Source organism: Ligilactobacillus agilis DSM 20509 (genome assembly GCF_001436215.1).
Classification (GTDB): domain Bacteria; phylum Bacillota; class Bacilli; order Lactobacillales; family Lactobacillaceae; genus Ligilactobacillus; species Ligilactobacillus agilis.
Genome location: NZ_AYYP01000022.1, coordinates 17,382 through 75,052, shown reverse-complemented (window position 1 = coordinate 75,052; position 57,671 = coordinate 17,382). Strand labels below are relative to the sequence as shown.

Genomic DNA, 57,671 nt, shown 5'->3' with positions numbered 1-57,671 from the left:
GCGCAACTTCCTTCAAAGCAGGAGCTTCAAATTTAAGTTTCACACCGTCAAGCTCTACTAGCTTAGTGTATTGCTTAACTAATGCATTCTTTGGTTCAGTCAAGATTCGCACTAAATCATCTTCGGTCAATTTTTCTAAGGCGGTTAAGATTGGCAACCGGCCAATAAATTCAGGAATCAACCCAAATTTTAATAAGTCTTCGGGGATAATTTGTTGCATTACACTCTTTGATTCATCGAATTGTTGCTTAGAATCTGTGCCAAACCCAATGGTCTTTTCACCCAAACGATTCTTCACCATCGTTTCGATGCCATCAAACGCTCCCCCAACAATAAAGAGGATATTGGTCGTATCAATCTGAATGAATTCTTGTTGTGGATGCTTTCTGCCACCTTGTGGTGGTACGTTAGCGATTGTTCCTTCAAGAATCTTAAGCAAGGCCTGTTGAACTCCTTCACCCGAAACATCCCGCGTAATCGAGACATTTTCGCTCTTCTTGGCAATCTTATCGATTTCATCGATATAGATAATTCCGCGTTCTGCACGTTCAACATCATAATCCGCATTTTGCAATAACTTCAAGAGAATATTTTCAACGTCTTCCCCTACGTAACCTGCTTCGGTCAAGGTAGTTGCATCAGCAATGGCAAAGGGAACGTTTAAAATCTTAGCTAGACTTTGGGCAAGGAATGTTTTCCCTGAACCAGTCGGACCAACCAAACAGATATTAGACTTCTGTAGTTCAGTTTCGTCGGCTTCGATATTAGAGTTAATCCGCTTGTAATGATTATATACTGCCACAGCTAAGGTCCGCTTAGCTTCTTCTTGCCCAATCACATACTGATTCAAAATATCAACAATTTCCTTAGGAGTTGGTACTTCCGTTAACTCTTCTTGAACTTGAGCCTTTGATTCACTTTCAATGATTGATTGTGCAAGTTCAACACACTCATTACAAATATAAACCCCTGGTCCTGAAATCATGCTGTTTACTTGTGTTTCTGATTTACCACAAAAAGAACAAGTTACGGGGCCATTATTATCTGTATTTTCGTACATTTCTTTACCACCCTATATTTCTTTCAAATACTAATTAAATCCATTCTAACAGACATTTTCAAGAAAGGCTAATGCTTAGCTTATTTTCACTAAAAAACGCCCAGGTATAATGGAATTTCACCACACCCAGGCGTTTATTATACTAACCTTTACTAATAAATGCTACTAATTAGTCGTTAGCTTCTTCTTTTGGTTCAAGAGTTTGCTTAGCAGAATCAGCAATCAATTCTACTGCTTTACGAACAGAAATGTCGTGGTCAAGCATGTCGTCTGATAAAGCAGAGCGAACTGCCTTTTCATCCATATTGTATTGCGCTGCTAAATTCTTAATTTCGTTGTTGATTTCTTCTTCAGAAGCCTTCAAACCTTCTGCAGCAACAACTGCTTCTAAAACAAGGTTAGTCTTAACGCGTTCTTCAGCACCATCTTCAAATTGCTTGCGTAAGTCTTCTTCCTTAGTCCCAGTTAATTGGTAGTACATTTCTGGGCTAATACCTTGTTGTTGCATCCCACTTAAGTATTGATCTAATTGACGTTGAACATCGTCTTCAATCATAGCAGCAGGAATTTCACCGATAGTTGCATTCTTAACTGCAGCAGCAATTGCTTCTTCTTGAACTTGGTTCTTAGCAAATTCTGCCTTGTTCTTAGCTAATTCTTCCTTAATCTTAGCCTTCAATTCAACTAAAGTTTCAACTTCTTCATCAACGTCCTTAGCAAATTCATCATCTAAGGCTGGTAATTCCTTAGTCTTAACTTCGTGAATTGTAGTAGTGAAGACAGCATCCTTACCTTGTAAGTCTTCTGCTTGGTAGTCTTCTGGGAAAGTAACTTTAACTTCCACAGTTTCACCAGCTTTGTGACCAACTAATTGATCTTCAAAGCCTGGGATAAATGTGTTTGAACCTAATTCTAATGAATGGTTTTGTGCTGAACCACCATCGAAGGCTTCACCATCAACTTTACCTTCAAAGTCGATAACCACTGTATCACCATTTTCAGCTGGTGCATCTTCCTTCAAAACTAATTCAGCTTGTTGTTGTTGACGACGCTTTAATTCTGCGTCTACATCTTCATCAGTAACTTCAGTGTTTTGCTTAGTTACTTCAAGATCCTTGTATTGGCCTAATTCAACTTCTGGTTGAACAGTAACCTTAGCTGTTAAGACCCAAGCTGATTCCTTTTCCATTGATTCAACATCAATTTCAGGTTGAGCAACTGGCTTGATGTCAGTTTCCTTGATAGCAGCTTCATAAGCGGCTGGTAAAACAGCGTTTAAAGCATCTTGGTATAAAGCTTCTTCACCATACATCTTGTTAAAGATTTGACGAGGAACCTTTCCCTTCCGGAAACCAGGTACGTTTAATGATTTCTTGACACGGTTAAAAGCGATGTCTAAACCTTCTTTAACTTGTTCAGGCGCAATTTCAAAAGTAAGTTTACCTTCGTTAGTGCCTTCTTGTTTTTCCCATTTTGCAGACATTATTTTCCCTCCGAGCAAATATTTTCTACAATTATTAATTGCATACTAATTAAGTTTACCCTAGAAAACCTTATTTGTAAATGTTTTGCACCCATTTTAAGCAAATAAAAAACTCGGAACATAAATTCCGAGTTTCTTATAAAACATTACGTTAGTATTAGTCGTCGATTTCTGAAACGACACCGGCACCAACAGTACGGCCACCTTCACGAACAGTGAACTTAAGACCTTTTTCGATGGCAACTGGAGCGATCAATTCAACAGTAAATGTAACGTTGTCCCCAGGCATAACCATTTCCACACCTTCAGGTAATTCGATAACACCTGTAACGTCAGTTGTGTGGAAGTAGAATTGTGGACGGTAGTTTGAGAAGAATGGAGTGTGACGTCCACCTTCTTCTTTAGTTAAGACATAAACTTCACCCTTGAACTTCTTGTGAGTTTGGATTGAGCCTGGCTTAGCTAAAACTTGACCACGTTCAACTTGTGTACGGTCAACACCACGAAGTAAAGCACCGATGTTATCGCCGGCTTCACCTTCGTCAAGTGTCTTACGGAACATTTCAACACCAGTAACAGTTGTCTTAACAACATCGTCTTTCAAACCAACGATTTCAACTTCGTCACCAACTTTAACTGTACCACGGTCGATACGACCAGAAGCAACAGTACCACGACCTGTGATAGTGAAGACATCTTCAACAGGCATCAAGAATGGCTTGTCAGTTGGACGTTCTGGAGTTGGGATGTATTCGTCAACAACGTTCATTAATTCTTCGATTTGCTTTTCAGCTTCTGCATCGCCTTCAAGAGCCTTCAATGCAGAACCACGGACAACAGGAATGTCATCACCAGGGAAGTCGTATTCTGATAATAAGTCACGAACTTCCATTTCAACTAAGTCTAACAATTCTTCATCGTCAACTAAGTCGCACTTGTTCAAGAATACAACGATGTATTCAACACCAACTTGGCGAGCTAACAAGATGTGTTCACGAGTTTGTGGCATAGGACCATCAGTAGCAGCAACAACTAAGATAGCACCATCCATTTGAGCAGCACCAGTGATCATGTTCTTAACGTAGTCAGCGTGTCCTGGAGCGTCAATGTGAGCGTAGTGACGAGTTTCTGTTTCGTATTCAACGTGGGCAGTGTTGATAGTGATACCACGTTCACGTTCTTCTGGAGCAGCATCGATAGAAGCGTAGTCAGAAGCTTCTGCCAATCCTTTTTCAGCTAAAACCTTTGTGATAGCTGCTGTTAAAGTAGTTTTACCGTGGTCAACGTGGCCGATTGTACCAATGTTAACGTGGGGTTTTGTTCTTTCGTAATGTTCTTTTGCCATTTAAAACGAACCTCCTGATATTTTGCAAGAAATACCCTCAATATCAAAATTGACGATAATCCTTTAATTTTTATTATACTACTTTCCTAAGAGAAAACCAAGCCTTTCTTAGCTAGCTTAGCTCGTTAAGAAAGAATTCCTTGAACTATTATATAGAGGCTAATTAACTTTGTAAATACTTAAATGAAAAATTTGTTGAAAAAAATTACTGCCAGGCTTTTTCCCAAGTGGCTAAACTTTTCTCGACCTTTTTCCTTAGTATCATTACTTGTTTTTCAAGCGTAGCCTTACTATTTTCGTCCACTAACAGATAATACCATTGTTGGTAGTCTCCTAGCAAGTTTTTAGCCTTGGTAAAGTCAGGATATAGCAGCATTAATACTAATTTTAATTCCGCCTGCTGCCAAAGCGCATCTAACTTACCTTCATTGACTTTTTTTGCAAACAACTGCTCTTGTGCTTGAACTGCCGGATCATCTTCAAATGCTACTAACTGGCTTGGAACTAATTCTAGTTCCTCTTCAAAGAAGGTTCTAATTTTAACCGGCTTGGAGTAAGCTAGTTTTTGTAAATCACTCAAGGCCGTATTTCTAATTAGAGGGTGCACATCTTGGTCGACTAAAATCGGAATCACACCTTGTAGCCAGACCTCCTTGGCTAAACTATAGGCATCTTGATATATTCTTCTTTGTTGCTTTAACTCAAAGGCCCCTAGGTGACTAAAACTTTTACTTAACTGAGTATCTTCTCCAGTTTCAAGGAGCGTTTTTACCACTAGCGTTTGTTCAGCCTCATTAAGGTAGGGGCTTATTTGGCTAACTAGCTGCCATAACTTAATATTTTGCCCGCCCTTGACCCCGACTTGGAGGTACTGTTTAAACCACCCATTTCTAGCTAAATAATCGTTTAAATAATCACTTGCTAATTGATAGGCCGCGCTGTAATCGGCGGTAGCCACTAAGGTTTGAAATAACATATAATTGGTCCGCAAGGTTTGCTTTTGCAAATATAGCTTACTCAAAATTTGTTTGGCCTTAAGGTAATCCTTCTTTTCATAACAGGTTTGCGCCTGTTCAAATTCACTAATACTAATCGCACTCACCCCTTTGACAATAAAGCTGCGATAAAAACGAAGGTACCTTACCCGCTTTTACCACAGCTTTGCAGTTAATTAATTCTTATTCTTAGCTTTTTTATGACCGTGATATTGGTTAATTTCCATAATTACCGGCAAAATCACAGGGTGCCGCTTGGTTTGCTCATATAAGAAGTGATTTAATTGTTCCCGCACATCTTGCTTTAAATGACTCCAATCAAACTCCTTATTATCTAAATTACTTTGCACAACCTTGGTCACAATTTCAGCACTTTCTGCCATTAAGTCGCGGCTAGTCTTAACGTAAACAAAGCCGCGTGAGGTAATTTTAGGACTGTCGACAATCTTTTTCTTGCGCCGGTCAATCGTTACTACCGCAATAAAAATACCATCTTCTGATAAAATCTTGCGATCACGTAAGACAATATTACCGATATCCCCTACACCTAAACCATCAATCATGGTATTACCGGCCTCAACAGAGCCAACTACTAGCATCTTGCCATTACTATACTCAGCAACGTCACCCTTAGCTAGGATGAAGATGTTTTCAGCAGCCATCCCCAGTTCTCTTGCCCATTGCGCGTTAGCTGCTAGCAAGCGGTACTCACCTTGGACTGGGATAAGATATTGTGGGTGCAATAAGTTTAACAACAGTTGCAAATCATTTCGGCTTGCGTGACCAGAGGAGTTAAATTCATCAGAAATTGCCTTGACGTCCCCGCCAGCACGGTAAATCATATCCCGGGTCTTAGCCACCATTGTTTCTACTGCGTGAGAAGGAGTAGTGGTGATAAACACCAGGTCGCCTTCATGGATGTTGATATGGCGATGCCGGCCTAAAGCCATTTTTTGCAATGATTTTAACGGCTCACCCGAACGCCCCGTTTCTAAGATAACCACCTGTTCATCAGGTAATTTCTTAATTTCGTCTAGACTAACTAAAATGTCATCGGTCGGTAAGGTTAACTTGCCCCGTTTCATAGCAGTTCTAACCACTTTTTCAACGTCATGTCCTGTTAAAGCGACCTTGCGTTCATTAGCTGCAGCCGCGTCAAAAATTTGTTGCACCCGCAAAATGTTAGATGCTACACAGGCCACAATAATTCTACCCCGCCGGTATTCAAAGGTTTCACTGATGAAATCATAGATTTCGTGTTCATTAACGATTTCCTTAGGATTTTCAGCGTTGGCGGAATCACTTAAGAGGGCCAATACCCCTTCTTGTCCTAGCGAAGCCAGTCGACCTAAATCCGTTTGATAGCCCCGCGTTGCAGTCTGATCAAACTTAAAGTCACCGGTATAAACGATATTTCCCTCAGTCGTTTTGAGGACAATCCCCAATGATTCAGGGATTGAGTGCGTCGTTTTGAAAAAGGATACCGTTGCACTGGTAAAATCAATCTCTGTTTCCGCATTAATAATGTGGAAATCTTTAAACTTACGTGCTTGCTCTTCGTTTTCGCAGGCAATCTTAGCCAATGCGATTGTCAACTCGGAACCAAATACAGGCACATTAAATTCAGACACAAAATATGGTAAAGCACCGATTGCATCAGCGTGTCCGTGGGTTAAAAAGACCCCCACAATCTTATTAGCATTTTCACGCAGATAGGTAAAATCTGGAATCACAATGTCAATCCCTAATAATTCATTTTCGGGATATTTTAACCCGCAATCCAAGATAAAAATACTATCGGCTACCTCGACAGCGTACATGTTTTTAGCATTTTCACGTACCCCGCCTAAAGGGATTATCTTTATATTCGCCATCATAACCCTCCTTTTAGAGTTCTAATTTTGCTAATACTTCTTTTGTTTCAACGTCATTCAAAGCTAGTAATGGTAAGCGTGTCGCTCCCACCTCAATGCCAAGATGATTTAGCGCAGCTTTGACAGGGGTTGGTGATGGATAAGAGAAAAGAGTTTCCATCTTAGGTGTTAAAGCCCTCATCAAACTAGCTGCTTCCGCTAAATTACCCTTAGCTAGAGCTTGATACATTGCTTGCATTTCTAAGCCATAAATGTGGCTCGCCACAGAAATAATTCCCTGAGCCCCTACTGCTTTAGCAGCCAACGCATCAGCATCTTCTCCTGAGTAAACTAAAAAGTCAGCCGGAGTTTGTTCTACTAACTTAGCTAACCCCACATTGCCCGTGCAATCCTTAATTCCAATGATATTAGGATGCTGTGCCAATTTGGCTACGGTAGCAACTTCCATTGTCACTCCAGTCCTGCCAGGAATATTGTAGATAAAAATTGGTAAATCACTCGCGTCAGCCACGGCTTCAAAGTGGGCAATCATCCCCTTTTGGTTGGGCTTATTATAGTAAGGAACTACCACTAAGGCTGCATCTACACCCTCAATAGCAGCTACTTCCTTGGTAAAGGCGATTGTCTGCTTAGTATTATTGGAACCAGTGCCAACCATCAATGGTACCCGGCCAGCAATAATTTTAGCCGCTGCTTTGATTAAGGCTAGCTTTTCATCATGTTCTAGGGTTGGGCCTTCACCCGTCGTCCCATTTACTAATAACCCTTCAGTACCTGTAGCCAATAAATGATTAATTAATTTCTCCAATCTTGTTAAACTAAGTTCACCCTTTTCATCAAAGGGAGTAACCATTGCGGTTAAAATTTCTGTATTGTCAAACTTCATCTCGTTACCTTCCTTAGCTTTACTTGCTATTTTCTCAAATCGTCAGTAATGACGTGCTTGTGAGAAAGTCGCTTATTCGTATATCACTGAAGGTTAATTATACCATATTCTTAACTAATAAGCGATTTTCTCAATTAAAAAGGCAGCAAAGCCATTAGACCCTGCTGCCTTAAAAATTTTATTAACGACGTAAACCTAAGCTCTTGATTAATTCACGGTAACGTTGTACGTCAGTCTTACGTAAGTATGCTAATAAGTTACGACGGTGACCAATCTTCTTCATCAAACCACGTTGTGAAGCGAAGTCCTTCTTGTGTTGACGAATGTGTTCGTTTAACTTGTTGATGTCAGCTGTTAATAAAGCAATTTGTACTTCTGCTGAACCTGTGTCACCTTCGTGACGAGCATACTTTGCCATGATTTCACTTTTTGTCATAATTTTATCCACCTTTCAAAATGTTGCCCCAAACCGAGTAAGTCGTCGGTGTCGTCGCCAAACTAAGTTAGGGGTCTAGTACTTTTTTACCGTACCTAATAATTTTACTAGATTAGTAATTAAATTACAAGCTTTAAATTGACAATCTGATGTCAAGGAAATTTTCTTGACACTTATCGTATTTTTTTATTGCATTGTTTTCATGCCTCTTGTATAATGATTACTGTTGAAAATTTATATGATACCGTTTCGGAATCATTTACCGGAGGTGAAATTGATGCCAATTATTAAATCCGCTATCGAACGTGTAAGAACAAACGAAAAAGCTAACGCAAAAAACTCAGCACAATTAAGTCAAATGCGTACTGCTATCAAGAAATTCGAAAAAGCTAAGACTGCTGGTGCAGAAAACACGGAAGAATTATACCGTGCTGCTGTTTCTGCAGTTGACAAGGCCTTATCAAAGGGTCTTATCAAGGCTAACAAGGCTGCTCGTGACAAGTCACGTATGGCTGCTCGCTTAGCCAAGTAAGAAAGCATAAAAAAGCTAGGAACGAATGTTCCTAGCTTTTTTTATTTTACATATTCCAACATAAACAGTTGAAACAATAGCTCCGCTTCCTGTTGGGTTGATTTAAGCTTCTTTTCCACTGCAACTAACCCTAAATAGGCGCTGGCTAAATCTTTTAGGGCAAACCGATACTGCCTAATGTTTCTTAAGGCAATCTTTACCCGGTATGGGTGCGCCTTTAATACTTGCGCGATGTTTCCTTGTGCGTAACCTTTAGCAGCGAGGACTTGAATTTGGATTAACAACCTAAATTGCCCTAGCAAAATCGCATTTAACTTTAACGGCTCTTCTTTTTGCTCTAGCAAGTCATGGTATAAACCTAAGGCTGCCTGAACTTTTTTAGCTAGCACTAAATCAACTAGTTTAAAAACATTTTGTTCTAGTGACCGAGTTACCATCCGCTCAACTTGAGCTACCGTAATTTCTCTTGTTTCCATTGCTAACAAGGTCAACTTGGGTAATTCAGCCATTATCCGGGTCAAATTAGCATCCGTACGCACAAGCAATTCTTCAAGCGCCTCAGCAGTAATTGTATATCCCTTTGCTTGTAATTCTTCTTTTAACCTTTGACGAATTTCACCCTCACTTGCAGGCGCTGCATCAACTAGTACCGCGGCCTTTTTTAATTTCTTCGTAACCTTTTTACGCTCGTCTAACTTAACATAAGGGGCTAAAAATACTAAGACAGTAGTTGGCTCCGGATTATCTAAATAGTTCATTAGCCCATCTATATCATGCTCTACCTTACTTTTTTTACTCTCAGCCGTCAAAAATAAGGGGCGCTTAACAAAAACCAACCTCTTATCGCCAAAAAATGGAATCTCTAAAGCGTCGTTCAAAGCTTCAACTAAAGGCGTCGTCTCCATGTCGTAGGCCCCCACGTTAAACTCCCGCTCTTCTTTAGGAACTAATTTTAAAAAAGCTTCTTTGGCTTGGTTAATGCTATATTCCTCGGCACCTAAAACTAGGTAAACCGGCGCACACTCACCTTGAGCTAGCTTTTTTTCCAATTCACTTACTTTCATCAAAATATCAACTTTCTTTTAATTTAAAATCTAATCCAAAAAGCTACTAGTACCTGTCTGCTGGGCAAAATCGACTAACTTAGTTCCGAAAAAATCGGTCTCTATCTTTATCATCCCCCGCTGAGCTGTCAAACGATAGGGAATGTTAGCCGCAGCCAAAGTAGCAAGCGTCTCTGGGTGGGGGTGACCATAACGATTGTGTCTGCCCGCAGAAATAATCACTAACTGCGGCTTAATTTTGCCTATGAACCTAGGATCAGATGAAGTTTTGCTACCATGGTGGCCCACCTTCAAGACCGTTGCAGTTAAATTAGGATACTTTGCTAGCAACACTAACTCATTAGCACGATCTAGATCTCCCATAAACAAGTAACTAGTCCGTTTTAAATTGTACCATAAAACCAGCGAACATTCATTGGTTCCCTTTCCTGCCGTAAACGGGTGTAACAGTTTAACTTGCCTTAAGGTGGCGGAATTACCAACCGTTACCGGCCAAATCTTAGTTTGACTTAACCTTGCTTGTCGCACCCGCCCTTGAAACGAAGGTAACTTCTCCATCCCGGCCGGAATAAAAATCTGCTTGATTGTTATTACTTGACTTAGGCTCGGAAAATTACCCACGTGATCACTATCTTGGTGAGTCAAAACCAGCTGATCAATCCGCCCGACCCCTTTACTCAATAAGTAATTAGCAATCACGGTCTGCCCCGCCGTCTTACTTTGCCGGACTTGCCATTTTTCCTTGGTAAATGCCACCTTACCACCTGTATCAATTAACGTCACCGTCCGGTTAAATTTATCTCTAATCAAGGTTGCGTCTCCTTGACCTACATCGAAATAAACCACTTCACTTGTAAGGGGCAAGTGAATCATCATAAAGGTTAACCCATAGGTCAGCAATAAACAGATAACTAACCTTTTCTTTGGTTTAACCAATAGCAATAACGTTAACCCTAGCCAAAAACAAACTATAGTTAACGGCGGTTTTCCAAAAACGACTTCCATTGGCAGCCGTTTTAACAAGGCAAAACCCAGGCTACAAGCAGTTAAAACTTGGTTGCACAGCGGCCTTAACCAATGACACATAGTTCCCAAAACTACGCTTGGTAAAATCAACCATTCAAAAATGGGGATTATTAAAATAGTCAGCGCCATCGTCAGTAAATTCCACTTGTATGTTTGCCATAAGATTAAGGGTAAACTAAGTAGATTTAAATAAACACCTAACTTAATATCACTAAGCTTAGGGGCAATTAAAATCATCAAGGTTAATAAGTAACTTAACTGGGCACCTAAACTAAAGACGACTGCAGGATTAACTAGTAAATTGACGAGCACAACTAGTGACCATGAATTCAACGAATTCCAAGGCCGAACCCCTAACAATTTCATTAAATTGGCTATAAAAACCATCCCACTTGCTCTTAATAGGCTTAACGATGCTCCTCCCAGGAGGGCGTAGATTGGAATGATACATAAAGTCAGTAAATTAGTAGCTTCTTGACTTAGTTTTACTAACCTACAGATTCGCTTAATAACTAACAGCAGGTAAAAAACATGCATGCCCGATAGACAAAATAGGTATAAGAGCCCTAAATTACGAATTTGGTCTAAGGTATCAGCGAAGACTTGGGGTTGATAACCTATCAATAAGACCGCGGCGTAATTTCCCAACGGCTGTGGTAAGCGGGCAAAATAAAGCATCAACCTCCTGCGCACCTCATGAAGTTGCCCCACTAAGCCTGGTTTTTTCTCAGGCTGCGGACTAGCTGCTTGAATATAAATCGAATTGGCAATCTTCTTTGTTTCACAAAAACGACGGTAATCAAATTCGTTTTCGTTCGTAGGAACATTAATTCCGTTAATTTTACCAGTAAAGTCAACTTGCAAGTTTGCCTGATTTTCAAGCCACCATTGCTGCTGGTCTTGATTCTTTAATTGGTAAAAGGCTTGGACCTTTTGTTTTATCTGCGGACAGTAGGCTTCCAACGTCACTAGATTGCCATTGACCTTAGTTTGATCAGCATACACCTGCAGTTGCCCCGTTATGGGTGTCTGCTTTGGATAAATTTTACTTTGAAAACTTCTTTGAAAGTTAATGACACTTAGTGAAAAACACAGCGCAAATACTAGGTTCCCTATTAGAATTCGTGGTTGCTTCAAACAAACCATTCTAACCAGTAGTAATAACCAGATACTAAGACCAAGCCATGTGAAATTAAGCCATAAAAAACTGAGTGAAATCGCACTTAGTGCCGCTAAAAATAAACTAAGTTCTAGCAGAAGAACTCCTAGTCATCTAAGGAAATCTTTAATTGACTAGCGGCGACCATGTGCAAGTATTCCTTATCAATTTTAACTTGAGAAACAGCCACATTTTTTAATTTTAACAACCTAACAGCATAATCATCATTGTGATAATTGCGCAGGTAATATATCTTTTTAATCCCTGCTTGTAATAGCATCTTTGTGCACTGTAAACATGGAAAATCCGTTACGTATACTTCGGCATCAGCGGTCGCTACCCCAAATTTAGCACATTGTAACACGGCGTTCATTTCAGCATGAATCGTCCGCAAACAGTGACCGTCAACGATATAGCAACCTGCATCTAAACAATGATCATCCCCCGAAACAGAGCCATTGTAACCACCGGCTATTATCCGCTTATCCCGTACTAAAATAGCCCCTACGGCCAACCGATTGCAAGTACTCCGTAAGGATAGCAATACTGCTTGCAACATAAAGTATTGGTCCCAAGGGATTCTTTTTTCAGTCATTAGATTCACCTCACTAAATTCTTAATTCATAGTATAACATTCACACCGTTAGTCGACTAGAGATGGAAGCAAAGGTTTTGTCTCCAATCCCCGAAACATTTTTGAGGTCATCAATGCTGTTAAACTTTCCATGCTCTTGTCTGTAAGCAATTATTTGCTCCGCTTTTTTATCACCTATTCCGGTTAATTCCATTAGCTGTTCTTTTGTAGCTGTATTCAAATTAATCTTACTTGCATCAGTTTCTCCTTGGCCTTCAGTTCCAGCAACTTCGCTAGTAGCCTCCGTCTCTGCCGAGGCTGCTTGGTTTTTAATTAAAATTGGACTGTTTATCTCCGGAGTCTCTCCTTGTTGAGGAATGTAGACAATCATCTGATCTACTAGCTGACTCGCCAGGTTCACCTGTTTTAAGTCAGCATCAGCAGTTAACCCCCCCGCTTTGGCTAAGACATAATTAACCCTAACGTTTGCCGGAACCTGGTAAACCCCCGGCTTTTTTACCGCCCCCTTTACATCAACGTATATTCTTGTAGCAGTTTTATTTTGGCTAAATTGACTAACGGTTGCGCTTAGTTGACTACTAACTCCACTTGAACTAGTTACTGCCATCAAACTATCCTCACCTGGCTTAGTAACCCTATTCCAAGCAAAATACCCCCCTCCAAGTAAAAGGACTATTCCTAGCAAACATAGCTTGAACTTATTTTCTTCCCAAAATTCCATTAGCTCCGTTAACATCTTTTTTCCTCCCTTCATATTTAAGATACGCAAAAAAGACGCGATTTGTTTTTTTTAATCAAAAAAAGCTGCAATAAATTTTTTCAAATTTATCACAGCTCGTCAGATTAATTTTCTTCTAAATAAGTTACTGCCTCTGAAAAACTCGCTACCGGCACGATTTTCATTTTAGTTTTAATTTGCTTGGCCGTCTTTTTAGCCAATTGATAGTTACTAATAGCCCCCGGCTCTGATTGAGCAGGCACAAAGAAAATATCAGCCTTAGCCTTGGCGCTAGCAATAACTTTTTTATCAACCCCACCAATGGGACCGACCTTACCATCCGCACTAATCGTTCCCGTGCCCGCAACGTTACGCCCCCTTAGTAGCTGCTTAGAGGTCAACTGATTATAGAGTTCCAGGCTAAACATCAACCCAGCGGATGGTCCGCCAATATCGTCTACATTAGTCTTGAAACTTACTGGCGTTTGAATCCGGCTTTTATCGGCTAAACTGATACCTAAGCCAGTTTTATTACTTCCAGCCAATTTAACAATTCTACCCCAACTTACTTTTGGCGTCTGATTACGTAAATAGGAAACTTGCACCCGGCTGCCGTACTTCAACCTTTGGACCGCCTTTACAAATTCCCCGCTTGACTGGTAAGTCTTACCGTTAATTGCAGTAATCACATCCCCAACTTGTAATTTACCTTTAAAAGTGGAGTTTTTTAGAAGCGACATTACATAAATGCCTTGATACTTACGTTTAACTTGATAGTGGGCTGCTTTTAAGGCCACATACTCTGCTTCGTTAAGCGCATCTTGCATATAGTAGGCTTGAATTTTATTATAGTCACTATTATTATTTTCGCCGGTAATTTCCTTAGTCGGAATTCGGCTAGCAAACCGGTTAGTATAAGACCAAAGGTAAGTAGCTGGACTTGCCCGGTATAAAGAAACATAAACTAGGCGCAATTCACCCGCCTTCTTTTTAGGACTAGGTCTTGTTACCGTAAGGTAGTCGCTAACAGGAACTGCCTTCCCAGGAAGCTCAATGTAATAAGGGAGAGGCAAAAACAATATTAGTAATAACCCCACTAAAAGTAGGATTAGATACCTTACTTTTTTAGTCAAAAGCTTAGTCATCACTTTCCATCTTCTTTTTTAGCGCTAGTCCCACTTCAGCCGGAACAAACTTGGCTAAGTCCCCGTGAAATCTTGCTACTTCCTTAATTAAACTTGAAGACAAGAGGGTGTATTCTGGTCGTGCAAACAACAGGATTGTTTCCAAATCAGGGGCTAACTGTTTGTTCATTGCGGCAATTCCTTGTTCGTATTCAAAATCTTGTACATTCCTAACTCCGCGCACAATCGCCTTGGCCCCTAGTTTACGCGCCACATTAACCGTTAAGTCCGAAGGGATTGCAACCGCCGAAACGTTTGGCAAACCCTTAATGGCGCTATTTACTAAGGTCATTTTTTCTTGGGGACTGAATAAAGGTTGTTTGGCCGTATTCGTCGCAATTGCCACGATTACTTCTTCAAACAAGCCACTAGCACGCTTAATTAAATCAAGGTGGCCATTAGTTAAGGGGTCAAAACTTCCCGGAAAAACTGCTTTCATTAAACTTCCCCCTGATAAACATAAAAAGTTAGCTCCGTAATCCCATAATCGACTTGCTTGTAGCAACTAAATCCCGCTAAACTCATCGGTAAGTTTGCATTTTGGTCGGTTTCACAAACAATTAAAGCATTAGGAGCTAGTAACTCTAATTGAACTAGCTCTGCTATCATCTTTAGAATTTCTTGTTGCTTGTAAGGCGGATCTAAAAAGACGTAATTAAACTGTTCTTTCTTCTGCGCTAATTGGTAAATTACCTTCTTAGCATCCCCTTTAATAACGGTAAATGCGGCTTCATTTTTAGTAACCGCAATATTTTCCTTAATCGTTTTAATCGCCTGGTATTGTCTATCAATTAAAACAGCTTGGTCAACACCGCGAGAAACGGCCTCAATACTTAAGCCACCGCTACCTGCAAAGAGGTCAAGCGCTCTCCCGCCATCAAAGTAAGGACCGATAATATTAAACATTGACTCCTTAATCTTATCCGTTGTTGGTCGGGTTTTCATACCAGGAACAGCTTTCAGACGACGCCCCCCAAATTCACCTGCAATAATTCTCATCTTAATCTCACTCTTTATCTCTAAATTTTTCTTGATCTTCTTCGGTTAATTTAAATTTCCCCAACGAGTTATCAAAATTAGTTGGGAGCTCAGGCCGCTTAGATACTAGCACTTCTTTAACATACCTAAGTTGCTTAAGCTTAGCCACCGTTTCTTCAACTTGACTACGGTCTAAGTAAAGTAAGACGTACTTCATTTTGCGAGAAACGTATTGAATACTACCATACTTTCTTAACTGCTTACTTTGCTTTAAATGATATAAATAAACAAAGACTCCCTGTCGTTTTCTTACCTCAAACGCCACTTTAGCCAGCTACCTTTCTTCCTAAATTATCTTAGTTAACTTTAAGCCAACCATTACCTGCGCAAAGATTGCGCTCGAACTTTCTTGTTAATTATAACAAAAAAAGCATTGAGCTAGCTAGCAAATAACTAGTTCAATACTTTTTAGCCACGGTCATTTTCTATTTTGATTTAACCGGGGTTAGTTCTAGCAATAAGTCTTGGCTTTCTAAGACATCGCCATCCTTGACATAGATATGGGTTACCTTTCCGTCAAACGGCGCCTTAATAGTTGTTTCCATCTTCATTGCTTCGGTAACTACTAATGGCGTGCCCTTCTTAACAACCTGACCTTTTTCAACTAACATTTCCAAAACAGATCCACTTAAAGTTGCCCCAACGTGGTTTGGATTGGTTGGTTCTGCCTTAGGAATACTCTTGACCTTAGCTTCCTTACTCTTATCGTGAATCATGATTTGAATTGTTTGACCATTCAACGAGTAGAAGATACTCCGGTTACCGGCATCATCAGCGGTTGAAATAGAATCAAGTCGAACGATGATGGAACGTCCAGGAGCAAAGTCAATGTGAACCGTTTCTCCAGGACGCATCCCTTGGTAGAAGGTCGTTGTATCTAAGGCGTACATAGAACCAAAGCGTTCAACGTTGGCTTCATACCCCAAGAAGACTTCTGGATATAAAATGTAAGATAAGACTTCTTCTGGCGTAGGGTCATGCTTAATCTTCTCTGCTAATTCACTCTTTACGCGGTCAAAGTCAACTGGGGCTGCTAAGCTCCCTGGACGAACCGTAATTGGTTTGCGGTCTTTAAGCACTAATTTTTGAAGCTTTTCAGGGAAACCACCAACAGGTTGGCCAATGTCACCGGCAAAGAAGTCAACTACAGACTCTGGGAAGTCTAGGGTTTTACCTAGCTTAAAGATATTTTCTGAGTTCAGGTTATTTTGAATCATAAAGATTGCAAAATCACCCACGACTTTAGAACTAGGTGTCACCTTAATAATGTCACCTAAAAGTTCATTAACTTCACGATAAGTTTTCTTGACTAATTCAAAGTCCTCAATGCCCAATGCCTTAGCTTGTTGTTGTAAGTTGGAGTATTGGCCCCCAGGCATTTCTGTTTGATAGATATCCGTTTGTGGGGAAGTCGTTCCATTCATAAAGTCTTGGTAGAATGGCTTAATCCCACCCCAGTAACGGTTTACCTTTTCAACGTTAGTCATATTCATGTCTGGTTGGCGCTTGTTTCCTTCGAGGGCATAGTAGAAACTAGACATACTTGGTTGACTAGTCGTTCCTGACAGCGAACTAGCAGCCACATCGACTACGTCCACTCCTGCACGGGTTGCTTCTACTAAAGTTGCTACCCCGTTACCAGTCGTATCGTGCGTATGCAAATGAATTGGTACATCTAAATCAGCTTTCAAGGCACTTACCAATTCATAAGCGGCTTTTGGCTTCAGCAGCCCAGCCATATCCTTAATACCGATGATTTGTGACCCGGCTCCCACTAAATCATGAGCTAAGGAGCGGTAGTAATCTAAGCTATACTTACGTTCAGCTGGATTTAAAATGTCACCAGTGTAGCACATCGTTCCTTCGGCAATCTTACCAACATCGCGAACAAACTCAATTGGTTTTTCCATTTGCACAACCCAGTTCAAGCTATCGAAGACCCTAAAGACATCTACCCCATTTTGGGCAGAGCGGCTAATAAATTCCTTCAACACATTATCTGGATAATTCTTATAACCAACCGCATTTGAACCACGAAGTAACATCTGCAAGAGCGTATGTGGCATCTGCTTTCTCATAATCTTCAAACGTTCCCATGGATCTTCATTTAAGAAGCGGTAAGCCACATCAAAGGTTGCCCCACCCCAAACTTCAGCGGAGAACACATTTGGAAAGGCCTTTTCGTAGTTTTCAATTACAGGCAACATATCCTTAGTCCGCATCCGGGTAGCAAATAAACTTTGGTGAGCATCACGCATAGTTGTATCCGTAATTAAAACCTTTTCTTGTTGCTTGACCCAATTCATAGCTGCTTCAACCCCGTTACGGTCAAAGACTGACTTGGCATTTTCCTTAGCTGGTGTTTCTTCAAAGTCGGTTTCCAGCTTAATATCAGGAACAAAGACTTTCTTATGGTGAGTTGTCCCTGGGAAACCGTTAACCGTTACATCAGAAATATACTTCAATAAGTGGTTAGTGGTGCTTGGCTTTCTTTCAAAGTGGAACAATTCAGGAGTATGGTCAACAAAAGTGGTGTGGGCTTGTCCCTTTTGGAAGGTTGGGTGGTTTAAGACTTTTTGCATGAACTCAATGTTAGTCTTAACTCCCCGAATTTGAAATTCAGTTAAGACCCGGTCCATCTTAGCAACTGCTTCTGGGAAATTTCGAGCCTGAACACAAGCTTTTACCAACAAGGAGTCAAAGTATGGGGTGATAACCGCCCCTGTGTAGGCATTACCACCATCCAACCGTACCCCAAACCCACCTGGTGACCGATAAGTTTCAATCTTACCAGTATCAGGCATGAAATTATTCTCAGGATCTTCGGTTGTAATCCGACATTGGATTGCGACCCCACGATAAGACATATCCTCTTGTTTTGGTAAATGTAAATCTTTAAACAAGTCCTTGCCATCCGCAATCTGAATTTGCGCTTGGACAATATCAATTTCCGTAATCATTTCGGTGGTTGTGTGTTCAACCTGGATACGGGGGTTAACTTCGATGAAATAAAAATCATCGTCCGTCACTAAGAATTCAACCGTCCCTGCGTTTTGATAGTTAACACTCTTAGCTAGGCGAACCGCTGCTTGGCAAATTTCTTGCCGCCGTTCTTCGGATAAGGAAATACTTGGTGCAAATTCAATCACTTTTTGATTCCGTCTTTGCACTGAGCAATCACGTTCAAATAGGTGCAAAACATTACCATGTTTATCTCCTAAGATTTGAACTTCAATATGCTTAGGATTCAATAGGTACTTCTCGACATACAGTTCATCGTCACCAAATGACTGCATTGCTTCACTTCTAGCACGGTTATATGCTTCTTCTAACTCTTCGTCGTCGCGGACAATCCGCATCCCGCGACCACCACCACCTAGGGCAGCTTTAACCATAATTGGATAACCATACTTGTTAGCAAATTCCCTAACCTCAACAATCGACTTAACCGGCGCATTGCTTCCTGGAATTGTCTTTAAGCCCGCTTTATGAGCCACTTCCTTAGCCTCAATTTTATCCCCAAAAATGGCTAATTGGCGTACTGACGGCCCGATAAATGTTATCCCGGCAGCAGCACATTTTTCTGCAAACTCTTCATTTTCAGACAAGAAACCATAACCCGGATGAATGGCATCTGCGCCCGTCATCTTGGCTACCCTAATAATGTCATCCATATCCAAATATGCTTCAATTGGCTTTTTACCTTGACCAATCAAGTATGCTTCATCAGCCTTAAAGCGATGAATTCCATACTCATCTTCCTTAGCATAAACAGCTACGGTCTTTAAATTCAACTCATGACAAGCCCGGATAATTCTAACAGCAATTTCGCCACGGTTAGCGACTAAGATTTTTTTCATTATTTAACACCACTTTCCGTCAAACCACTTAGCACACAACTACTTTCGTTTACCCCTTCTTGGCTTTAATAAGGGGTCAAACTCCATATTTCTCCTTTGACTAACTGAAATATTCACCACCATTCCTAATGCAACTGACAATACTAGCATTGAAGAACCACCATAAGAAACAAAGGGTAAGGTCACACCCGTAATCGGTAGCAAACCACATACAGCCCCTACATTTAGGGAAGTTTCAACAAACATAAAGGTTCCAATCCCATAACAAAAAAGTGAGTTATAGGTGTTAGTTGAACGAATCCCGACTAAAAATATCCTCAGTGTAAGCCATAATAAGAGGCCCAATACAACCAAGACTCCGATAAAGCCTAACTCTTCAGCAATTATCGATAAAATAAAGTCGGTATACGGTTCAGGGAGGTAACCCCGTTTTTGAATACTATTTCCCAAACCACGTCCAAGCAAGCCCCCATTACTTAAAGCGTAATAAGAATTGACGAGTTGTTTCCCACTGGAAGTCGCTACCTTAAAAGGATCAAAGTAAGCAACAAATCGTTGGTAAACATAGGCTAACCTACTTCCGCTAAATGGATTCCAAAACCTTAAGACATTAATTATTCCATAAAAGAGTACTAAACTCCCCACTAAGGCCATTATCTTTTGGGATGACGACCAATCGTTAGCGGCTAAGATTATCACGAAGATAATCGCACTATTGATTACTAAACTCCCCAAATCAGGGGTTATCAAAATCAATCCGAGTAAGGGGAAAATACCCGCTATTAACCAACCATTCGATTTGATAGGATGGTAATGCATTCCCCTAAGTTTTCCTTGTTCCTGCTTAGCAAAATAGCGGGCTAGCCAAATTGCTAAAAGTAATTTACAAACTTCGGCTGGTTGAATACTAAACAAGCCGAGATTAATCCAACCTTTAGCCCCATTAATAGCCTTATTAAAAAACACAGCCACCACTAGCCCTAAGAACACTATTACATAAAAAGCAGCAATATTAATCTTTCTTACCCATATGCGTTGGTTCATGTGGCTAGCCACAAAGAAGAAAATCAACCCAATAAATAAAAAAATAATTTGTCTGACCAAATAATAATTACTTTTGAGGCCACTGTAGGCCTGGTTGATAGAACTCGCCGAGTAAACCATAATGATTCCAATAATGCTTAAGACTATGTAAGGAATAAATAAATATAAATCAAAGTATTTCAGTTTATTTTTTAAATTATTCATACTAACTATTACTAACCGGCTAATCCAAAAAATTAACCGAATAATTCCTCCCTCCATTAGCAAAATTATACCATAAAGACGAAGAGTACCGTTGTGCTAGTAGAAACTAATTTAAAAATAATTATCCTTATGTTCCTATTATAATTTGCTATGAGAGTAACTTGCAAGCGAATTACTGCGGAAAAAGAAAAAGATATGCCTAGTAGTCAATATAACCATCTAAGCATATCTTTTCTTAATTATTATTTAGTTGCCTTCTTAGCTGCCTTAGCCGCCTTTTCACGGGCATTTGTTTCCAAAATCCGTTTCCGTAAGCGAATTGATTCTGGAGTGATTTCCAACAATTCATCTTCATTCAAGAATTCAAGTGATTCTTCCAAAGTCAAGTGAGTTGGTTTCTTGATAGTTGCAGTTTGGTCCTTGTTAGAAGAACGAACGTTAGTCATGTTCTTACCCTTGGTAATGTTAACGGAGATATCACGTTCACGTGAAGATTGACCAACAATCATCCCTTCATAAACTTCCATCCCTGGGTCAACAAAGATAGTTCCGCGGCCTTCAACCCCCATAATAGCGTAGGTTGTAGCCTTACCTTGGTTAATAGAAACTAACGCACCATTTCTTCTACCTGGTTCCCAGTTTCTGATGACTGGCTTATATTCAGCAAAGGTATGGTTCAAAATCCCATAACCACGGGTCATTGATAAGAATTGTGAATCATAACCGATTAATCCCCGGGTTGGTGTTGAGAAAGTCAAGCGGGTTTGGCCGTTATTACCTGTTTCCATGTTCAACATTTCACCTTTACGTTGAGCCATTGAATCGATTACGGAACCAGAGTATTCATCAGGTGTATCAATAATAACACTTTCAAATGGTTCACATAAGGTTCCATCAATCTCACGGTAGATAACCTTAGGACGTGATACGGCCAATTCAAAGCCTTCACGACGCAATGTTTCAATTAAGATTGACAAGTGTAATTCCCCACGGCCTGAAACAATCCATGCATCCGGAGAATCAGTATCTTCAACCCGTAAAGAAACATCTGTGTGTAATTGCACCTTCAAGCGATCTTCTAACTTCCGCGCAGTAACGTGGTCACCTTCGCGGCCGACAAATGGGGAATCATTAGTCATGAAAGTCATTTGCAAGGTTGGTGCATCAATCCGTAAAACTGGTAAAGCTTCTGGATGATCAACTGGGCAGACCGTTTCACCAACAAAGATGTCGTCCATCCCTGAAACAGCGATTAAGTCCCCAGCCTTAGCTTCTTGAATTTCTAAGCGTTTCAAGCCAAAGAACCCGAACAACTTAGTAACCCGGAAGTTTTGTTGGCTACCGTCCAACTTCATAACCGTAACTTGGTCACCGACTTTAATCTTACCGCGGAAAACACGACCAATCCCAACCCGACCAACGAATTCGTTATAGTCTAACATTGCCACTTGGAATTGAAGTGGTTCGTCTGAGTTGTCTACTGGGGCTGGAATAGTATCTAAAATGGTATTGAAGATTGGGTCCATTGTGTGTTCTTGCTTAGCAGGATCGGAATCAAACGAGGAAGTCCCATTCATAGCTGAAGCATAAACAACAGGGAATTCTAATTGTTCTTCGTCCGCACCTAATTCGATAAATAAGTCTAAGACTTCATCCACAACTTCTTCTGGGCGAGCGCCAGGACGGTCAACCTTGTTGATAATAACGATTGGTGTTAAGTGTTGATCCAAGGCTTTCTTTAACACAAACCGAGTTTGAGGCATTGTCCCTTCAAAGGCATCGACAATCAACAACACCCCGTCAACCATTTTCATGATTCGTTCAACTTCACCACCGAAGTCAGCGTGTCCTGGGGTATCTAAAATGTTAATTTGTTTATCTTTATATCTAACAGCGGTATTCTTAGAAAGAATTGTGATTCCACGTTCCTTTTCAATATCGTTTGAATCTAAGGCACGGTCACCAATTTCAGTATGTTCATCTAATGTATCCGATTGCTTGAGCAATTCGTTGACCAAAGTTGTTTTTCCGTGGTCAACGTGAGCAATAATAGCAACGTTACGAATATCATCACGTGTTTTCAATGTTTTTTCTTCCCTTCAAAATCGATCTGCTACAAACACAGGCACGCACTTTCATTTTTCAAAAGTTATGAAAACCAAAAATTTATTTTCAATAGTTAGGATAAAAATAGCTGGAAATCTAATACTTCCAACTAACCATTACCTACCGATTGACAAGCTCAATTATCTCAGTATGCGCTGACTTTGTAGCTACTAATACAACACTAGATGATACCACATCTACTTTCTCATCGTCAATCGTTTTCACAGATAATCCTAAAGTTTCTCCTAAAATCTTACCGGGCAAAAAATCCCAAGGCCGGAGGTAAGATAGATATGCACAGTGCTTACCTAAGATGAGGTTAATAAACTCGATGCCTGCACTACCCACCATCCGACAACCGGAGCTTGCCTTAATCACTTCCACAACGTTACGGTAATTAGCTAGCACCATGGGACAACTGATAGCTACTAAACCATCTTTTAAGGCGTGTTGTTTAGGTGCCGGTAGCTGCGTTTGATTACAATAGACCGCTCCCAGTGCTGGTCCTCCCCACACCAGTCGATCTTTCATAACGTCGTAAATGTATGCTATATATGGCTTGCCCTGCTTATAAATCGCAATCATGCTGGCAAAATTTTCCTTTTCCTTAACAAAATTCATGGTTCCATCAATTGGATCAATCACCCAAAATAAGCCATCAAAACTTAGCAACCCTTCTTCTTTGCAAGATTCTTCCCCTAAAATCCTAGAGTGCTTAAACTTTTGCTTAATCTGGCTAATATAAAATTGTTCGACTTGCTTATCTAAATTGGTCACCAAGTCATTAGGGCCGGACTTAGTACTTACCTGCAAATCTGAATCCATCTTTGTCAAAATTAATTTGCGTGCCTGCTTGAGCCAACTTTTTACCTCGTTATCAATTGCTTGCCACGACACATAGATTCCTTCTTTCTCAATTAATTTTCACCATTTTCTTTGTACCCTGCTTAGCGGCTTGAATGGTTCGGTAAATACTATAACCACTCGCCGCTTCAAATTGCTTATCGATTTGTTTTTGCACCATCTTGGCTGGCACAATTTTTAAATAATCTTGGTATGTTTTAAGGAGCTTTACTCGGTCAATTCCGACTGTATTTGCCTGTTCAATTTGCAAATAAAACTCACTAACCTTAATAATTTCAGTCGTTGTCCACTCCGCTAATAATGGATACTCAACGTTATTTCTCATTGCTGTCAATCCCCATGCTTAATTTTTACCTAAATTATACCATATCCACTAAAGCGGTGATTATCAAGCTAGATTTAACCTATTCTCGATAAAATATGCTATGATTATCTTGAAACTATTATTGGAGGTTGATTTACTTTGATTACCATGGATGATATTATCCGTGAAGGTAATCCCACTTTACGGGCACGGGCTCAAAAGGTTACCTTCCCTTTAACAGCTGAAATTAAAACTTTGGCTCAGGAAATGATGGAATTCTTGGAAAATAGTCAAAATCCTGAACTGGCGGAAAAATATAAATTACGGGCTGGGGTCGGCTTAGCTGCTCCCCAGGTTGATAAATCCCTGCGGATGACCGCCGTCCTAGTTCCGGGCGAAGAAGGCCAACCGGCTATCTTCAAACACGTGTTAATAAACCCGACCATCCTAAGTGAATCCGTTCAAATGATTGCTTTGAGTGAAGGGGAAGGCTGTCTTTCCGTTGACCGGGAAGTTCCTGGTTACGTTCCAAGACATGACAAGATTAAACTGCGTTGGTATGACTTAGACGGGCAAGAACATATTGAACGTTTGAAGGATTATCCGGCAATTGTCGTTCAACACGAAATTGATCACCTTAACGGAATCTTATTTTATGACCATATTAATAAGGATAATCCGTTTGCAACTACCGACGACATGCTTTTATTAGAGTAACCATATTAAATTAATAGGCTAGTGCTTAGTAATTTGCTTACTACGGCACTAGCCTATTTTATTGCTCTACTTTGTTAATATCATGCACGTATTGAGCGGTAGCCTTGTTTGCAATGTTAGCCACATCGATATGCAAGCTTTGGCGTTCATCTACCCAAAAATCAGTCACCATTAGTGGGGGATAACCGGGCAAGCCTTGGAGTTTTTGCGCAGAACAAACAGTCTGTAAATCTTTTACAAATTGGCGTCTAGTTGCACTTAAATCACCATCATTGGTTTGCACAACCAATTCATAACTAAAGACCAATACTCCCTGCCCCCAGATATCAGAAAGAACGGTTGAACTAACCTCTTGGTCTTCGGTAATAAGTCCTTCCTTTATCAAGACTAACCTAATAATTTTGTCGGTTTGTTCTTGACTTAATGTTTCCACTAACTTAAAAGCGCGCTTCCTTTTCCACAGTTGCCTAACTTTCAAAAAGATAGCTATAACAAGTAAACAAAGTATTACTAGGATTATCTTACCCATCTTCTATCTTTCACGTCCTTTACCTAGTTACTTTTATTATATGCCATTTACTTTGGCTACGAAATAGTTACTTTTAGTAGTTTGTAAAATTAACTCCCTATACTTAAAAGTTAATCTATGCTAAAATGTATGTAATTATTGTGTAAGCAATCTTTGTTCGGAAAATTTATTTTTAATGGGAATTTCCCCCAATCTAATTAGAATTATGAAGGAGAATTAATTAATGATTTTTAAAGTATATTACCAACCATCAAAAAAGGTTAACCCAAGACGAGAAAACACTGAGGTCTTATACCTAGACACTGACAGTGAAGTTAATGCTCGCTTACTCGTTGAATCAAATACAGAATACAACGTTGAATTTATTGAAGGCTTGGACGAAGCAACGTTAGCATACGAAAAAGAAAGTCCTAACTTCAAACTTACGGAGTTTTAGCATGAAAAAGCTAAATGTTAAAAATAACGAAACGGCTGTTTTTGCTATTGGTGGTTTAGGTGAAATCGGTAAAAACACCTATGGTATCCAATTCCAAGATGAAATTATCGTCGTCGATGCCGGAATTAAGTTTCCCGAAGATGACTTGCTTGGGATCGATTACGTCATTCCTGACTACCAGTATTTAGTAGCAAACCAGCAAAAAATTAAAGCGTTAGTGATTACCCACGGGCACGAAGACCATATTGGGGGAATTCCTTATTTATTAAAAAAGGTTAATATTCCTATCTACGCCGGGCCACTAGCTTTAGCTTTAATCAAAAGTAAACTAGAAGAACATGGCTTGCTTAGAACAACTGAGTTACATGAAATTAACGAAGACACTGTCTTAAAGTTTAGGAAAACCAGCATTAGCTTTTTCAGAACGACTCACTCTATCCCTGATACCTTAGGAGTGGCTGTTAAAACTCCTTCTGGTACGATTGTTTGCACCGGGGATTATAAGTTTGACCTAACTCCTGTTACTAATCAGCCACCTAATCTCCAAAAGATGGCTAAATTAGGATCTGAGGGTGTTTTGTGTCTCCTTTCTGATAGTACCAACGCTGAAGTTCCTAACTTCACCAAGTCTGAACGTTGGGTTGGGCGTTCTATTCGCCGTATTTTTGAAAAAGTCGAAGGCCGGATTATATTTGCGACCTTTGCCTCAAATATTTCTAGAATCCAACAGGCAGCCTCTGCAGCGGTTAATAAGGGCCGAAAAATTGTCGTCTTTGGACGTAGTATGGAAGCCGCTATTGTTAATGGCCGTGAACTCGGCTACCTCGACATCCCAGATGATGCCTTAGTCGACGCCCGGGAAATCAATAGCCTTCCAGCTAACAAGGTCATGATTTTATGTACCGGTTCACAAGGGGAACCTATGGCTGCCCTTAGTCGCATCGCTAATGGAACCCATCGCCAAGTGGCCATTCAACCTGGTGATACCGTCGTTTTCTCTAGTTCCCCTATTCCTGGTAACACTTTGAGTGTCAACAAGGTGATTAATGAACTAGAAGAAGCAGGTGCAACCGTTATTCATGGTAAAGTGAACAACATCCATGCTTCCGGTCACGGTGGACAAGAAGAACAGAAATTAATGTTGCGGTTAATGCAACCTAAATTCTTCATGCCTGTCCACGGCGAATACCGGATGCTTAAAATTCATACTGAGCTAGCAGAAAAATGCGGAGTGCCAACCGAAAATTCCTTTATCCTGGAAAATGGTGATGTCCTGGCACTTACTAAAGATTCCGCTCGCATTGCAGGTCACTTTAATGCCGCCGACGTTTACGTTGATGGTTCAGGTGTTGGTGATATCGGAAACGTTGTCTTACGTGATCGGCGCATCCTTTCAGAAGAAGGTTTGGTTGTGGTAGTGGCTACAATCGATATGAAGAAGCGCGAAATCCTTGCAGGACCAGATTTACTCTCCCGTGGTTTCATTTATATGCGGGAATCGGGTGAATTAATCAACCAAGGACGCAGACGCCTATTTAGAACGATTAGACGGACTCTGAAAAATGATAAAGTCACTGAAGCTATGTTGCGCGATGCTATTATCGGCGACTTACAGAACTTCTTATTTGAACAAACGGAAAGACACCCTATGATATTACCTATGTTAGTCACATTGTAATCAAAGTTTTCCCAATAATTGCTAATCATAATAACCAGGGGCAACTGCTAAAAACTAAGTTATTTTAGCAGTTGTCCCTCCTTGGTTAAGATTACTAACATTTTACGGGCAAAACTTACTGTTAGTTAATTTTAGAGACCTACTTAATTTAATTGGAGGCATCCAGGCGTGAAAAACTTTTTCGTTATCGTTAATGAAGATGCAAACGATGGCCAAGGTAAGAAAAACTGGCAACTAGTCAAGCAAAAACTGACTGAGCGGCAAGTTTCCTACACTTACCAACTCACTAACAATAATGCTAAAGACTTAGCTTATTCCTTTGTCAAAAAAACAGCCACTTCAGAACTGACTAAAACTGTAATCTTAGTGGTTGGCGGTGACGGTACCCTAAACGAAACTTTAAACGGGATTAAGGCGGCCAAGTTAGACTACGACGTTCCCTTAGCCTTTATCCCCTCTGGCAATAATAATGGCTTTGCCCAGGGAATTGGCATCAGCTTTGATCCTCTTACCGCACTAGAACAGGTTTTAACCACAGATAAGGCTAGCTATTTTGACATTGGCTTCTTTGAGGAAACAACCCATAATCAGACCGGTTACTTCCTCAATGACTTTGGGATTGGGATTGACGCCTACATTGTCAGTCTTAATGCACACGCTCCACACCATAAGTACCTCCAAAAGTTTCATTTGGGCATTTTCTCTTACATTTGGAATGTTTTTGAGGCTTATGTTAACCAAGAGGCTTTTAATGTCACAGTGCGAATTGGGAGTAAGTATGAATTTTACAAGCATGCTTTTCTTGTCAACGTCGCCAACCACCCTTATTTCAAGAAAAATATCGCCCTTTCACCCGTGGCCAACGCAGGTGACCATAAATTAGATTTGATTATCGCCGATAACATGAATTTCTTTAAGTTCCTGTTGTTAAGCATCTTAATTTATTTCCGCAAGCAACTTAAACTTCCATCGGTACACCACTATAAAGAAAAGGATATTCATTTGATTATTAATTCTTTAGAGTTTGGCCAAATTGATGGTCAAGAGCAAGGAAATAAATACTATGATATTTTCTTTAAAGCTAGCAAGTATCCATTTTGGTTTACCGCGCTAACACCGACTGATTCCCAAGAAAAATCAGCCTAACAAAATCCCCCCTAACGCTAAGTTAAAGGGGGATTTTGTTTAGTTAACCTTTTCCATAAAATCATAAGGGCTTAACCCATCAAGTCCAATCAAAGGTTCAATTTGATTGCCCTCAATTAATGCCATCGTTAAAATTCTTTCTTGAGTAACTTGCCCTTCGGTTGTCTGCTCAGCTGCTACTTGAACTGTATCCGCATCCTCTTTGCGACTTTGGTCAGTTTCAAAAACCTCCGTCAGTCTCTGCTTTAAACTAGTCTGCCGGTTTAAGGAGAGAGTTTCCACGCTAAGTTTAAATGCACTGGGATCTCCAACCATGATTAGCTTTTGTTTAGCCCTAGTTATGGCCGTATACAGTAAATTGCGGGTCAACATTCGTGAAAATTGGCGTACCAACGGTAAAATCACCACAGGAAACTCACTTCCTTGCGACTTATGAATCGATAGGCAGTAAGCTAGCCTTAAATTATTCCAGTTTTTAGTATCGAAGGTAACTTCATTACTATCAAATGCCACAATTAACTGTTGCTCTTTTTTAGAATCCTCAATCCCCACAATCTTGCCAATATCACCGTTAAAGATATTTTCTTCCGGGTTATTGACTAGGTGTAACACCCTATCACCAATGCGAAACTGCTGATTTAAATAGGTGACCTCTTTTTTATTAGCCTTTCTTGGATTAAAAATTCCTTGAATCAACTCATTTAACGCATCTACCCCTGCTATTCCCTTATACATCGGGGCTAGCAGTTGAATTTCGTCTTGCTTGATTCCCTTAGCTAAGGCAATTTTGACGACCTGCTCTATCACTTGTGGAACTTGGTTTGGTTGACAGTTGATAAAAGATCTATCTGCTTGTTTAACTAGCAAATCAGCGGGTAGCTTTCCTTCCTGAACCTTATGAGCTAGCGTCACAATGGTTGAGCCTTCACCTTGACGATAAATTTTACTCAATTCCTTCTTAGGTAAAACGTCGCTATCTAATAAATCGGAGAAAACTTGTCCTGCCCCAACTGAAGGTAACTGATTTCTGTCCCCTACCAAAATAACCTGCATCCCACTCGGAATCGCTTCGAGCAAGGTTTCCATCAAGTGGGTATCTACCATAGAACTTTCATCCACAATTAGTAAATTACCCGTAACCTCCTTAGGTTCAAATTCATCTTCCTCGTTACCGTTTAGACCTAATAACCGGTGGATTGTACTTGCCGTTAAGCCAGTGACTTCACTCATTCTTTTGGCCGCCCGGCCTGTGGGTGCGGCTAACTTAATTGCTTGGGGATTTAAGTCATATAATAGGCAGTAGGCTTCAATAATCCCCTTAATGATAGTGGTTTTACCAGTCCCGGGACCACCTGTCAGTAAAAAGACTGGCGCAACTATAGCCGCCTTGATAGCTTCAAGTTGGTCATGGTCATAGTCAATTCCTAATTTTTTTTCAACAATTCTTAGGGCATGAGCTAATTTTGTTGCCGAAAATTCCGGTTGGTCCTTATCCTTCACCAGGCGGTAACAGTTTTCGGCTATTTTCAATTCGGCGTAGTAATTACGCTTGAGGTAGACTAGCTTTCCTTCGGGAACAATTTTCCTTTGCTCAGCCAACTTAATCATCATATCGGCAATCTCGTTTGGATCAATTTCCTCGTTACGCCCCGCTTCTAAGTAAGCCTGAGCTTCACTTACAACTTGTCTAAGCGTGAGATAAGTATGGCCTTCTTGGTCATTTGCTTCGTATAAAACTTGAAAAATGGCGGCCTCAATTCGGTTAGGGTCATTGCTTGCAAAGCCTAATTCCTCGGCAATTTGATCAGCCCTTGAAAAACTAATCCCGCTAATATCCCGCGCTAAGCGGTAGGGATTTTCATGAATAATATCCAACGCCTGTTCATGATAAGCATTATAGACTTTATTTGCTAAATTTCCCGAAAAGCCAAAACTATTTAAGCCAACGATAATTTGCTCCATCCCATTATTGGCCTGCAAGACCTCAACAATAGTTTGGCGTTGTTTGGCACTTAGGGCTAGATCAGCCAGTACGCTTTGGGAAGCGAGAATTTTGCTAATGGCATCAGTTCCTAACTTAGCTACAATCTTCGCTGCCGTTTTCTTACCAATTCCAGGAAAATTTTCACTAGCAAAGTAGGCAATCAAGCCCTCTGCAGTCGTTGCAACCTCTAATTGATAATTATCAACCCTAAACTGCTCGCCGTAGGTAGGATGAGCCACTAGCCTTCCAAAAAAACGATAGCGGCCTCCCTCCTTAATATCACTAAAGTTTCCCACTACCGTAATCTGACTTTTAGCCCATTCAAAATCATGCTCGAGGGCTTTAACCACTAGTACCTTATAAAAGGTATCTTGAGCTTCGAACAAAATATGTTTTACTACTCCCACTAAGGACTTATTTGTAGCAGTGGAATTTCCAGCAAATAAATTTAGCTCCTCCGTTTTAATCACCTGCTTTATCCTTTGGTTGGGTTTTCTTTATGAAGGCCTCTACCTCTTGGAGACGGGTTTGCATTTTAGCATAATACTTGGCATCGCTTTGTTTTACTTTGGTAAATAAACCTTTGGCATCTTCGCCTAGTACCAGCTTAACTAAACCTAATGAGAACAGGACTTCCACATTAGCTGGACTAAGCTCCAAAAATTTTTGGTAATATTGCTTTGCCTCTGCAAAACTACCCAAGGCCATTAAACTATCAGCTACTAATTTTAGGGCAGTCGTATTAGTAGCATCTTGTTCAAAAACCGTTAAAGCAAAAGCTACACAGGATTGATATTGCTTTTGCGCATAGTTAGTCTGAGCCAACATCAATAACGCCTCGTTAGCCAACTTACTATCCTTAACCGCTTGAAATTCTTTAAGTGCCTCTGGATAAAACTCACTGGCATAAAAGACGTTACCTAAACCATAATGTAACAATGCCTGCTTATCTGCTTGCCCCTCAAACACATTCAAGGCTTTTTTGAAAAGTTCTTCGGCCTGCGGATAACTTTTCATTTCCGTCAAAGCCATCCCTAGTTGGTAATATGCTTCGGGATTATAAGGATCTTGGTCTACTTGAGCGATTAACTGCTTAAGTGCTACTTGAGCCTGCTTTTCTTTTTCTTCACGTTTTGTCATTTCTTCCACCTAAACCATATCTGTTTTATCTAATTTTCTTTTAAGATAATCATGTTTATTCCAGGCTAAGCATTTAAAATGTTCACCATCATTCGTTTGCAAAATAGTAGTGCTAGTATTATTGAGGCCCCCCTTAGCTCGCAATTGCTCTAAAGGTACTCCCAGTAAGTGCCTAATTTCAGCACATAAGGCTGCCCCATGACTAACGATAATTACGTTTTCGTTAGGATAGCGCCGACAAATCTCCTTTACTTTAGGGGTCATCCTAGCGAAAACCTCTTCAAAAGACTCGCCCCCAATTTTGGTTGCATCGTATTTGTCGGGATGGTTTCTAAAAGCATCTACCTCCTCAGGAAAAAGGCGCTCACAGTCTGTAAAATACATTCCTTCCATTTGGCCCAAGTTAAATTCCTTAAAGGCATCATTAATCTCTAGCTTAACATTTTGGTCTAGACTAGCAGCTAATTTTTGAGCCGTAACCCTAGCCCGTTTGATGGGACTAGTATAAATTTTGGCAAACTTAAATTGCTTCAAATAAGTTGCTAACTGCTCGATTTCAGCATACGATTGTCCTAATAGGGGGGAATCCCCCTTAGCCCCTTGGTATCTACCTTCTAAATTCCATTCAGTTTTACCATGTCTAACAAAATATAGTTTAGTCACTTAAAAAACTTCCTTCATCTTATCTAATACCCTTTATTTTACTAGAAATAAGCTTTGGCTTCAAACACCACCCCCTTTTTTGGGGTAAATAAAAAATCTACGTTTAATAACTAAACGTAGATTTAATTAGTCCCGTTAAGACTTACTCTTAAGCCTAGACATATTGCAATAATTTTTCGTCTTGGTAAGCATGATCAATCGTCCCGCTCCCTAAACATTCAGCGCCGTCGTAAAAGACCACTTCTTGTCCAGGGGTAATCGCACGAACTGGCTCATCAAAGATAACGTCAACTTTAGTCTTATCTTCATTAAAACGAACTGTTACCCCGCTATCAGTTTGCCGGTACCTAAATTTAGCAGTACAGTGAAATTCATTGCCCCGTTCTTCGATTGGAGCAACAAAACTCAACTTACTTGCATCTAAACTAGTTGCATAAAGGTGCTCATTATGATAGCCTTGTCCAACTAATAAAGTATTAGTCTTAAGATCCTTTCCGACTACGAACCACGGCTCGTTACTCTTGGAATCACCACCGATTCCGAGCCCCCGCCGTTGACCAATAGTATAGTTCATCAAACCATAGTGTTCACCCTTATATTCACCATCGACCGTCATCATCTTACCTGGTTGCGCGGGTAAAAATTCACTTAGAAACTTACTAAAGTTACGTTCACCGATAAAGCAAATTCCGGTTGAGTCCTTCTTTTCAGCGGTGGCTAAGCCCGCCTTCTTGGCAATTTCACGAACTTCTTGCTTATTCATGCCACCAATTGGAAACATTGCTTTTTGGAGTTGCTCTTGGGAAAGTTGACTAAGGAAGTAAGTTTGATCCTTATTATCGTCTGCCCCCCGCATTAGGTGAACTGTCCCATCTTCGTCGCGCTTAAGCTGCGCATAATGTCCCATGGCAATATAATCTGCATCCAATTCCATTGCGTAATCTAGGAAGGCCTTGAACTTAACTTCCTTATTACATATCACATCAGGATTTGGTGTCCGGCCATTTTTATATTCGTCTAAAAAGTAGGTAAACACTCGGTCCCAATATTCTTTTTCAAAGTTAACTGAATAATAAGGAATGCCAATTTGATTAGCTACTTTCGCAACATCTTGATAATCCTCTGTTACCGTACAAACACCACTATCATTTTGATCATCCCAGTTCTTCATGAAGACCCCGACAACGTCATAGCCTTCTTGCTTCAATAAGTAAGCACACACGGATGAATCAACTCCGCCACTCATGCCGACTACGACACGAATTTGGCTCTTATCTTTCATTTAAGTCACCATCATTTCTTTCAGATTCTGAATCTACGATTTGAAGGTCGCTTATCCAGTAAGAGCTATTATACTAATAAAAGTTCTTTTCTGCAAGCTGTCAGCTTAAAAAGGGCCATTCATCTTCGTAATTTGAAACGAGGATGAATAGCCCTTCGTACTATAGTTTAACTAAAATATTATGCGCTACTAAGTCGGCCAAAATAAAGTTTAATTGTTCAACGTTAACCTCAGCATTTTTACCAGTAAAAACGTTAACTTCCTTCAAGCCGTTAGCAGTAACTGTTGCCAATTTAAACTTCTTTAGGCTAGCATCGACCACTACCTTTAACTTAAAGGCTTGACCAAACGGAGTATTAGGATCCAATGAACGTTCTAGTTGAAACTTGCCTCCCTTTGTTTCAACAAAGCCCACATCCCGCAATGAATATCTTTTAATTTCAGGTGAAAGCCGGTAACTATCCTGTGCTCCTAAAACTTTTGCTACCTCTGTATATGCCATAATATTTCCCTACTTTCTTTTTAAGCGCCCAATTATCTTAGCGAGGGCCGCTACAGTTTGACTAATTTCGTCCTTGGTATTGGTAATTCCAAAACTAAAACGTAACGACTGACTTACCCGCGGACTGTCTTTTCCATACATCGCCGTCAAAACATGGGATGGTTCGAGCGAGCCCGCTGTACATGCTGAACCAGCAGCGGCAGATACCCCAGCTAAATCCAAGTTGGTCAGTAACACATCGGCTGGACAACCCTTAAACCAGATACTTAAAACATGGGGTAATTCATCTTCGTTATGCTTACCGTTAACTTCAAATTCGATTCCTAAAGCCGTAAGTTCGTCAATAAATTGTTGTTTAAAAGCTAAATAATCCTGCCGATGTTTAGCCTTATTTTGGTTAGCCAACTCAACTGCTTTAGCAAAACCAGCAATGGCAGGAATATTTTCAGTGCCGGCACGCCACTTTAATTCTTGGTCTCCCCCTTTTAATAAGGGTTTAAAGTTGAGCCCATCACGCCGGTACAAAAAACCCATGAATTTAGGTCCATTTAGTTTATGAGCTGAAGTAGAAAGTAAATCAATCTTATCTGCCTGAACATCAATCTCAAGCAATCCATAAGTTTGAACACAATCAGTATGGAACCAAGCGTTAGAAGCGGCCACTACTTGACCGATTTCATGAATTGGCATCCTGGCCCCCACCTCATTGTTCCCCATCATAATTGAGACCAAAATGGTATCTGGCCGTAAAGCTTTTTTGAGGTCTGTAATTGAAATCAGCCCATTTTCATCAACTGGTAAGTAAGTAACCTCAAAACCGATTTCTTCTAAATAAGCCATTGGCTTTAAGACCGCCTCGTGTTCAACTACACTGGTAATAATATGCCGCCCTTCACTCTTACGGGCTAAAGCCGTTTGAATAATAGCCGTATTATCACTTTCCGTCCCACCACTAGTAAAAACAATCTCGTTGTCATTTTGGGCATTAATTGATTGTGCGATTAAATGACGGCTGGTATCTAAAACAAAACGCGCCTGGCGACCATAATAATTGACCGCAGAAGCATTACCGAAGGTTGTTTCCATCTTCGTAGTCATTTCCGCAATAACCTCTGGTGCCATGGGGGTGGTTCCAGCATTATCTAAGTATATATAATTCATTTAATATCATCCCTACTAAGCAAGTAAGTTAAGAATCATTTGCGCCGACTTCTTACCTGCATCAATAATAAATTCATCAAAACTTTGACCGGCGTCTTCATCCCCAACGTCCGACATTGCCCGGACAATTAAGAAAGGCTTATCAAATTGGTAGGCCACTTGAGCTACCGCTGCCCCTTCCATCTCACAACATAGTGCTTGTGGATAAATTTCCTTAATTGCCGCAATTTGGGCTTGAGAAGAAACAAACTGATCACCAGTCACGATTAAACCAGGTTTTACCTGTAAACCTGCTTGGCTTGCCGCTTCACTAACGGCTTGCAACAATTCTTGATTAGCTTCAAAAATTTGTGGTTGCTGTGGTAGTTGGCCCGGTTTATAGCCAAAGACAGTCGCCGAAGCATCATGGTAAGCGGCCCCGGTAGAAAGCACTAGGTCTCCTACAGCCAAGCCAGTTCCAATTCCACCAGCTGACCCTGAATTAATCACAGCGTCAACCTTGAAGTTTTCAATTAAAAAGGCTGTCGTTACCCCAGCTTGAACTTTACCAATTCCTGCCCGCACCAATACCACTTCGTGGTCATTAATTTGCCCACTATAAAAAATCATATTGGCAATGTTTTCTTCATTAGCATTCGTTAACTGTGCGCGTAATGCCTTGATTTCTTCTTCCATCGCACAAATAATTCCATATTTCATTAAATCTACCACCTAAAAATTAATAAAACGCATAAACAACAAAATCAAGATTAATACCGTCACTAAAAAGGCAATGACATAGTTAAGGCGCCGTTTTAGTTTGGTTATCTTGGCCTCCTCTAAGAGCTCTTTTTGTTGCTTACGCATCTCTGTCCGACTTAGATTTTCAGCCTTGGTTTCTACTTGTTCTTCTGTCATCTATTGCATCGCCTGCCATATCATAATTGCCATTAGGGTTTTGGCATCACAAATCGTTCCCGCTGCAATCTGAGCTTGAACTTCAGCTAAAGTCAGTTCTTCCAATTGCAAAAACTCATCGTCATCTTGAGCTAGTTTATCAGCTACTGCCTGCAAATTAACGGCATGGTAAAGATACATCTTTTCATCAGCAAAGCCTGGTGAAGTATAAAACTCAGTTAGTAGTTCTAGCTTTTCAGCTTGAAACCTTGTTTCCTCATTTAGTTCCCTAACCGCAGTTTGACTAGGTGTTTCTCCCGGTTCAATTTTCCCTGCCGGTATTTCCAGGGTAACTTGACCTAAAGGTGCACGCCATTGCCGAATTAACACGATTTTATTAGCCGGAGTTATTGCAATTATGCCGACAGCACCTTGATGGCGAACAATTTCTCTCTTGGCTTGACGTCCATCCGGCAGACTGACCGTTTCTAAGTCTAATTTCAAAATGGCACCGTCGTATAAATTTTGGTTAGAGATTACTTTTTCCTCAAAGTCCATCATGACCACCTACTTTTTTAAGTTAGCGACAAATTCTTCATATGCCGCTTGTTCTCCAGTTTCATTCCAAGTTGCCTTAGTAAAGTCACCTTGCATAGCATCAGCTTGTTCAAGTTCAACTTCGGCTACAAAGCTTGCATTCCCAATCAGTGACATCCAGTATGACCCATCTTGACGTTGATGAACCTTAGTCTTTACCATTCCGCCTGGATTTATTACCGTGATTAAGTCTTCCACGGAAGTTTCTGGATAAAGTAGTGAGTAAACTAAGCTAGAAGCAGACATTGCTGTCCCACAAGCGTTGGTATAACCAACCCCTCGTTCGTAAGTTCTAACAAAAATTTTGTTAGTTGCTAACACCTCTACAAAGCTGACGTTAACCCCATCAGGGAAGAGTGGATTTTGACCATCATTCAAGTAGGTAGCAATCCGACCTAGTTCTTCCCCCATTAAAGTTTCATGGTCAACAAAACTAATTAAGTGCGGGTTAGGCACTGCCACGGCAGTGAACTTCAAATTGCTTCCTAACTGGGGAACAGTTTCATTAATTAGTTGTTCCTTATCAATATGCATTAGCAAATCTTTTGCTTTAAAGCTGACTGGTGAAATCTCAACATCAAATGCGGGTACTCCCTTGGCAAATGCAGGAGCTGCTTTTACTTCTAAATCAGCGTGCATGGTCTCCACTTTAAAATCAGTTAACCCGGTTTGCGTACTCAAATAACGCGCTACGGTCCGTAAACCATTCCCACACATACTTGCTTCACTACCATCAGCGTTAATTACCCGCATCTTTCCAGCTACGCTAGCATCATGACCAGGGGTTACATACAAAACCCCGTCGGCCCCACCATGTAATCCACTTTTTCTATCACAAAGCTTTTGGGCTAGTAACTTTAACTCAGCTTCACTCAAAGGCTTCGTTAAATTAGCGGCTGGTAAAATAAAAAAATCATTATTTGAACCATGAACTTTCAACATCTTCATTTTACAATACCTCTTAAGCGAAATTTATTACTTACTCCATCTTAACAAAAAACAATTCCAGTGTGAAGTATTCCAACCTTAGCCCTAATTTGAGCAAAAAACAAACCTCAGCAATTAAAGCCAAGGTTTGTTTTTACTAATCAAATACTATTAATCCTCTAAACCAGCACTTACAGCTTCTGGGTAGTTAGCCCGTACGATTTGAGCACAGTGAGCACACAACCTAGGTAAGTCTTGATCTGCACCGACATCTTCTTTAATCATCCGGCACCGTGGGCAAACTTCGCCGCTGGCATGTTCTACCTTAACAGTAACCGCGTCGAGTTTTAATGCATCCGCTGGTGCTTCTTCAAGTGGTAACACATCCAAAGCAGATACAATTAAGACTTGCCGTAAATTAGTATTGAGGCTATCTAGTTCAGCCTTAACCCCTTCAGAAACATAAAGGTTAACATGGGCTTCAAATGACTTCCCAATTAACTTAGCATTCCGTGCTTCTTCTAAAGCTTTCAAGACATCAGAACGAACCTTCATGAAGCGAGTCCAATTTTCAACCAATTGGTCTTGTCCATCATAGTATTCAACTGCTGGCATCTCTGATAATTGAGCGTATTCTTCTGGTTCTTTTAGATATTCCCAAACTTCTTCAGTAGTGTGTGGCATTACAGGTGTCATTAGCTTAGCTAAGCGAACAGCTACTTCGTAAAGAACTGTTTGCATTGAACGTCTCTTCTGGCTAGCTGCTGCCTCGATATAAACTACATCCTTAGCAATATCTAAGTAGAAAGCTGATAACTCCGTAGTTAAGAAGTTGATTAACTTTTTGTAAATCGTCATGAAGTCATAGTTAGCATAAGCATCTAGAACTTCCTTAGTAAATTTATTAGTTAAAACTAACATATACTTATCTAGGGATTCTAAGTCTTTGTATGCAACCGTGTCCTTCTTAGGATCAAAGTCACTAGTATTTGCTAACAAGAAGCGCATGGTGTTTCTGAATTTCCGGTAGCTTTCAGAAATTTGTTGGAAACTGCCCATTGAAACCCGGACGTCCGCAGAAGAATCAACACTTAGAACCCAAAGTCTGATGATTTCGGCCCCCATCTTGTCAATTACTTCACTTGGAACGATGGTGTTACCCAAGGACTTACTCATCTTGTGGCCCTTACCATCAAGCGTGAACCCTTGTGATAGGACTTGTTTATAAGGAGCTTTACCCGAAACAGCCACACTTGTAATCAAACTTGAGTTAAACCAACCACGATATTGGTCTGAACCTTCAAGGTACATATCTGATGGGTATTTTAGGTAATCACGTAAAGCTAATACCCCTTGGTGGGAACTACCAGAATCGAACCAAACGTCCATGATATCTGTTTCCTTAACAAAGACCCCATTAGGTGAATGTTCGCTTGTGAAGCCTTCAGGTAGTAAGTCTTTAGCTTCACGTTCAAACCAAACATTAGAACCAAATTCTTCCACTAACTTAGCCACGTGTTCGATGGTTTCCTTGGTCATGATTGCTTCACCATCTTCGGCATAAAAGATTGGTAAAGGCACACCCCAAACGCGTTGCCGTGAGATAACCCAATCACCCCGGTCACGAATCATATTGTGAAGTCGTTTTTGACCCCAATCTGGGAAGAACTTAACTTCATCAATCGCAGCTAAAATTTCATCCCTAATCTTATCAACGGATGCAAACCATTGTGGAGTAGCTCTGAAGATAATTGGCTTTTTAGTCCGCCAGTCAAATGGGTAACTATGTTCATAGTCCATAGTCTTTAAAAGTAGCCCAGCTTCTTTTAATTTAGCTAGTGAAATTTCGTTAGCATCTTCATAAAAGACTCCGGCAAAGTCAGGCCCGGCTTCTTCAGTTAGGTAACCTTTGTCATCAACAGGAACAAAGATATCTAAACCGTATTTCATCCCTACGTTAAAGTCGTCTTCCCCAAAACCAGGAGCCGTGTGGACTAACCCGGTCCCAGCATCTAAAGTAACGAAGTCGCCCAACATCGTGACTAACTTCCGGTCAGGGTAAAATGGATGTTGTGCCAATACCTTGTCTAATTCTTTACCTTTAACAACCTTAACTTCTTCATAACTTTCCCAGCCAAAGAGTTCAGCGTTTTGCTTAACTAATTCAGTGGCTAGTAAATATTTCTTGTCGCTGCCTGCTGGTTTAACAACAGAATAATTAAAGTTAGGATCAATCGTAATCCCTTCAGAACCAGGAATAGTCCAAGGGGTAGTAGTCCAAACCACCATGTAGGTATCTGTGTCTAAGACTCCTTTACCATCCACAACTTGTTCACCATAAAAAGCGGATGGAGAAGTTACGTCATGGTACTCAACTTCTGCTTCAGCTAAAGCTGATTCGGATGACCAAGACCAAAAGACTGGTTTTTTACCCTTGTAGATTAAACCTTTTTCGGCCATCTTGCCAAAGACCCGAATTTGAGCTGCTTCAAACTTAGGGTCTAAGGTTACGTAAGGGTTATCCCATTCACCGGCTACCCCTAAGCGTTTAAAGTCAGTCCGTTGCTTATCGACTTGTTCTAGGGCATATTCACGACATTTTTCCCTAAATTCAGCAACACTCATTGCCTTACGGTCAACCCCAGCCTTTTTTAGCTGTTGTTCGATTGGCAAACCGTGTGTATCCCAACCAGGAACATAAGGTGCCCTAAAGCCCATCATTGACTTAGAACGTACAATAATATCCTTAGAAATTTTGTTTAAAGCGTGGCCCATGTGGATGTTACCATTAGCATATGGAGGTCCATCGTGTAAAACAAAACTAGGTTTACCTTCGTTTAATTTTTGTCTTTGTTGGTATACTTTATTTTCTTCCCAAGCCTTTTGCCGTTCTAATTCACGAACTGGTAAGTTACCCCGCATTGGAAATTTAGTCTTACCTAAATTTAATGTGTCTTTAACTCGCATAGACAGCCTTCCTCTCTTTTAATAACTCAGTGGTACAAAAAAAGACCTCATCACAAGGGACGAGATCTTACCGTGGTACCACCCAAATTTAAACTTTAACAAGTTCATCTTAACCATTTGATAACGGTAATGAGCCGACCACGCTTACTATTAGTTCAGCCTAGTATTTATAAAGATGATAAGTGTTTATCCGCCAACTACCAATCTTCCACCAACCATTGGCTCGCTATTGTCTAAGATAAACCCTCGCGTTCTTCTAATTAATTATTAATATAAACATTATCTGCAAATTCATTATCATCAGTGTCATCACTAGCATCTGGGAAAACGACAACCGTTTCATTATCATTTTCAGTGTCAGTTTGTGAGTCTCCATTAGAAAATGAAATATCATCTGCAACTGATTGTACTTCTGAACTGCCGTCTTTGTCAAGACTTTCATCCTTACGAATTGCTTCTTGAATTTCTTCAAAGCTACTTGTGTCGCCTTGCTTCAAGATTTCATCCCATTCGCTACCTTTAACCACTTCAAGTTGAGATTCCATCATTACTTGGAGTTTTTGTCTAAAGATTCTTGCTTGTTTGCGTAAATCATCGGTTTCTACCGCTAACTTCTTAGCCTTCTTAGAAGCTTCATCTAGGATATGACGCGCCTTTTCGTTGGCTTGGTCAATAATATCTTGACCTTGCTTTTGCGCTTCCCGGTTAATAATTTCAGCTTCTCGCTGTGAGTTTGCCTTAACCTTGTCAGCTGCTTCTTGGGCCACAATAATTGATTGGTTAAGGGAGTCCTTCAAATCATTAAAGTACTTAAGCTTTTCTTGATTTTGCTTAAGGCTATCTGTTAAACGTTCATTTTCTTTTAACGCTTGCTCATAATCCTTAATAACTTGATCCAAGAAGTCATTTACTTCATCTTGATCGTAACCACGCAACTTTACATGAAATTCTTTATTATGAATATCTAATGGGGTCAATGCCATCCCCAACACCTCCAAGTATGTAATGACTACATAATTATTTACCTAATATGGATACGCCTAAACGTAATTTACCTTTTTTAGACGTTCCTAACACTTCATCTAAACGAATTCTGCCGTGACCTCTGACAGAAATGATATCGTACGAGTCCAAAGTATAGTCAGCCTTTTCAATTAGCATCCAATTAAGTTGGACCTTACGACTTTTGATTAATTCTTTCGCCCGTTGCCTCGAGATATGATAGCAACTCGCAATTATTGCATCTAGCCTAAGGGAAGTTACCGTTATACTAGCTTGTTGCCATTCATCCAAAGGCTCAATGACTTGCGCTTGATCTAATTCAACTAACTTAACCTTAATCTTGGCAATTCTTTCAATTTGGCTTTGAAAGTAATCCTTCATGTTAGTTTGTGTAAATACTTGCCAACGCTCACCATCTGTAATAATATCTCCAATTACATTTCGATTTAAACCACTATTCACTAAAGTACCTAAAATTTGGCCATGGCTTAGTTCCGCAAACTTTTGCGGATAGCTTATCTCTAGCGGAGTTACTTCAAAGTCACTTGCTTGTGGTTCATAGTAACTTGGAAAAATTAACATTCGCTTTCGCTCGGCCGCTAAATAGCCACCACGAGCCTCAAGTTTTAGCTCGTCACTATTTCCCAGTAACGTTTGGATGATATAACGTTCCCTTGGATTTAGAAAGTGCGTCAAGATTGGACGGTACTCAGTTTGCGCTTGCGCGATTAAAGCCATAAACTCATCGACCAAGGGTCTTTCTTCCACCCGAAAATGTTGATAGATTGTAGGGTTTACCATCGTTTTTACCTCTTACAAAATTAAACTTAAGAAAAATAGCAACCCTTTTTCAACAATTCCTAATGCAAAAAAAGCAACTAGCGGTGAAAAATCAATTCCCCCCAATGGCGGAATGAAGCGAAATATCTCTAAGTATGGCTCACAAATACTAGCCAAAAACCTTCCTAGTCCAGTCTGATATGCACCTGGAAACCAAGACATCAAAACATAGACTACTAGAGCCAATTCGTATAAGCTAAATAAATTTATGATAACGGTAAACAGCAAATTGTCACTCCCTAATTAAAACTATTCTTACTTTGACCAAAGCCCGATAAATCGCCCTCAATCGTGAAACTACTTGAAGTACAAAGAAAAATGGTTTCACCAACCCGCCTAATTTCTCCGTCGACTGCAAAGACTACCCCTGAAAGGAAATCGACTACGCGGTGGGCACTATCATCATCCATTCTTTGAAAATTAACCAAGGTCGCTTCACCGGCTAACAGTCTCCGCGCAATTTGCTTCACATCAGAAAAGACCCGTGGTTCAAAAATCATGATTTTCTTTTCAACTGTTTGGCCTTTATTCTTACCGACCAATGACATCACCTTAGTATCACGGCTAGTATCTGAATTACTAGTAACTGGTGTTTCATCTTCCTCATAGTAATCTTCTTCGTCATAGTCATCACCAAAAAAACGCTTCAACATATTATTCATTTTTCTTAGCACCCCCTATCCATTTTTTAATGACGGTGTCTTAAAAACGGTGGTGTATCTAAATTGTCATCATCACTATCAACTGATTGAGCAGAACCTGAGCCGAAGACATCAAACTGAGTCTTTTCAACATTTTCAAAGCGATTAGTTCTAGTCTTAGGGGTAACTTTAGGACCATTATCAAGTTCACGACTTATATTCCAGTCATTGAATTTGTCCTTGGAACCAGTGTCCCCATCCGTCTCTTGCTTAGACGCACGTGGACGTTCATTTAAAATTTGCTTAGGCTTTTTGCTTTCGTTTTTTTTATCAATCCCAGTTGCAATTACAGTTACAACCACCGAATTTTCTAGTTCTTCGTTAATTGAAGTCCCAAAGATAATGTTGACATCGCTCGAAGCAGCTTGGGTCACAATTTCTGAAGCGGCTTGTGCTTCAAATAGTGATAAATCACTACCACCGGTGATGTTAAGCAAGACATGCTCTGCCCCATCAATTGATACTTCCAGTAATGAAGAAGAAATTGCCCGCTTAGTAGCTTCTTCAATCCGGTTATCGCCTTCGCCAGTTCCGATTCCCATCAAGGCTGCCCCTTGGTTTTCCATCACAGTCTTAACATCGGCAAAGTCCAAGTTAACATAACCTGGAGAAGTGATTAAATCAGAAATCCCTTGCACACCTTGCCGTAAAACATTATCGGCTTCATGGAAGGCTTCTAACATTGGGGTATTCTTATCAACAATTTCTAATAAACGGTCGTTAGAAATAATTACCAAGGTGTCGACGTTTTCCTTTAATTGAGCAACACCTTCAGCGGCGTACTTTGCACGTCTTTGCCCTTCAAAGGTAAATGGGCGGGTAACGACCCCAACAGTAAGTGCCCCTTGTTCTTTGGCAATCTTAGCCACAATCGGTGCAGCTCCTGTCCCTGTACCGCCACCCATTCCGGCGGTAACAAAAATCATGTCGGCACCTTCTAAAGCTTGGGCAATTGCTTCTTCACTTTCTTCCGCTGCCTTTTGGCCCTTATCAGGGTTAGCTCCGGCACCAAGTCCCCGTGTCAATTTAGGTCCTAACTGAATTTTTACCTCAGCGTTAGAATTCTTTAAAGCTTGAACATCGGTATTAGCAACGATGAATTCGACCCCTTGAACGTTATCAGAAATCATGCGGTTAACGGCGTTACCACCAGCGCCCCCTACCCCAATTACCTTAATAACTGCTTGACTTTCTTCTGTATTTGAATCTAATGTTATATCAAAACTCATATTCTACCTCCACCTTAATCCTCGTCAAATAGGCCAGCCATCATATTTTTTATCTTGCTAAAGAAGCCACCCTTCTTTTCTTCGTTAGGATAATCCGCTGCTTCTTCGTAATCATCTAGTTCTTCTGACTGCACTTCTGCTTGCCTATCTTTAACTTGTTCATTTCTATAGGCATTAACGTTGCTAGTTCCCAACTTCTTATCAATGGTATGTTTTACCACCAAAGCTACTTCATTTTGTAAAGCAACGTAAGTAACTAACCCCAATACCTGGGTGTAAGAAGGAATTCTTAGCCCCATTTCATTTGACCTAAAAATGCGTACATTCACTCCAAAAATTTCTTCCGCTAATTCGGCAATGCCCGGCAAGTCGGCCATACCACCAGTTAAAATTATCCCTCCTGGTAAGTCTAAAGCCCCAACCTTACCTAAGGCTTGAGCAATCTTGCCAAAAATTTGCTCTAACCTAGCTTGGATAATCTGAGCCAAAAATTCTTCGGTCACCATCCGGGGCTCTTGCTTGCCGACAACTTGAACTGTAAACGTTTCTTCACTAGAGGCACCGCTAGCTAATGCCAAACCGTAGTTTCGCTTTAGGGACTCTGCATTTTCAACGGAAGTATTTAAAACAACGGAAATATCTCTCGTTACAAAGTCGCCGCCTTCTTGGTCGACGTATGTATATTTTAACTTGTGATCATGAACAACTGCGGCGGTGGTCTGGCCCCCGCCTAAGTCAATCACAATCGCGCCAAAATCCTTTTCGCCTTCGTCTAGCGCCAATTGAGCGGTTGCAATTGGGGCAACCACAATCTCTTGAACCCTCAAGCCGGCTCTTTCCACACACTTTTTAGTGTTATATAAAATTGTTTTAGGGCCAGTATACATGACCCCCTTCATTTCTAGGCGAACTCCCACCATTCCGCGGGGATCCCTAATACCTTCAAAGTCATCCACAACAAACTCATCAGGAGCTATATCGATTACATCACGTTCTGGGGGTAAATTTTGCACAAGGGCTGCTTCCGTAACCCTCTGAACATCTTCGTCGGTAATTTCCTTAGCGCGGTTAGCATCATCACCGATAGAGATCATTCCTTGACATTTTTCAATTTGAAGCATGTTGGCTGGTAACCCAACAATTACGTCAGTAATGTCAACTCCTGCTTTATCTTCAGCTTGCTTTACTGCATCTTTGATTGCATCTACTACTTGATCGATATCAACGATGACCCCTCGATTCAAGCCAGCAGAAAGCGTATTTCCTGATCCAATAATATTAAGCTGCCCTTTCACATACTCAGCAATTATGACTTTAATCGAAGTAGTCCCGATGTCCAATCCTACATATAATCCAGAATTATCCATCAATTAGGCCTCCTACTCGAATAATCTTTTATTTAAGCATATCTTTTTATTGCATTTTATCTTATACAAGTATATTAAATATTCGTATTAATAATTAGATTTTACCACATTTGTTAGGTGTTTTACCATCGTTGTCTGTTTAATTATCTAAAAAAAACTTAAGGTTATTCATTACTATTCTTAGGATATGAATATGCCCCTACTTCTAGGTCAATTATTCCTTGATAGTTCATTTTAGCTACAATGCTTGGATAATAAGCCAACTTCTTAGCAAGCGTTTCGGCATTAGCAATTACCTGGTTGCCATCATTCATATAAAGTAACAATTTGGTAGGGTCGGACTTAGTTGGGGTAAAGTGAATTTCGGAAATAGCTCCTAGTAGCCTATTTGGCAACAAATTTAATTGTTGCGCTAATAAAGTAAGGTTGGCATTAGCTTTATATACAACTACTGGAACATTTCCGGATATATTAGTCGTTTCACTTAGGTTTGTACTGCCATTTTGCCTCAATGAATAATAGTGCTTATCCTTTTCCAAAAAGGCCACCCGCCGAAATTGGTTAACCTTGATGACAATTTGACTTCCAGCCATAGTTACCTTAGCCCTATTTACAAAGGGCACGTTAGTGACAATTGTTTTTTCCGCCTTATTTTTATTCAATAAAACTGATAATAGGGTCTGGCGTTGCTTAATCTTACTGGCTTTAACCACTACTTGTGCATCTTTAGTTGCCAGGTGTTCAACCTTTACTTGGGCTACCCGACTGATAGGCAAAATAAAGTACAAAGAGACTATTGCAATCGTAGCAAAAATAACCAGTAAGCTGCCCCCGGTTTTCTCCACCCGACGTCGTTTTACCTCTGCTAGCAAGGGGAGCTTACGTTTTTGGCGTTTTTTTTGCTTTTGCTTAGCAAATTTTTGGGTTTGTTGCTTTGCCCGTTTTGCCTGGGCCTTTTCCCAAGGGGTTAATTCTACCTCACTAGTAACTGGCTTGTTTACCTTTTTTTTCAAAAAAACCCCCCTAACCTCACTTGATTAGGCTTTCTAAAACAGCTAACAATTTGTCTGCTGCATTAGGCATCCCCATTTGTTTACAGTTAGCCGCCATTTGCATGCGCTCTTTATCATCGGTCATCAATTTATTAATTGCAGCTACCAAGCTAGTTTCATCTAACTCACTTTCTTTAATCATGACCGCTGCCTGTCTAGTTACCAGGCTTTGGGCGTTTTTAGTTTGGTGATCATTAGTTACATAGGGACTTGGTATTAAAATAGCTGGTAAACCCAAGGCCGTAATTTCCGCCAAACTAGTGGCACCAGCGCGTCCCACGATTAAATCGACTTCGGGTAAAATAGCTGGCATATCGGCGATATAAGGGACGATGTGCACATTTTCAGGTAGTTTTTTATCAGCTAGCTTTGCCATAATTTTTTCATAGTGACCTTGACCACTAACAAATAGGACCTGATAGTCTGCTTGTTTCCAGGCAGAAATTGCGGCTGTGCTAGCTTCATTGATTCTGCGTGCTCCCTGGGACCCCCCAAAAATAAGCACCGTCTTCTTATTTTTTTCGAGGCCATATTCACTGTACAACCGCCCAGTCTTTTTCATCAGTGCCACCTGCTGCGCCCGCGGGTTTCCTGTCAAAATAACTTTCTTTTCAGGAAATTGGCTGGCTGCATCCTCAAAACAAATTCCAATTTTATCTACAAAATGGCTCAAGAATTTATTAGTTACCCCGGCAACACTATTTTGTTCGTGAATCATAGTTGGAATTTTTAGCTTGCTAGCTGCGTACACAACCGCACCACAGACATAACCTCCAGTTCCAATAACTACATCCGGCCTAAATTCTTTGATAATTCGCTTAGATTCATGCACGCTCTTTAAAAAGAGGTAAACCGTCTTTAGGTTTTCTAACGACAAGGAGCGCTTAAAGCCTTGAATCTTTAATGTTTTTAAGGGAATCCCAGCAGCCGGCACAATCCGCGTCTCAAGTCCCCGAGTAGTACCAACATATAATACTTCTGCCGTTGGATCTTTTTTCTTTAATGCCTCTATTAAAGCTAAGGCTGGGTAGATATGACCACCGGTCCCACCACCAGATACTAACAACCGCATTACTTTTCCTCCACTTCTTGGGCCAGTTTAGTTACTGCCTCAATAAATTTATCTCCGCGCTCTTCAAACGTCTTCCACTGATCCCAACTAGCACAAGCAGGTGATAATAAGACGATATCTCCTGGTTGGCTTAATTGATAGGCTAACGGAACAGCCGTTACCGCATTTTTGGTCTTAATAATATGCTTAACTCCAGCTGCTTCCCCAGCCTGAGCAATTAATTCCGCGGTTTGTCCAAATACAACTAACCCGCGTAAATCCTTAAAGAATGGGACTAACTTTTCAAACGTAAATCCGCGATCTAAGCCCCCCGCTAGCAAAACGACCGGTTGCTTAAAGCCAGCCAAGGCTTTTTCTGTCGACTCCATGTTGGTAGCCTTAGAGTCATTATAAAATTTACGGTCATTGATAGTCCGGACGTACTGGGTCCTGTGTTTAACCCCTGAAAAAGTCTTCAATACTTCCACAATCGCTGCGGTTGGTACTCCCATCAACTTAGCGACTGCTAAGGCAGCGAGCGCATTTTCAACATTATGTGTCCCTGGTACCTTGATATCTGTAGCTGCCATAATCGCTTTGTCTCTGAAATAAAGGATACCATCTTTTAGGTAGGCTCCCTTTTGACTTAGGTTATTGCGTGAAAAGGGTACGACTTGTGCTTGACTTTGTTTAGAAAGCTCGCGCCACTCTGGGTTGTCCCAGTTAACAACAAAGTAATCAGCTGCCGTCTGATTCATGGTAATTCTCATTTTGGCTTTAACGTAGTTTTCCCTACTGCCATGGTAGTCAGTGTGGGCTTCATAGATATTGGTTAGTACCGCGATATGAGGGTGCAAAGCGCTAATTCCTAATAATTGGAAACTAGACAACTCCGTTACCAAAATATCGTCTTGCCCCAACGTTTGGGCTTGTTTGCTGGCAGAAATCCCGATATTACCAGCCTTATAGGCATGTTGCTTAGCACTTGCTTGGTTTAGCATTAGGGTAATCATTGTCGTTGTGGTTGTTTTCCCATTTGTCCCAGTAATAGCAATCATTTGGCCCTCTAAAATTTCATAGGCCAATTCTGGTTCAGTTATAATTTTTAACCCCCGTTTTTGAGCTTCAGCCACTAAAACATTTGTATATGGAATCCCAGGATTTTTAACCATTAAATCTATATCTGTTAATAAAGCAAGTGGGTGACTGCCTGTAACCACCTTGATATTTTGGGCTTCCAAAGCGGCTACCTGGTTTAAATCACTTGGTTCATTTTTATCATTAACCGTGACCTTAGCACCTAGTTTAGCCAATAACTCGGCCGCATTGATACCGCTCTTACCTAATCCTAACACTAGTACTTTTTTTCCTTGATAAGTAGTAATCTTTTTCATCACACAAGACTTCCCATCTATTTATTAAAGTATAACTATTAAATCAACAATCACTGCCGCAAGTAAGCCAACTCCCCAGAAGGTTAAATCAATCCGCCACTCACTCCAGCCGGATAGCTCAAAATGGTGGTGAATGGGGCTCATTTTAAATAGCCGCTTACCGGTTTTTCTGAAATAGGCAACTTGGAGCATCACACTCGCAGTTTCACAAACAAAAATTATTCCAATTAGGAGAAGAGATAGTTCATGGTGGAGCAAAATAGAAACAGCAGCTAAAGCTCCCCCTAAAGCTAACGATCCCATGTCACCCATGAAAATTTTGGCTGGCTTATGGTTAAAACCTAGGAAAGCCAGTAATGCCCCCATCACTGCTAAACAGAAAGTTAACACCGCATACTGGGCTTGCACATACGCAATGACAGCGTAAGCACCAAAGGCAATTGTTGCTTGACCTGCTACTAAGCCATCAATTCCATCCGTAAGGTTTACTGCGTTAGAAAAACCAACTAACCAAAAAATTACAAATAATACGTAGATAAAACCGATGTTTAGCTCATATCCGCCTAAAGCTAATGACAAGGGCAAGCCTTCGTGTAAGTAAACTCCCATAAAAATTAAGGCCCCTACTATCTGACCCAATAATTTTTGCCAAGGTTTTAGCCCCTCATTTTGCTTCTTCCATAGCTTGATTGAATCATCAAAAAAACCTAAAAAGCCATATAAAAGTAAGATGAAGGCTAAAATAATCACGGCGGAATTGAGGTTATCCTGTAACCATGCCGTCAGTAAGGCCGTAATTACAATGACAAAGTTAAAAACAAAGCCCCCCATCGTTGGTGTTCCCGACTTTTTGGCATGCCAAGTTGGGCCATCTTCTCTAATCATTTGCCCTTGTTTTTTCTTATGCGCGTAATTAATAAACAAAGGGGTAAATAAAGTCGTCAAAATAAAGCTAACTACTAACGGGATTAACATCGCTATAATATCCATTATCTTTCTCCTTATATAACAAAAACTAGGCTTGCTTAAAATAATTAGTTACTTCTTCTACATCATCAAAGTGGTACTTTTGCTTGCCGATAATTTGGTAATCTTCGTGTCCCTTACCGGCAATTAACACCACATCACCGGGTTGTGCTTGTTCTAGGGCCCACCTAATGGCTTGACTACGGTCTACAATAACTTTAGCAGTCCCGGCTTCAACGCCCTTTAACATATCATCAATAATTGCTTGGGGGTCTTCTGTACGTGGATTGTCCGAGGTGAATACAGCTAAATCACTGTTTGCTACTGCAATTTGAGCCATCTTAGGCCGCTTATCGTGATCACGGTCACCGCCACACCCAACTACACAGTACACTTTACCTTTAGCAAAATCATTAATTGTTTCCAAAGCATTTAATAACCCATCGGGGGTGTGAGCATAGTCAACAATTACGCTTACTTGCTTATGACTTAACAGTTGCAGCCGACCTTTTACCCCTGGAAATTTAGTTAGGGCGGAAATAATATCTTCTGTCGCTATTCCTGATACATAGGCGGCACCAAAAGCGGCTAGTAGGTTATAAACGTTAAATAACCCAACCGTCTTAACGTGGAGGTGATACCTTTGTTTGAACACGACTAAATCAAAATCTGTTCCCTGGCTATGGATGTCTATGTTTTCTGCCCTAATCATGGCAGGACTATCAATTCCGTAAGTCAATACTTGAGCTGGGGTGTCTTGCATAAACTTCTTGCTCATTGGGTCATCTAAATTAAAAACAGCCACTTTTTCTTTGCCACCATAGCTATTGCCTAATTGTGCAAATAGCAAGCTCTTGGCATGAGCATAGTTGGCCATAGTCTTATGGTAGTCTAGGTGATCTTGACTAAAATTAGTAAAGACCGCTACATCAAAGTCTACCCCCCAGACCCGACCTTGAATCAAGGCGACTGAAGAGACTTCCATCGCAACTTCGCTGACGTTAACAGTCGCCATCTTAGCTAAAGTTCTTTGCAAAGTAATAATATCTGGCGTCGTATTGTTAGTTTTTAAAACCTCATCACCGATACGCCGGTACATGGTCCCAATTAACCCAGTTTTTTGACCTTGGTCCCTAAAAATAGCATCAATCATGTGGGTTACCGTTGTTTTGCCATTAGTCCCGGTAACTCCAATCACTTGCAATTTTTGGCTAGGATAGTTGTAAAAGGCACTGCTGAGGATAGCCATCGCCTTATAGGTATTTTCAACATACACGACTGGTACGCCAACCTTAATTGGTTTTTGAGCAATGATGAGTTTAGCACCACTTTGTAAAGCCTGGTCCACAAAGGCATGGCCATCCACTGTATGACCTGCTATTGCTATAAAAATACTATCTGCTACAACTTCCCTTGTATCTTGAGTTACCAAAGCAACCTCAAAATCCGTAAAATTCTCAACTTCTTTGAACTTCAGTTTACTAATTAATTCACTTGCTAACATTGTATCCATCCTCTTAACTGAGTTTGACCGTCAATTCCTTGACGCCACTTAAATTACTATTTGCAACCACACTTTGCTCGCTTACGTATCCAGCTCCCACAATTTTTAGTTTTAATCCTAATATGGTAGCTAGTTTAACGACATCACTGCGTGACCAGCCCTTAATATCTGGCATCGTCATTGTGCCACCAGTCTTTAAAATAATCCTACTACCTACAAATAATTCTTGGTTGGCTGGTGTAGACTGGGCTTGTATCTGCTTTTTATTACCTAAGACTGTTACCACCAACCCAGCGGCTTGCAACTTCTCGGCAACCTCTGAACTAGATTGGTTCTTATAGTTAGATATCGTCACCGCCTTTTTACTTGTAGAAGCTGCAGTCTCTTTCATTGACCGTTCCATCAACGGGTTAAAGACCTCGGCTAACATTTCGCCTGAAGTCTTGCCGGCAAAGGTCTTCGGCTGTTTGACGGTAATATATAAAATATACTTAGGGTTATCAATGGGAGCCATCCCTACAACGGAGAAGATATAATTTGTATCTCCAGTTAGGTAACCGCCCCCACTAGGGGAGGCAATTTGGGCTGTCCCCGTTTTGACCCCGACTTCATATTGGTCTGATTTAAAGGCGGTCCCGGTCCCATGTTCATCGGTTACAACCTGCGTCATTAGGTTTCGTACCTGCTTAGCAGTCGTCGCCTTTATAGGCTGCCCAATTACCTTTTTACCTTCTTGCTTCAAAACTTTATTGCCGTCAGCCGAAACAATTTTCTTTATCATGTAAGGTCGCAGTTCTTTGCCGTTATTGGCGATTGCACTAAAACCTTGCATCATTTGAAAGACCGTTACGTCTATCCCTTGACCGTAAGCAGTATTAGCTTGCTCAATGGGATAATTGTAGGAGATACTTCCTTTAGATTCCGGGCCTAAGCCAGCATTAGTTTCCTTTAGGAAGCCAAACTTTTGGATATAATTTAACCAAAGTTTCTTACCCATTTGTTGCTCTAATAAAGCCATCCCTACGTTAGAAGACCGAATAAAGGCTTGATCATAAGTAATACTTCCCCAACCAGCCCGGTTCCAATCGTAAATTTTAGAACCATCAATTGTCAATGCTCCCGAATTGTAGTAAGCATTACCATTATAATGACCGCTATTAATGGCAGCTGCGGTTGTGAAAATCTTCATAGTCGATCCAGGCTCATAGGTTTCCGCCAACAGCTCATTTCTCCAAACTGGAATGTTACTCTTGGTTTGGGCATTAAAAGTTGGGCGCTGGCTAGCAGCTAAAATTGCTCCTGTTTTCGCATTCATTAAGACTGCCGTCATAGATTGCGGCTGGTATTTCTTTTGCGCAGCCGTCAGTAAATTTTCCATATAAACCTGTAATTGGGAATCTAAGGTCGTGTAAACATCAGCCCCATTTTTGGCTTTCTTGTACTTAGATTTCGTTCCCGGAATCTCTGTGCCACTGTTATCCTTCATATAGCTACGGGTACCATTAGTTCCCTTCAAAAAGTCATTATAAACTTTTTCAATCCCCATTGTGCCACTAATCTCGTTGTTCATAGTTGCAGTTAAGCCAATAAAGTAAGAGGCAAAGTTACCGTTAGGGTAAAGTCTAGCTACGGTAGGGGTAAAGTTAATGCCGGTAATATTGGCTGCCTCAATGGCTTTTTTAGTTTCTAAGGATATTCCTTTACCTGCCGTTCCAAGTTCCACCTGATACAAATCTGGGTTATCAGGATTTAAAATTTGGTAAACCTTCTCATAGGAAATGGGCAAATTCTTACTTAAGACCCGGGCAGCCTTTTCCTTATCCTTATCCGCCAAGTAGGCGCGCTTCCCGTAATAAACCGCGCTCTTAGATAAAACTACATAAACCGAGTACGTGGTGGTATCCTCTGCAATTGTATTCCCGTTAGTATCATAGATGCTCCCACGTTTAGCTTTGATTTGCGTTTTGTTAGCATATAACTGCGCTACTTTTTTATTTAGGTCAATTCCTGCAACTTTATGAAAAACGCCTACATAAAAAAAACGCCCTATGAATATCACAAAAATTAGGAATACTGTAAAAAAAAGGCCTATTCCTAGTCGCTTTCTTTTTAACTGCATTTTTTGCTTATTCAATGTTCGTTTATTTTTCATATTCATTTAGTAACATTCCTTGTACTAGATTCATTAAGTTTTAAACCCGCACTAGCTGCAATTTTGCTCAAGCGTGACCGACTAGATAACTCACTAATCTCTTGCTTGGCATTAGTATTTTGAACTTGAAGTTTAGTTTGTTGCTTTCTAATTGTCTGTAACTCATGTTGAGCATTTGTCAGTGCGACTGTTGACTTAACAACGGAAGTCATAACCGCAAAAGCAATGATTACCACTGCAGCTAAATAAATAAAATCTTTACCTACAAGTGTCACCTTTTTAGCTAGCCTTTTTTGCTTATTAATTTTATGTACTGGACTTGGGTTAGTAGTTTCCGTCCATTCTTTTAATGCCGGTTGTGCCAATTAAATCACTCCCCTACCTAATAACTATACTTTCTCAATAACCCGCAACTTAGCGGAATGAGCTCGGTGGTTAGCCTCTAACTCAGCTTGATTAGGGGTTATTGGTTTACGGTTAACTAAACGATACTCTAATTCCAACTCACTTGGAATGACCGGTAAGCCCCTTGGTAATTCCGGCAAACTAGTTTTTTCCTTAAACATCGTCTTAACCAGGCGATCCTCCAAGGATTGGAAGGTGATGACACTTATTCGTCCGTGAGGATTCAATAGTGAGAGGGCTTGACCTAATGAGTCTTCCAAAACTCCTAACTCATTGTTAACCGCAATTCGTAATGCTTGAAAAACCTTTTTAGCAGGGTGGCCACCTTTACGCCGTGCCTTAGCTGGAATTCCCGCCTTAATTAGCTCCACCAATTGACCGGTCGTTTGAATTTCTTCTTCCTGACGCTTTCTTTCAATTTGCCTTGCAATCGACTTAGTAAATTTTTCTTCGCCATATCTAGTGAAAATTCGTACTAATTCACCATAAGACCATTCATTTACAATCTTGCGGGCAGTCAAAGCCTGACTTTGATCCATCCGCATATCCAAAATTGCATCCTGGCGGTATGAGAAACCCCGTTCAGCAACATCAAATTGTGGAGAAGATACTCCTAAATCATATAAGACTCCATCAACATGACTTACCCCATGCTCAGCTAACTTTTGCTTTAACTGTTGGAAGTTACTCTTAATTAAAGTTAACTTTTTAGCCACTAGCCAATCACGTAAATTTTCCTGGTTATAATCCAATGCTGTTTGGTCTTGATCAAAGGCATAGAGGTGACCCTTTGGCCCTAACTGTTCAAGAATCTTTCTACTATGCCCGCCACCACCTAGTGTGCAGTCAACGTAGATGCCGTCAGCTTTTATATTTAAATTATCCACTGCCTCATTTAATAGGACCGTTACATGTTCAAATTCTGTCATCGTCTCACCTTAAAGTTCAAAATCAATCATATTCTCAGCAATCTCATCAAAATCCGTGGCGGTTTGCTCACAAAAATCAAGCCAGTTTTCCTCAGCCCAAATTTCAAACCGATTAGAAACCCCAACAATCACGCACTTTTTCGTCAGTTGTGCATGCTGGCGTAGCATACTAGGGATGTTAATCCTACCTTGCTTATCAAATTCACACTCCGTGGCCGCTGCATAAAAGAAACGTACAAATGCCCGGGCGTCCTTTTTAGTCAAGGGTAAGCTTTGCAACTTAGTGGCTATCTTTTGCCATTCAGACTGTGGGTAGCCAAAAAGGCACCCATCCATTCCGCGCGTCAAGACGAACGTTGGCGTTAACTTTTCTCTAAACTTGACCGGGATAATCAACCGCCCTTTAGTGTCCAAGCTATGCCGGTATTCTCCCATGAACATTCGTCTTCACCAGCCTTTACGATAGTAACCCTAGCTTAAAATAATACTATGATTAAATAGTACCACAATTCCCCACTTTCAACCACATCTTATTTAGAAAAACCCACCTTACCCTAAAAATGAAAACTTACTGTGGCTGCCAATTAAATCGGCCACGACAAAAAAGGTGAATTTTCGTCTTCTCACGAAAATTCACCCTACTAATCTTATTGATTTATTAATCATTCAATAAAAAGGTATCATGTAATGCATTGACTGCCTTTGGTAAGTCCTTGCCATGAACTAACACCCAAATGGTTGTATCACTATCGGTTGTTTGCAAGATTTGAATTTCTTGCTTGGATAAGGCCGCCACCATCTTGGCCGTTACCCCCGGAGTATTTAGCATCCCCGCACCAATTACTGAAACCTTAGCGCAATCTACCACTACTTTAGCCTTAATTTTTTCCTTGGTAAATAAAGCCTGTGCCGCCTCCCCTTGTTCCCGATTCAAATTGAAAACAATTCTATCGGGGCTAATGTTGATGAAATCAACACTTAACTTATTGGCTGCCAGTAAGTTAAACACTTCGTCTGCCGTAACATCACTTGTCGCAATGCTAAATTGAGTTAACCCTACCTGGTGGGCTACCCCTGTTACCGTCCGGTAATGACTGATTGAGAGGTTCCTATTGGAAATCAAGGTCCCTAATTCATTAACCCCATCCCAAGTTGACCTAATTCTTAGTGGTAGGTGGGCTTGTTGGGCTACTTCTACTGCCCGGGGGTGAATAACCTTCGCCCCTTCATGAGCCATATTGGCAACTTCTTCGTAAGAAACTTCTTTTAAGAAGCGGGCCTTTTTGACTAACCGCGGATCGCCTGTCATCATCCCCGAAACGTCGGTGAAGATATCACAGCGCTCTGCCCCTAAGGCTGCACCCAACAGGGCTGCCGATGTATCTGAACCACCCCGACCCAAAGTCGTAACGTGCCCTTCCTTTGATAGGCCCTGGAAACCAGCCACAACTACAATGTCTACTTCTTCAAAGGCCGCCATAATCTTGTCCGTCTGCACGTCAATTACCTTGGCATTTTGGTAGTCATTGTTAGTCCTAAAACCAGCATCCGGACCGGTTAGAGCCGTGGCCTTGTAGCCATTTTGCTTGAGCATTTGGGTAAAGACTGCCGTTGAGATTACTTCTCCCACCGAAACCAGCATATCCAATTCACGTCCGTTTAAAGCTGTCTTTTCACCACCAACTAGATTTAAAAGTGAATCTGTAGCGTAAGGTGCGCCATTTCTTCCGATGGCTGAAACAACCACGGCCACCTTATAACCCTCTGACACAGCGTGAGCCACGTGGGCCATGGCTTTCTTACGCGCCTCTTCATCTTGGACCGACGTCCCGCCAAACTTATCTACAATAATCTTCATTAGCCTTAATCACCCCTAAATAGTATCTCACTTTTTTAAAAGTGTCTTTTAATCTGATTTAACTCTTTTTAATCTGATTTAACTCTTTTTAATTATACAGAGTGACTAATTAAAATGCAATTATTTATTGCTAATTAACCATTAATGCATAATTTTTCATTTCAGTTAAAAAACACGATTATTCTGCTTACCAAAACCACCAGCAAACTTAAACTAAGCACTAAGTCCACCAATAACCAGTAACGTCTCAAAAACCTGCTCAAAATGATATCCCCTTTAACCAAGATTTGCTTAAGCGTCATCAATAGTCCTAGCAAGGCTAAGCTAAAAATGAGGTATAAGCTTAGGGAAAGTCCCCAGATTTCTTGACTAAAAAAGGCAAGCGGAACCAGGTACAGAGGGCTAATAATATCCATTACTAATAGCTTTTTCGGCCACAAACGTAACCTTTTTTTTAATAGGAACAATACCAAGGCTAATAAAATTAGAACCACTAACTGTATAAACGGATTCATCAGCATCTTTAAGCTTCCTTAACTAGGAAAGTATCGTGCAAGGCGTTAACAGCCGCTACTAAATCCTTACCATTGACTAGCACCCAGATAGTCGTGTAACTATCAGTTGTTTGGAGAATTTGGATTTTTTGCTTAGACAAGGCAGCTACTATTTTAGCCGTTACCCCTGGGGTTCCCATTATTCCGGCACCAACAATCGAAACCTTAGCACAGTCTGGAACAACCTGGGCCTCAATTTTTTGCGCCTCTAAAAGTTTTTGTGCTAACCGACTTTCTTCCCTATTTAAATTAAACACGATTTTGTCCGGGTTAATGTTGATGAAG

At 40.6% G+C, this 57,671-nt stretch carries 55 protein-coding genes (1 of these 55 only partly in view); 5 read left to right on the top strand and 50 right to left on the bottom strand.

The genetic code is table 11. The features are described 5' to 3' along the window. The 7 genes from clpX to rpsO all read right to left on the bottom strand — a co-directional run. On the bottom strand, positions 1-1,060 hold the 5' portion of the coding sequence (clpX, locus tag FC14_RS03635) for an ATP-dependent Clp protease ATP-binding subunit ClpX (RefSeq protein WP_050612452.1). Its footprint begins 176 nt before the window's first position; only the first 1,060 of its 1,236 coding nucleotides appear in the window; it begins with the start codon at positions 1,058-1,060; its stop codon lies beyond the left edge, outside the window. 169 nt (positions 1,061-1,229) lie between these two features. Beyond that, positions 1,230-2,543: a trigger factor gene (gene tig, locus FC14_RS03630; protein WP_050612453.1), complete on the bottom strand. Its 1,314-nt coding sequence runs from the start codon at positions 2,541-2,543 to the stop codon at positions 1,230-1,232. A 157-nt stretch (positions 2,544-2,700) separates the two neighbouring features. Then, positions 2,701-3,888 (bottom strand): elongation factor Tu, encoded by a 1,188-nt coding sequence (gene tuf, locus FC14_RS03625; protein WP_056976518.1) that lies wholly within the window; start codon positions 3,886-3,888, stop codon positions 2,701-2,703. Positions 3,889-4,093: 205 nt separating this feature from the next. Then, a complete protein-coding gene (locus FC14_RS03620; RefSeq protein WP_056976517.1) occupies positions 4,094-4,990 on the bottom strand; it encodes a hypothetical protein in 897 nt (298 codons plus the stop codon). A 69-nt stretch (positions 4,991-5,059) separates the two neighbouring features. Continuing rightward, entirely contained in the window at positions 5,060-6,757 is a 1,698-nt protein-coding gene (locus FC14_RS03615) for a ribonuclease J (protein WP_056976516.1), read from the bottom strand. Between the two features lie 13 nt (positions 6,758-6,770). Beyond that, positions 6,771-7,643 carry a 4-hydroxy-tetrahydrodipicolinate synthase gene (dapA, locus tag FC14_RS03610; protein WP_056976515.1) on the bottom strand — a complete coding sequence of 291 codons (873 nt, stop codon included), beginning with the start codon at positions 7,641-7,643 and terminating at the stop codon, positions 6,771-6,773. A gap of 181 nt (positions 7,644-7,824) precedes the next feature. Beyond that, positions 7,825-8,079, bottom strand: a complete 255-nt coding sequence (rpsO, locus tag FC14_RS03605; RefSeq protein ID WP_050612458.1) for a 30S ribosomal protein S15 — start codon at positions 8,077-8,079, stop codon at positions 7,825-7,827. 277 nt (positions 8,080-8,356) lie between these two features. Between rpsO and rpsT the strand changes: the two genes are divergently transcribed. Continuing rightward, a complete protein-coding gene (gene rpsT, locus FC14_RS03600) occupies positions 8,357-8,611 on the top strand; it encodes a 30S ribosomal protein S20 (protein WP_056976514.1) in 255 nt (84 codons plus the stop codon). A gap of 41 nt (positions 8,612-8,652) precedes the next feature. Here the strand turns inward: rpsT and holA are convergent, their stop codons facing one another. The 13 genes from holA to FC14_RS03535 form a co-directional block, all read right to left on the bottom strand. Continuing rightward, positions 8,653-9,675 carry a DNA polymerase III subunit delta gene (holA, locus tag FC14_RS03595; protein WP_056976513.1) on the bottom strand — a complete coding sequence of 341 codons (1,023 nt, stop codon included), beginning with the start codon at positions 9,673-9,675 and terminating at the stop codon, positions 8,653-8,655. A 30-nt stretch (positions 9,676-9,705) separates the two neighbouring features. Next, complete coding sequence (locus FC14_RS03590) at positions 9,706-11,847, bottom strand: DNA internalization-related competence protein ComEC/Rec2 (protein WP_235804498.1); 2,142 nt, start codon at positions 11,845-11,847, stop codon at positions 9,706-9,708. A 119-nt stretch (positions 11,848-11,966) separates the two neighbouring features. Then, complete coding sequence (locus FC14_RS03585; RefSeq protein WP_050612462.1) at positions 11,967-12,455, bottom strand: ComE operon protein 2; 489 nt, start codon at positions 12,453-12,455, stop codon at positions 11,967-11,969. A gap of 40 nt (positions 12,456-12,495) precedes the next feature. Further along, positions 12,496-13,191: a helix-hairpin-helix domain-containing protein gene (locus FC14_RS03580; protein WP_056976511.1), complete on the bottom strand. Its 696-nt coding sequence runs from the start codon at positions 13,189-13,191 to the stop codon at positions 12,496-12,498. Between the two features lie 107 nt (positions 13,192-13,298). Further along, a complete protein-coding gene (locus FC14_RS03575; RefSeq protein WP_056976510.1) occupies positions 13,299-14,318 on the bottom strand; it encodes a SepM family pheromone-processing serine protease in 1,020 nt (339 codons plus the stop codon). Next, entirely contained in the window at positions 14,311-14,796 is a 486-nt protein-coding gene (gene coaD, locus FC14_RS03570; protein WP_056976509.1) for a pantetheine-phosphate adenylyltransferase, read from the bottom strand. Before coaD ends, FC14_RS03575 begins: the two co-directional genes overlap by 8 nt. After that, positions 14,796-15,356 (bottom strand): 16S rRNA (guanine(966)-N(2))-methyltransferase RsmD, encoded by a 561-nt coding sequence (gene rsmD, locus FC14_RS03565; RefSeq protein ID WP_056976508.1) that lies wholly within the window; start codon positions 15,354-15,356, stop codon positions 14,796-14,798. Before rsmD ends, coaD begins: the two co-directional genes overlap by 1 nt. A 7-nt stretch (positions 15,357-15,363) precedes the next feature. After that, the gene (locus tag FC14_RS03560; RefSeq protein WP_050612467.1) at positions 15,364-15,660 is read right to left on the bottom strand and encodes a YlbG family protein; all 297 of its coding nucleotides are present in this window, start codon (positions 15,658-15,660) and stop codon (positions 15,364-15,366) included. A 160-nt stretch (positions 15,661-15,820) separates the two neighbouring features. After that, positions 15,821-19,255 carry a pyruvate carboxylase gene (locus FC14_RS03555; RefSeq protein WP_056976507.1) on the bottom strand — a complete coding sequence of 1,145 codons (3,435 nt, stop codon included), beginning with the start codon at positions 19,253-19,255 and terminating at the stop codon, positions 15,821-15,823. Between the two features lie 39 nt (positions 19,256-19,294). After that, complete coding sequence (locus FC14_RS03550; RefSeq protein WP_056976531.1) at positions 19,295-20,503, bottom strand: FtsW/RodA/SpoVE family cell cycle protein; 1,209 nt, start codon at positions 20,501-20,503, stop codon at positions 19,295-19,297. Positions 20,504-20,745: 242 nt separating this feature from the next. Further along, positions 20,746-22,587 (bottom strand): translational GTPase TypA, encoded by a 1,842-nt coding sequence (gene typA, locus FC14_RS03545; protein ID WP_050612470.1) that lies wholly within the window; start codon positions 22,585-22,587, stop codon positions 20,746-20,748. Between the two features lie 142 nt (positions 22,588-22,729). Next, positions 22,730-23,506, bottom strand: a complete 777-nt coding sequence (locus FC14_RS03540) for an inositol monophosphatase family protein (RefSeq protein ID WP_082618676.1) — start codon at positions 23,504-23,506, stop codon at positions 22,730-22,732. A gap of 16 nt (positions 23,507-23,522) precedes the next feature. Further along, positions 23,523-23,798, bottom strand: coding sequence for a UPF0223 family protein (locus tag FC14_RS03535; RefSeq protein WP_056976505.1), 276 nt, complete (start codon positions 23,796-23,798; stop codon positions 23,523-23,525). A gap of 138 nt (positions 23,799-23,936) precedes the next feature. Between FC14_RS03535 and def the strand changes: the two genes are divergently transcribed. Next, the gene (def, locus tag FC14_RS03530; RefSeq protein WP_056976504.1) at positions 23,937-24,494 is read left to right on the top strand and encodes a peptide deformylase; all 558 of its coding nucleotides are present in this window, start codon (positions 23,937-23,939) and stop codon (positions 24,492-24,494) included. A gap of 58 nt (positions 24,495-24,552) precedes the next feature. On the opposite strand, the gene FC14_RS03525 is transcribed toward def, so the two are convergent. Then, positions 24,553-24,927 (bottom strand): hypothetical protein, encoded by a 375-nt coding sequence (locus FC14_RS03525; protein ID WP_056976503.1) that lies wholly within the window; start codon positions 24,925-24,927, stop codon positions 24,553-24,555. 319 nt (positions 24,928-25,246) lie between these two features. On the opposite strand from FC14_RS03525, the gene FC14_RS03520 reads away from it, so the two are divergent. The 3 genes from FC14_RS03520 to FC14_RS03510 all read left to right on the top strand — a co-directional run bounded on the left by FC14_RS03520 (position 25,247) and on the right by FC14_RS03510 (position 28,283). Beyond that, the gene (locus FC14_RS03520; protein ID WP_056976502.1) at positions 25,247-25,459 is read left to right on the top strand and encodes a DNA-directed RNA polymerase subunit epsilon; all 213 of its coding nucleotides are present in this window, start codon (positions 25,247-25,249) and stop codon (positions 25,457-25,459) included. 1 nt (position 25,460) lies between these two features. Next, the gene (rnjA, locus tag FC14_RS03515; RefSeq protein ID WP_056976501.1) at positions 25,461-27,137 is read left to right on the top strand and encodes a ribonuclease J1; all 1,677 of its coding nucleotides are present in this window, start codon (positions 25,461-25,463) and stop codon (positions 27,135-27,137) included. Between the two features lie 168 nt (positions 27,138-27,305). After that, positions 27,306-28,283 (top strand): diacylglycerol/lipid kinase family protein, encoded by a 978-nt coding sequence (locus FC14_RS03510; protein ID WP_056976500.1) that lies wholly within the window; start codon positions 27,306-27,308, stop codon positions 28,281-28,283. A gap of 39 nt (positions 28,284-28,322) precedes the next feature. Here FC14_RS03510 and recD2 read toward each other — a convergent pair whose 3' ends face one another. From recD2 to FC14_RS03365, 29 genes are all read right to left on the bottom strand, one after another. Then, complete coding sequence (recD2, locus tag FC14_RS03505; RefSeq protein ID WP_056976530.1) at positions 28,323-30,734, bottom strand: SF1B family DNA helicase RecD2; 2,412 nt, start codon at positions 30,732-30,734, stop codon at positions 28,323-28,325. Continuing rightward, positions 30,730-31,407, bottom strand: coding sequence for a tetratricopeptide repeat protein (locus tag FC14_RS03500; protein ID WP_056976499.1), 678 nt, complete (start codon positions 31,405-31,407; stop codon positions 30,730-30,732). Before FC14_RS03500 ends, recD2 begins: the two co-directional genes overlap by 5 nt. Before the next feature lie 9 nt (positions 31,408-31,416). Then, positions 31,417-32,070, bottom strand: a complete 654-nt coding sequence (locus FC14_RS03495; RefSeq protein ID WP_056976498.1) for a histidine phosphatase family protein — start codon at positions 32,068-32,070, stop codon at positions 31,417-31,419. 154 nt (positions 32,071-32,224) lie between these two features. Continuing rightward, positions 32,225-33,352 carry a tRNA 2-thiouridine(34) synthase MnmA gene (mnmA, locus tag FC14_RS03490; RefSeq protein ID WP_056976497.1) on the bottom strand — a complete coding sequence of 376 codons (1,128 nt, stop codon included), beginning with the start codon at positions 33,350-33,352 and terminating at the stop codon, positions 32,225-32,227. A 160-nt stretch (positions 33,353-33,512) separates the two neighbouring features. Beyond that, a complete protein-coding gene (locus FC14_RS03485) occupies positions 33,513-33,854 on the bottom strand; it encodes a DUF1831 domain-containing protein (RefSeq protein ID WP_050612481.1) in 342 nt (113 codons plus the stop codon). Between the two features lie 9 nt (positions 33,855-33,863). Further along, a complete protein-coding gene (locus FC14_RS03480; RefSeq protein WP_056976496.1) occupies positions 33,864-35,015 on the bottom strand; it encodes a cysteine desulfurase family protein in 1,152 nt (383 codons plus the stop codon). A gap of 15 nt (positions 35,016-35,030) precedes the next feature. Then, positions 35,031-35,714: a 5'-methylthioadenosine/adenosylhomocysteine nucleosidase gene (locus tag FC14_RS03475; protein WP_056976495.1), complete on the bottom strand. Its 684-nt coding sequence runs from the start codon at positions 35,712-35,714 to the stop codon at positions 35,031-35,033. Between the two features lie 12 nt (positions 35,715-35,726). Continuing rightward, complete coding sequence (locus tag FC14_RS03470) at positions 35,727-35,912, bottom strand: hypothetical protein (protein ID WP_050612484.1); 186 nt, start codon at positions 35,910-35,912, stop codon at positions 35,727-35,729. Beyond that, entirely contained in the window at positions 35,913-36,449 is a 537-nt protein-coding gene (locus tag FC14_RS03465) for an NUDIX hydrolase (protein WP_056976494.1), read from the bottom strand. A 9-nt stretch (positions 36,450-36,458) separates the two neighbouring features. Beyond that, positions 36,459-37,436 carry a diaminopimelate epimerase gene (gene dapF / locus FC14_RS03460; RefSeq protein WP_056976493.1) on the bottom strand — a complete coding sequence of 326 codons (978 nt, stop codon included), beginning with the start codon at positions 37,434-37,436 and terminating at the stop codon, positions 36,459-36,461. Between the two features lie 150 nt (positions 37,437-37,586). Next, positions 37,587-40,382: an isoleucine--tRNA ligase gene (gene ileS, locus FC14_RS03455; protein WP_056976492.1), complete on the bottom strand. Its 2,796-nt coding sequence runs from the start codon at positions 40,380-40,382 to the stop codon at positions 37,587-37,589. Between the two features lie 260 nt (positions 40,383-40,642). Next, entirely contained in the window at positions 40,643-41,365 is a 723-nt protein-coding gene (locus tag FC14_RS03450; RefSeq protein ID WP_056976491.1) for a DivIVA domain-containing protein, read from the bottom strand. Between the two features lie 34 nt (positions 41,366-41,399). Continuing rightward, on the bottom strand, positions 41,400-42,185 hold the full coding sequence (locus tag FC14_RS03445) for a YlmH family RNA-binding protein (protein ID WP_056976490.1): 786 nt from the start codon (positions 42,183-42,185) through the stop codon (positions 41,400-41,402). A 12-nt stretch (positions 42,186-42,197) separates the two neighbouring features. Beyond that, the gene (locus FC14_RS03440; protein WP_050612490.1) at positions 42,198-42,452 is read right to left on the bottom strand and encodes a YggT family protein; all 255 of its coding nucleotides are present in this window, start codon (positions 42,450-42,452) and stop codon (positions 42,198-42,200) included. Positions 42,453-42,463: 11 nt separating this feature from the next. Then, entirely contained in the window at positions 42,464-42,886 is a 423-nt protein-coding gene (locus FC14_RS03435) for a cell division protein SepF (RefSeq protein ID WP_056976489.1), read from the bottom strand. 26 nt (positions 42,887-42,912) lie between these two features. Then, entirely contained in the window at positions 42,913-44,154 is a 1,242-nt protein-coding gene (gene ftsZ, locus FC14_RS03430) for a cell division protein FtsZ (RefSeq protein WP_056976488.1), read from the bottom strand. 14 nt (positions 44,155-44,168) lie between these two features. Then, positions 44,169-45,521: a cell division protein FtsA gene (gene ftsA, locus FC14_RS03425; RefSeq protein ID WP_056976487.1), complete on the bottom strand. Its 1,353-nt coding sequence runs from the start codon at positions 45,519-45,521 to the stop codon at positions 44,169-44,171. A 164-nt stretch (positions 45,522-45,685) separates the two neighbouring features. Further along, positions 45,686-46,534 (bottom strand): cell division protein FtsQ/DivIB, encoded by an 849-nt coding sequence (locus FC14_RS03420; RefSeq protein WP_056976486.1) that lies wholly within the window; start codon positions 46,532-46,534, stop codon positions 45,686-45,688. 16 nt (positions 46,535-46,550) lie between these two features. Continuing rightward, positions 46,551-47,645: an undecaprenyldiphospho-muramoylpentapeptide beta-N-acetylglucosaminyltransferase gene (gene murG / locus FC14_RS03415; RefSeq protein ID WP_056976485.1), complete on the bottom strand. Its 1,095-nt coding sequence runs from the start codon at positions 47,643-47,645 to the stop codon at positions 46,551-46,553. After that, positions 47,645-49,021, bottom strand: coding sequence for a UDP-N-acetylmuramoyl-L-alanine--D-glutamate ligase (gene murD / locus FC14_RS03410; protein WP_420890257.1), 1,377 nt, complete (start codon positions 49,019-49,021; stop codon positions 47,645-47,647). The genes murG and murD overlap by 1 nt, the downstream gene beginning before the upstream one ends. A 21-nt stretch (positions 49,022-49,042) precedes the next feature. Next, positions 49,043-50,008 carry a phospho-N-acetylmuramoyl-pentapeptide-transferase gene (gene mraY / locus FC14_RS03405; protein ID WP_056976483.1) on the bottom strand — a complete coding sequence of 322 codons (966 nt, stop codon included), beginning with the start codon at positions 50,006-50,008 and terminating at the stop codon, positions 49,043-49,045. 25 nt (positions 50,009-50,033) lie between these two features. Beyond that, on the bottom strand, positions 50,034-51,488 hold the full coding sequence (locus tag FC14_RS03400) for a UDP-N-acetylmuramoyl-L-alanyl-D-glutamate--2,6-diaminopimelate ligase (protein ID WP_056976482.1): 1,455 nt from the start codon (positions 51,486-51,488) through the stop codon (positions 50,034-50,036). A gap of 13 nt (positions 51,489-51,501) precedes the next feature. Beyond that, positions 51,502-53,646 (bottom strand): penicillin-binding transpeptidase domain-containing protein, encoded by a 2,145-nt coding sequence (locus tag FC14_RS03395; RefSeq protein WP_056976481.1) that lies wholly within the window; start codon positions 53,644-53,646, stop codon positions 51,502-51,504. Then, positions 53,643-54,005 carry a cell division protein FtsL gene (gene ftsL, locus FC14_RS10855; protein WP_056976480.1) on the bottom strand — a complete coding sequence of 121 codons (363 nt, stop codon included), beginning with the start codon at positions 54,003-54,005 and terminating at the stop codon, positions 53,643-53,645. Before ftsL ends, FC14_RS03395 begins: the two co-directional genes overlap by 4 nt. 24 nt (positions 54,006-54,029) lie before the next feature. Further along, a complete protein-coding gene (rsmH, locus tag FC14_RS03385) occupies positions 54,030-54,974 on the bottom strand; it encodes a 16S rRNA (cytosine(1402)-N(4))-methyltransferase RsmH (protein ID WP_056976479.1) in 945 nt (314 codons plus the stop codon). A gap of 9 nt (positions 54,975-54,983) precedes the next feature. Then, positions 54,984-55,415, bottom strand: a complete 432-nt coding sequence (mraZ, locus tag FC14_RS03380; RefSeq protein ID WP_050612502.1) for a division/cell wall cluster transcriptional repressor MraZ — start codon at positions 55,413-55,415, stop codon at positions 54,984-54,986. A 217-nt stretch (positions 55,416-55,632) separates the two neighbouring features. Beyond that, on the bottom strand, positions 55,633-56,832 hold the full coding sequence (gene dapG / locus FC14_RS03375) for an aspartate kinase (protein ID WP_056976478.1): 1,200 nt from the start codon (positions 56,830-56,832) through the stop codon (positions 55,633-55,635). 161 nt (positions 56,833-56,993) lie between these two features. Continuing rightward, complete coding sequence (locus FC14_RS11120) at positions 56,994-57,347, bottom strand: DUF3397 family protein (protein ID WP_225435989.1); 354 nt, start codon at positions 57,345-57,347, stop codon at positions 56,994-56,996. An 8-nt stretch (positions 57,348-57,355) separates the two neighbouring features. Next, positions 57,356-57,671: ACT domain-containing protein (locus FC14_RS03365; RefSeq protein ID WP_156655730.1), on the bottom strand; the 316-nt coding region annotated here is incomplete at its 5' end.

What these genes read in the sequence shown, in the direction of transcription:
- tig (WP_050612453.1), bottom strand. Translation starts at nt 2,543, where the DNA reads ATGTCTGCAAAATGGGAAAAACAAGAAGGCACTAACGAAGGTAAACTT.
- tuf (WP_056976518.1), bottom strand. Translation starts at nt 3,888, where the DNA reads ATGGCAAAAGAACATTACGAAAGAACAAAACCCCACGTTAACATTGGT.
- FC14_RS03615 (WP_056976516.1), bottom strand. Translation starts at nt 6,757, where the DNA reads ATGGCGAATATAAAGATAATCCCTTTAGGCGGGGTACGTGAAAATGCT.
- dapA (WP_056976515.1), bottom strand. Translation starts at nt 7,643, where the DNA reads ATGAAGTTTGACAATACAGAAATTTTAACCGCAATGGTTACTCCCTTT.
- rpsO (WP_050612458.1), bottom strand. Translation starts at nt 8,079, where the DNA reads ATGACAAAAAGTGAAATCATGGCAAAGTATGCTCGTCACGAAGGTGAC.
- rpsT (WP_056976514.1), top strand. Translation starts at nt 8,357, where the DNA reads ATGCCAATTATTAAATCCGCTATCGAACGTGTAAGAACAAACGAAAAA.
- holA (WP_056976513.1), bottom strand. Translation starts at nt 9,675, where the DNA reads ATGAAAGTAAGTGAATTGGAAAAAAAGCTAGCTCAAGGTGAGTGTGCG.
- FC14_RS03590 (WP_235804498.1), bottom strand. Translation starts at nt 11,847, where the DNA reads ATGGTTTGTTTGAAGCAACCACGAATTCTAATAGGGAACCTAGTATTT.
- FC14_RS03585 (WP_050612462.1), bottom strand. Translation starts at nt 12,455, where the DNA reads ATGACTGAAAAAAGAATCCCTTGGGACCAATACTTTATGTTGCAAGCA.
- FC14_RS03580 (WP_056976511.1), bottom strand. Translation starts at nt 13,191, where the DNA reads ATGTTAACGGAGCTAATGGAATTTTGGGAAGAAAATAAGTTCAAGCTA.
- FC14_RS03575 (WP_056976510.1), bottom strand. Translation starts at nt 14,318, where the DNA reads ATGACTAAGCTTTTGACTAAAAAAGTAAGGTATCTAATCCTACTTTTA.
- coaD (WP_056976509.1), bottom strand. Translation starts at nt 14,796, where the DNA reads ATGAAAGCAGTTTTTCCGGGAAGTTTTGACCCCTTAACTAATGGCCAC.
- rsmD (WP_056976508.1), bottom strand. Translation starts at nt 15,356, where the DNA reads ATGAGAATTATTGCAGGTGAATTTGGGGGGCGTCGTCTGAAAGCTGTT.
- FC14_RS03555 (WP_056976507.1), bottom strand. Translation starts at nt 19,255, where the DNA reads ATGAAAAAAATCTTAGTCGCTAACCGTGGCGAAATTGCTGTTAGAATT.
- FC14_RS03550 (WP_056976531.1), bottom strand. Translation starts at nt 20,503, where the DNA reads ATGAATAATTTAAAAAATAAACTGAAATACTTTGATTTATATTTATTT.
- FC14_RS03535 (WP_056976505.1), bottom strand. Translation starts at nt 23,798, where the DNA reads ATGAGAAATAACGTTGAGTATCCATTATTAGCGGAGTGGACAACGACT.
- FC14_RS03520 (WP_056976502.1), top strand. Translation starts at nt 25,247, where the DNA reads ATGATTTTTAAAGTATATTACCAACCATCAAAAAAGGTTAACCCAAGA.
- rnjA (WP_056976501.1), top strand. Translation starts at nt 25,461, where the DNA reads ATGAAAAAGCTAAATGTTAAAAATAACGAAACGGCTGTTTTTGCTATT.
- FC14_RS03500 (WP_056976499.1), bottom strand. Translation starts at nt 31,407, where the DNA reads ATGACAAAACGTGAAGAAAAAGAAAAGCAGGCTCAAGTAGCACTTAAG.
- mnmA (WP_056976497.1), bottom strand. Translation starts at nt 33,352, where the DNA reads ATGAAAGATAAGAGCCAAATTCGTGTCGTAGTCGGCATGAGTGGCGGA.
- FC14_RS03485 (WP_050612481.1), bottom strand. Translation starts at nt 33,854, where the DNA reads ATGGCATATACAGAGGTAGCAAAAGTTTTAGGAGCACAGGATAGTTAC.
- FC14_RS03480 (WP_056976496.1), bottom strand. Translation starts at nt 35,015, where the DNA reads ATGAATTATATATACTTAGATAATGCTGGAACCACCCCCATGGCACCA.
- FC14_RS03475 (WP_056976495.1), bottom strand. Translation starts at nt 35,714, where the DNA reads ATGAAATATGGAATTATTTGTGCGATGGAAGAAGAAATCAAGGCATTA.
- FC14_RS03470 (WP_050612484.1), bottom strand. Translation starts at nt 35,912, where the DNA reads ATGACAGAAGAACAAGTAGAAACCAAGGCTGAAAATCTAAGTCGGACA.
- FC14_RS03465 (WP_056976494.1), bottom strand. Translation starts at nt 36,449, where the DNA reads ATGGACTTTGAGGAAAAAGTAATCTCTAACCAAAATTTATACGACGGT.
- dapF (WP_056976493.1), bottom strand. Translation starts at nt 37,436, where the DNA reads ATGAAGATGTTGAAAGTTCATGGTTCAAATAATGATTTTTTTATTTTA.
- ileS (WP_056976492.1), bottom strand. Translation starts at nt 40,382, where the DNA reads ATGCGAGTTAAAGACACATTAAATTTAGGTAAGACTAAATTTCCAATG.
- FC14_RS03450 (WP_056976491.1), bottom strand. Translation starts at nt 41,365, where the DNA reads ATGGCATTGACCCCATTAGATATTCATAATAAAGAATTTCATGTAAAG.
- FC14_RS03445 (WP_056976490.1), bottom strand. Translation starts at nt 42,185, where the DNA reads ATGGTAAACCCTACAATCTATCAACATTTTCGGGTGGAAGAAAGACCC.
- FC14_RS03435 (WP_056976489.1), bottom strand. Translation starts at nt 42,886, where the DNA reads ATGAATAATATGTTGAAGCGTTTTTTTGGTGATGACTATGACGAAGAA.
- ftsZ (WP_056976488.1), bottom strand. Translation starts at nt 44,154, where the DNA reads ATGAGTTTTGATATAACATTAGATTCAAATACAGAAGAAAGTCAAGCA.
- ftsA (WP_056976487.1), bottom strand. Translation starts at nt 45,521, where the DNA reads ATGGATAATTCTGGATTATATGTAGGATTGGACATCGGGACTACTTCG.
- murG (WP_056976485.1), bottom strand. Translation starts at nt 47,645, where the DNA reads ATGCGGTTGTTAGTATCTGGTGGTGGGACCGGTGGTCATATCTACCCA.
- mraY (WP_056976483.1), bottom strand. Translation starts at nt 50,008, where the DNA reads ATGGATATTATAGCGATGTTAATCCCGTTAGTAGTTAGCTTTATTTTG.
- FC14_RS03400 (WP_056976482.1), bottom strand. Translation starts at nt 51,488, where the DNA reads ATGTTAGCAAGTGAATTAATTAGTAAACTGAAGTTCAAAGAAGTTGAG.
- FC14_RS03395 (WP_056976481.1), bottom strand. Translation starts at nt 53,646, where the DNA reads ATGAATATGAAAAATAAACGAACATTGAATAAGCAAAAAATGCAGTTA.
- rsmH (WP_056976479.1), bottom strand. Translation starts at nt 54,974, where the DNA reads ATGACAGAATTTGAACATGTAACGGTCCTATTAAATGAGGCAGTGGAT.
- mraZ (WP_050612502.1), bottom strand. Translation starts at nt 55,415, where the DNA reads ATGTTCATGGGAGAATACCGGCATAGCTTGGACACTAAAGGGCGGTTG.
- dapG (WP_056976478.1), bottom strand. Translation starts at nt 56,832, where the DNA reads ATGAAGATTATTGTAGATAAGTTTGGCGGGACGTCGGTCCAAGATGAA.
- FC14_RS11120 (WP_225435989.1), bottom strand. Translation starts at nt 57,347, where the DNA reads ATGAATCCGTTTATACAGTTAGTGGTTCTAATTTTATTAGCCTTGGTA.